The organism is Desulfosporosinus youngiae DSM 17734 (genome assembly GCF_000244895.1).
In the GTDB taxonomy this organism is placed as follows: domain Bacteria; phylum Bacillota; class Desulfitobacteriia; order Desulfitobacteriales; family Desulfitobacteriaceae; genus Desulfosporosinus; species Desulfosporosinus youngiae.
Genome location: NZ_CM001441.1, coordinates 980417 through 1038087, shown reverse-complemented (window position 1 = coordinate 1038087; position 57671 = coordinate 980417). Strand labels below are relative to the sequence as shown.

59 protein-coding genes (1 of these 59 cut by a window edge) are annotated in these 57671 nt (G+C 44.0%); 9 read left to right on the top strand and 50 right to left on the bottom strand.

Annotation, left to right across the window (positions count from 1 at the left end; all coding sequences use genetic code 11):
• The 18 genes from DESYODRAFT_RS04960 to DESYODRAFT_RS04875 all read right to left on the bottom strand — a co-directional run.
• Positions 1-293, bottom strand: partial view of an amidohydrolase family protein gene (locus tag DESYODRAFT_RS04960; RefSeq protein ID WP_007780229.1) — the start only. The gene continues 547 nt to the left of window position 1, outside the view; the window shows 293 of its 840 coding nt (coding positions 1-293); it begins with the start codon at positions 291-293; its stop codon lies beyond the left edge, outside the window.
• A gap of 144 nt (positions 294-437) precedes the next feature.
• Positions 438-1838, bottom strand: a complete 1401-nt coding sequence (locus DESYODRAFT_RS04955; protein WP_007780227.1) for a sigma-54 interaction domain-containing protein — start codon at positions 1836-1838, stop codon at positions 438-440.
• Positions 1839-2102: 264 nt separating this feature from the next.
• Complete coding sequence (locus DESYODRAFT_RS29490) at positions 2103-2924, bottom strand: methyl-accepting chemotaxis protein (protein ID WP_007780222.1); 822 nt, start codon at positions 2922-2924, stop codon at positions 2103-2105.
• Positions 2925-3173: 249 nt separating this feature from the next.
• Entirely contained in the window at positions 3174-4514 is a 1341-nt protein-coding gene (locus DESYODRAFT_RS04945) for an acetyl-CoA hydrolase/transferase family protein (RefSeq protein WP_007780221.1), read from the bottom strand.
• Positions 4515-4617: 103 nt separating this feature from the next.
• Positions 4618-6063, bottom strand: coding sequence for a sodium:solute symporter family protein (locus DESYODRAFT_RS04940; protein WP_007780220.1), 1446 nt, complete (start codon positions 6061-6063; stop codon positions 4618-4620).
• Between the two features lie 308 nt (positions 6064-6371).
• Positions 6372-8186 carry an acyl-CoA dehydrogenase family protein gene (locus DESYODRAFT_RS04935; protein WP_007780217.1) on the bottom strand — a complete coding sequence of 605 codons (1815 nt, stop codon included), beginning with the start codon at positions 8184-8186 and terminating at the stop codon, positions 6372-6374.
• 782 nt (positions 8187-8968) lie between these two features.
• Positions 8969-9289 (bottom strand): AzlD domain-containing protein, encoded by a 321-nt coding sequence (locus DESYODRAFT_RS04930; protein WP_007780214.1) that lies wholly within the window; start codon positions 9287-9289, stop codon positions 8969-8971.
• 32 nt (positions 9290-9321) lie between these two features.
• Complete coding sequence (locus DESYODRAFT_RS04925; RefSeq protein WP_007780212.1) at positions 9322-10077, bottom strand: AzlC family ABC transporter permease; 756 nt, start codon at positions 10075-10077, stop codon at positions 9322-9324.
• Between the two features lie 4 nt (positions 10078-10081).
• Positions 10082-11368 carry a 3-phosphoshikimate 1-carboxyvinyltransferase gene (gene aroA, locus DESYODRAFT_RS04920; RefSeq protein ID WP_007780211.1) on the bottom strand — a complete coding sequence of 429 codons (1287 nt, stop codon included), beginning with the start codon at positions 11366-11368 and terminating at the stop codon, positions 10082-10084.
• A 74-nt stretch (positions 11369-11442) separates the two neighbouring features.
• Positions 11443-12360, bottom strand: a complete 918-nt coding sequence (locus DESYODRAFT_RS04915; RefSeq protein ID WP_007780209.1) for a prephenate dehydrogenase — start codon at positions 12358-12360, stop codon at positions 11443-11445.
• Positions 12350-13387, bottom strand: coding sequence for a 3-deoxy-7-phosphoheptulonate synthase (aroF, locus tag DESYODRAFT_RS04910; protein WP_007780207.1), 1038 nt, complete (start codon positions 13385-13387; stop codon positions 12350-12352). The genes DESYODRAFT_RS04915 and aroF (DESYODRAFT_RS04910) overlap by 11 nt, the downstream gene beginning before the upstream one ends.
• A 542-nt stretch (positions 13388-13929) precedes the next feature.
• On the bottom strand, positions 13930-14418 hold the full coding sequence (locus DESYODRAFT_RS04905) for a cation:proton antiporter regulatory subunit (RefSeq protein ID WP_007780205.1): 489 nt from the start codon (positions 14416-14418) through the stop codon (positions 13930-13932).
• Positions 14419-14464: 46 nt separating this feature from the next.
• Positions 14465-15658, bottom strand: a complete 1194-nt coding sequence (locus tag DESYODRAFT_RS04900) for a cation:proton antiporter (RefSeq protein ID WP_007780202.1) — start codon at positions 15656-15658, stop codon at positions 14465-14467.
• Between the two features lie 457 nt (positions 15659-16115).
• Positions 16116-16931 carry a 3-deoxy-7-phosphoheptulonate synthase gene (gene aroF / locus DESYODRAFT_RS04895; RefSeq protein ID WP_007780200.1) on the bottom strand — a complete coding sequence of 272 codons (816 nt, stop codon included), beginning with the start codon at positions 16929-16931 and terminating at the stop codon, positions 16116-16118.
• A 44-nt stretch (positions 16932-16975) separates the two neighbouring features.
• Complete coding sequence (gene aroH, locus DESYODRAFT_RS04890; RefSeq protein WP_007780197.1) at positions 16976-17344, bottom strand: chorismate mutase; 369 nt, start codon at positions 17342-17344, stop codon at positions 16976-16978.
• Between the two features lie 11 nt (positions 17345-17355).
• A complete protein-coding gene (locus DESYODRAFT_RS04885; protein WP_007780195.1) occupies positions 17356-17772 on the bottom strand; it encodes a HutP family protein in 417 nt (138 codons plus the stop codon).
• Between the two features lie 250 nt (positions 17773-18022).
• Positions 18023-18502, bottom strand: coding sequence for a hypothetical protein (locus tag DESYODRAFT_RS04880; RefSeq protein ID WP_007780193.1), 480 nt, complete (start codon positions 18500-18502; stop codon positions 18023-18025).
• Between the two features lie 73 nt (positions 18503-18575).
• The gene (locus DESYODRAFT_RS04875) at positions 18576-19823 is read right to left on the bottom strand and encodes a BaiN/RdsA family NAD(P)/FAD-dependent oxidoreductase (RefSeq protein WP_007780190.1); all 1248 of its coding nucleotides are present in this window, start codon (positions 19821-19823) and stop codon (positions 18576-18578) included.
• 168 nt (positions 19824-19991) lie between these two features.
• Between DESYODRAFT_RS04875 and DESYODRAFT_RS04870 the strand changes: the two genes are divergently transcribed.
• Positions 19992-20261, top strand: a complete 270-nt coding sequence (locus tag DESYODRAFT_RS04870) for a carboxymuconolactone decarboxylase family protein (RefSeq protein WP_007780188.1) — start codon at positions 19992-19994, stop codon at positions 20259-20261.
• Here the strand turns inward: DESYODRAFT_RS04870 and DESYODRAFT_RS04865 are convergent.
• Positions 20258-21334: a 4Fe-4S binding protein gene (locus tag DESYODRAFT_RS04865; RefSeq protein ID WP_007780186.1), complete on the bottom strand. Its 1077-nt coding sequence runs from the start codon at positions 21332-21334 to the stop codon at positions 20258-20260. The genes DESYODRAFT_RS04870 and DESYODRAFT_RS04865 overlap by 4 nt on opposite strands.
• Positions 21335-21535: 201 nt before the next feature.
• Here DESYODRAFT_RS04865 and DESYODRAFT_RS04860 point away from each other — a divergent pair, with 201 nt between their 5' ends.
• Complete coding sequence (locus DESYODRAFT_RS04860) at positions 21536-21736, top strand: hypothetical protein (protein WP_007780185.1); 201 nt, start codon at positions 21536-21538, stop codon at positions 21734-21736.
• 203 nt (positions 21737-21939) lie between these two features.
• Here the strand turns inward: DESYODRAFT_RS04860 and DESYODRAFT_RS04855 are convergent, their stop codons facing one another.
• The 4 genes from DESYODRAFT_RS04855 to DESYODRAFT_RS04840 form a co-directional block, all read right to left on the bottom strand.
• Positions 21940-22659: a FadR/GntR family transcriptional regulator gene (locus DESYODRAFT_RS04855; RefSeq protein ID WP_007780183.1), complete on the bottom strand. Its 720-nt coding sequence runs from the start codon at positions 22657-22659 to the stop codon at positions 21940-21942.
• Positions 22660-22808: 149 nt separating this feature from the next.
• Positions 22809-24098, bottom strand: coding sequence for a (Fe-S)-binding protein (locus DESYODRAFT_RS04850; protein WP_007780181.1), 1290 nt, complete (start codon positions 24096-24098; stop codon positions 22809-22811).
• A 2-nt stretch (positions 24099-24100) separates the two neighbouring features.
• Entirely contained in the window at positions 24101-25489 is a 1389-nt protein-coding gene (locus DESYODRAFT_RS04845; protein WP_007780178.1) for an FAD-binding oxidoreductase, read from the bottom strand.
• 246 nt (positions 25490-25735) lie between these two features.
• Positions 25736-26200, bottom strand: coding sequence for a hypothetical protein (locus tag DESYODRAFT_RS04840; protein WP_007780165.1), 465 nt, complete (start codon positions 26198-26200; stop codon positions 25736-25738).
• 173 nt (positions 26201-26373) lie between these two features.
• Between DESYODRAFT_RS04840 and DESYODRAFT_RS04835 the strand changes: the two genes are divergently transcribed.
• Positions 26374-26886 carry a hypothetical protein gene (locus tag DESYODRAFT_RS04835; RefSeq protein WP_007780163.1) on the top strand — a complete coding sequence of 171 codons (513 nt, stop codon included), beginning with the start codon at positions 26374-26376 and terminating at the stop codon, positions 26884-26886.
• On the opposite strand, the gene DESYODRAFT_RS04830 is transcribed toward DESYODRAFT_RS04835, so the two are convergent.
• From DESYODRAFT_RS04830 to DESYODRAFT_RS04800, 7 genes are all read right to left on the bottom strand, one after another.
• Positions 26887-27651, bottom strand: coding sequence for a pseudouridine synthase (locus DESYODRAFT_RS04830; protein ID WP_007780158.1), 765 nt, complete (start codon positions 27649-27651; stop codon positions 26887-26889).
• 39 nt (positions 27652-27690) lie between these two features.
• Positions 27691-29085, bottom strand: coding sequence for an ArnT family glycosyltransferase (locus DESYODRAFT_RS04825; RefSeq protein WP_007780155.1), 1395 nt, complete (start codon positions 29083-29085; stop codon positions 27691-27693).
• Positions 29070-29870 (bottom strand): glycosyltransferase, encoded by an 801-nt coding sequence (locus DESYODRAFT_RS04820; RefSeq protein WP_007780152.1) that lies wholly within the window; start codon positions 29868-29870, stop codon positions 29070-29072. Before DESYODRAFT_RS04820 ends, DESYODRAFT_RS04825 begins: the two co-directional genes overlap by 16 nt.
• A gap of 48 nt (positions 29871-29918) precedes the next feature.
• Positions 29919-30458 carry a spore maturation protein gene (locus tag DESYODRAFT_RS04815; protein ID WP_007780150.1) on the bottom strand — a complete coding sequence of 180 codons (540 nt, stop codon included), beginning with the start codon at positions 30456-30458 and terminating at the stop codon, positions 29919-29921.
• Complete coding sequence (locus DESYODRAFT_RS04810; protein WP_007780148.1) at positions 30455-31036, bottom strand: nucleoside recognition domain-containing protein; 582 nt, start codon at positions 31034-31036, stop codon at positions 30455-30457. The genes DESYODRAFT_RS04815 and DESYODRAFT_RS04810 overlap by 4 nt, the downstream gene beginning before the upstream one ends.
• Before the next feature lie 97 nt (positions 31037-31133).
• Entirely contained in the window at positions 31134-31577 is a 444-nt protein-coding gene (ytfJ, locus tag DESYODRAFT_RS04805; protein WP_007780147.1) for a GerW family sporulation protein, read from the bottom strand.
• A gap of 7 nt (positions 31578-31584) precedes the next feature.
• Positions 31585-32229 (bottom strand): DUF2953 domain-containing protein, encoded by a 645-nt coding sequence (locus tag DESYODRAFT_RS04800; RefSeq protein ID WP_007780145.1) that lies wholly within the window; start codon positions 32227-32229, stop codon positions 31585-31587.
• 172 nt (positions 32230-32401) lie between these two features.
• Here DESYODRAFT_RS04800 and DESYODRAFT_RS04795 point away from each other — a divergent pair, with 172 nt between their 5' ends.
• On the top strand, positions 32402-33319 hold the full coding sequence (locus DESYODRAFT_RS04795) for a DUF4474 domain-containing protein (RefSeq protein WP_007780144.1): 918 nt from the start codon (positions 32402-32404) through the stop codon (positions 33317-33319).
• A 50-nt stretch (positions 33320-33369) separates the two neighbouring features.
• On the opposite strand, the gene scpB is transcribed toward DESYODRAFT_RS04795, so the two are convergent.
• From scpB to DESYODRAFT_RS04750, 9 genes are all read right to left on the bottom strand, one after another.
• Entirely contained in the window at positions 33370-33921 is a 552-nt protein-coding gene (gene scpB, locus DESYODRAFT_RS04790) for an SMC-Scp complex subunit ScpB (protein ID WP_007780142.1), read from the bottom strand.
• Between the two features lie 6 nt (positions 33922-33927).
• Positions 33928-34704, bottom strand: a complete 777-nt coding sequence (locus tag DESYODRAFT_RS04785; RefSeq protein WP_007780140.1) for a segregation and condensation protein A — start codon at positions 34702-34704, stop codon at positions 33928-33930.
• On the bottom strand, positions 34705-35679 hold the full coding sequence (gene trpS, locus DESYODRAFT_RS04780; RefSeq protein WP_007780138.1) for a tryptophan--tRNA ligase: 975 nt from the start codon (positions 35677-35679) through the stop codon (positions 34705-34707). It lies immediately after the preceding gene.
• Positions 35680-35718: 39 nt separating this feature from the next.
• Complete coding sequence (locus DESYODRAFT_RS04775) at positions 35719-36369, bottom strand: site-2 protease family protein (protein ID WP_007780135.1); 651 nt, start codon at positions 36367-36369, stop codon at positions 35719-35721.
• 14 nt (positions 36370-36383) lie between these two features.
• Entirely contained in the window at positions 36384-38933 is a 2550-nt protein-coding gene (locus DESYODRAFT_RS04770) for a CBS domain-containing protein (RefSeq protein WP_007780132.1), read from the bottom strand.
• Positions 38934-39011: 78 nt separating this feature from the next.
• The gene (locus DESYODRAFT_RS04765; RefSeq protein WP_007780130.1) at positions 39012-39329 is read right to left on the bottom strand and encodes a LiaI-LiaF-like domain-containing protein; all 318 of its coding nucleotides are present in this window, start codon (positions 39327-39329) and stop codon (positions 39012-39014) included.
• A complete protein-coding gene (locus DESYODRAFT_RS04760; protein WP_007780128.1) occupies positions 39326-39751 on the bottom strand; it encodes a PspC domain-containing protein in 426 nt (141 codons plus the stop codon). Before DESYODRAFT_RS04760 ends, DESYODRAFT_RS04765 begins: the two co-directional genes overlap by 4 nt.
• A gap of 150 nt (positions 39752-39901) precedes the next feature.
• The gene (locus tag DESYODRAFT_RS04755; protein ID WP_007780125.1) at positions 39902-40243 is read right to left on the bottom strand and encodes a hypothetical protein; all 342 of its coding nucleotides are present in this window, start codon (positions 40241-40243) and stop codon (positions 39902-39904) included.
• Positions 40244-40353: 110 nt separating this feature from the next.
• Positions 40354-41505: an LCP family protein gene (locus DESYODRAFT_RS04750; RefSeq protein WP_007780122.1), complete on the bottom strand. Its 1152-nt coding sequence runs from the start codon at positions 41503-41505 to the stop codon at positions 40354-40356.
• A gap of 267 nt (positions 41506-41772) precedes the next feature.
• Here DESYODRAFT_RS04750 and DESYODRAFT_RS27915 point away from each other — a divergent pair, with 267 nt between their 5' ends.
• The gene (locus DESYODRAFT_RS27915) at positions 41773-42180 is read left to right on the top strand and encodes a hypothetical protein (protein ID WP_157137110.1); all 408 of its coding nucleotides are present in this window, start codon (positions 41773-41775) and stop codon (positions 42178-42180) included.
• 135 nt (positions 42181-42315) lie between these two features.
• Complete coding sequence (gene lysA, locus DESYODRAFT_RS04745) at positions 42316-43650, top strand: diaminopimelate decarboxylase (RefSeq protein ID WP_007780119.1); 1335 nt, start codon at positions 42316-42318, stop codon at positions 43648-43650.
• A gap of 133 nt (positions 43651-43783) precedes the next feature.
• Here lysA and DESYODRAFT_RS04740 read toward each other — a convergent pair whose 3' ends face one another.
• The 8 genes from DESYODRAFT_RS04740 to spoVAC form a co-directional block, all read right to left on the bottom strand.
• Positions 43784-45646 carry a heavy metal translocating P-type ATPase gene (locus DESYODRAFT_RS04740; protein WP_007780116.1) on the bottom strand — a complete coding sequence of 621 codons (1863 nt, stop codon included), beginning with the start codon at positions 45644-45646 and terminating at the stop codon, positions 43784-43786.
• Between the two features lie 230 nt (positions 45647-45876).
• Entirely contained in the window at positions 45877-46911 is a 1035-nt protein-coding gene (locus tag DESYODRAFT_RS04735; RefSeq protein ID WP_007780114.1) for an acyl-CoA dehydratase activase, read from the bottom strand.
• Positions 46901-48046 (bottom strand): acyl-CoA dehydratase activase-related protein, encoded by a 1146-nt coding sequence (locus tag DESYODRAFT_RS04730; protein WP_007780111.1) that lies wholly within the window; start codon positions 48044-48046, stop codon positions 46901-46903. The genes DESYODRAFT_RS04735 and DESYODRAFT_RS04730 overlap by 11 nt, the downstream gene beginning before the upstream one ends.
• Entirely contained in the window at positions 47988-49070 is a 1083-nt protein-coding gene (locus tag DESYODRAFT_RS04725; protein ID WP_007780108.1) for an acyl-CoA dehydratase activase-related protein, read from the bottom strand. The genes DESYODRAFT_RS04730 and DESYODRAFT_RS04725 overlap by 59 nt, the downstream gene beginning before the upstream one ends.
• Before the next feature lie 112 nt (positions 49071-49182).
• Positions 49183-50661: a spore germination protein gene (locus DESYODRAFT_RS04720; protein WP_007780107.1), complete on the bottom strand. Its 1479-nt coding sequence runs from the start codon at positions 50659-50661 to the stop codon at positions 49183-49185.
• Positions 50662-50721: 60 nt separating this feature from the next.
• Positions 50722-51084: a stage V sporulation protein AE gene (spoVAE, locus tag DESYODRAFT_RS04715; RefSeq protein WP_007780105.1), complete on the bottom strand. Its 363-nt coding sequence runs from the start codon at positions 51082-51084 to the stop codon at positions 50722-50724.
• An 18-nt stretch (positions 51085-51102) separates the two neighbouring features.
• Positions 51103-52110, bottom strand: a complete 1008-nt coding sequence (spoVAD, locus tag DESYODRAFT_RS04710; protein ID WP_007780102.1) for a stage V sporulation protein AD — start codon at positions 52108-52110, stop codon at positions 51103-51105.
• A gap of 44 nt (positions 52111-52154) precedes the next feature.
• A complete protein-coding gene (spoVAC, locus tag DESYODRAFT_RS04705) occupies positions 52155-52622 on the bottom strand; it encodes a stage V sporulation protein AC (RefSeq protein ID WP_007780099.1) in 468 nt (155 codons plus the stop codon).
• Between the two features lie 193 nt (positions 52623-52815).
• Between spoVAC and spoIIAA the strand changes: the two genes are divergently transcribed.
• From spoIIAA to sigF, 3 genes are read left to right on the top strand one after another with little or no spacing between them, the layout of a single operon-like run.
• Entirely contained in the window at positions 52816-53160 is a 345-nt protein-coding gene (gene spoIIAA, locus DESYODRAFT_RS04700; protein WP_042339335.1) for an anti-sigma F factor antagonist, read from the top strand.
• 1 nt (position 53161) lies between these two features.
• A complete protein-coding gene (gene spoIIAB, locus DESYODRAFT_RS04695) occupies positions 53162-53599 on the top strand; it encodes an anti-sigma F factor (protein WP_007780095.1) in 438 nt (145 codons plus the stop codon).
• A gap of 11 nt (positions 53600-53610) precedes the next feature.
• Entirely contained in the window at positions 53611-54414 is an 804-nt protein-coding gene (sigF, locus tag DESYODRAFT_RS04690; protein ID WP_007780092.1) for an RNA polymerase sporulation sigma factor SigF, read from the top strand.
• Here the strand turns inward: sigF and DESYODRAFT_RS04685 are convergent.
• The 3 genes from DESYODRAFT_RS04685 to DESYODRAFT_RS04675 all read right to left on the bottom strand — a co-directional run bounded on the left by DESYODRAFT_RS04685 (position 54411) and on the right by DESYODRAFT_RS04675 (position 57627).
• Positions 54411-55559: a D-alanyl-D-alanine carboxypeptidase family protein gene (locus tag DESYODRAFT_RS04685; RefSeq protein ID WP_007780090.1), complete on the bottom strand. Its 1149-nt coding sequence runs from the start codon at positions 55557-55559 to the stop codon at positions 54411-54413. The genes sigF and DESYODRAFT_RS04685 overlap by 4 nt on opposite strands.
• Positions 55560-55729: 170 nt before the next feature.
• Entirely contained in the window at positions 55730-56227 is a 498-nt protein-coding gene (locus tag DESYODRAFT_RS04680; protein ID WP_007780088.1) for a CoA-binding protein, read from the bottom strand.
• A gap of 98 nt (positions 56228-56325) precedes the next feature.
• The gene (locus DESYODRAFT_RS04675) at positions 56326-57627 is read right to left on the bottom strand and encodes a pyrimidine-nucleoside phosphorylase (RefSeq protein ID WP_007780085.1); all 1302 of its coding nucleotides are present in this window, start codon (positions 57625-57627) and stop codon (positions 56326-56328) included.
• Positions 57628-57671: the final 44 nt, after the last annotated feature.

The following is a 57671-nucleotide window of genomic DNA, read 5'->3' as shown; positions in this document are numbered from 1 at the left end:
ATATCACAAAATGGTATTAGCCTTGACCGGCCTCGACAAAAGTCTCGCACTTGCTCGTTGGTACATACCCCTGTCGTTATATGGCTCAATTCCGCAAGCACACAGGCATAATCGACTCCTTCTGACGTCAACAATTCTTCAAAAGCTCCCGGGTCGTTGTAATGCTTTATATAGTCCTCATAACCCACAGGATGAGATTGCTTCATCCACTCAGTCACCCACGTCTGGTGATACGTGTATATCCCCATATGAACATGAAAATCAATACGAAGCTTGCTTGTCAATTGCTTCATTCCTTTCCTTACACGGTGTTTATTTTACACATCACAGAAAATGATATCACCTACTCAGTTGCTAAATTGTTTTTTGCATAATATAGTGAAGCAAAAGCGGTCTCTTCCACTTCGGCAGTGAAACAGACCGCTTTTTAATTGAAATCATCTTTCTATTCCATAGCGGTGTAACTTATCGTAAAACGATTTTCTAGAAATCCCCAATGCCCTTAAGGCTTTAGAGCGGTTATTATCATATGCTGATAAAGCTGCTAAAATTAACTCCTTTTCCACCTTGGCGACGCTTTCTTTTACATCGTAGGACCTACCCTGAACTCCTGAATAATTCTTTTTCGATAGGATATGATCCGGCAAATGATTAGGTTTTATAACCTCACTGCTGCAAACTATACTGGCATGTTCGATAATATTCTTGAGTTCCCTGATATTTCCTGGCCAATCATAGGCCTTGAGATGCTTTACTACTTGGGGAGACAAAATAAGCTCACGGCCCAGTTCTTTAGAGAACTGATTAAGAAATGTTTTTGCCAGCCTTATTATATCATCTCTTCGCTCACGTAACGGGGTCAGCTTTAGGGGAACAATATTTAGTCTATAATAAAGGTCACTTCTGAAAGTCCCTTTTTCAATCATTCCTTCCAGATCTCTATTAGTGGCGGCGATCACCCGGATATCAACTTTAGTCGCCTTAGTGCCTCCTATCCGTTCAAATTCCTTTTCTTGCAATACGCGTAATAACTTAGCCTGCATGGTAAGGCTCATATCTCCAATTTCATCCATGAAAATCGTTCCATTATGAGCCAGTTCAAACTTACCAAGTTTGCCTCCTTTTTTTGCTCCCGTAAACGCTCCAGTTTCATACCCGAAGAGTTCGCTTTCGATCAAATGCTCCGGAATGGCAGCACAATTCACCTTAATCATAGGCTTGTGCTTACGGCGGCTGCAATTGTGAACAGCCCTGGCCAATACTTCTTTGCCCACACCGCTTTCACCAAGAATCAATACAGTACTATCTGTTTTCGCTACCTTAGCCGCCAACAATAAGGTTTCCTTCAAGCGACGATTTTGACCTACATATTCACTAAAAGAGTTAGGCAAATATTTATCTTGTTCTAATTGTTCTTTCAGATAGTCAGTGACTCCCTTTGTTTGCGTCAACTCACGATTGAGTTCGACAACGTCAGTGATATTCTTAAAGGTCGAAACGCAGCCGATTATTTTCCTTCCATTATATAATGGAAACGTACTTCCTATCACATCTATACCAAGAGAATCCAGATAGCTTCGTCGATCGTGACTAGTCTTGCCTGTATGCAAAACTTCGATTGTCTTGGCACCAGGTTCAATGGTATCCAACCTGCGTCCTAAGACTTTAGAGATGGGTACCCCTAAAATTTTGGCATAAGCCTCATTAGCATACACAATGGTTGTATTGGAATCTATAACCAGTACCACATCATGAATATGATTAAGGATTTCAAATAACAATTCTCGATCCCATTTAGGAAAAGAGCTAGTTGTAACCGCATGTGTACAGTTCCCCATATATATACCTCATTTTTGTATCTTTTGTAAACATTATACAAGGGCAACATTGCTTTTGTAAAGTATTTTTAAAATAATCAGATAATTTTGGTCAAGGCTGGAACAATTGAAATCATCGGATTAGGAGGATGGTCAATAGTGTCAATGAGGATCCTGTCGACATTTCCATAAACAATGATGGCCTTTTTGTTATGGGTCTCGACAATCAAGCCAATAAATACAAAAAAACCATGAAAATCCAACTTTCGCTATGTGAAAGTTGGATTAATTATTAAAATCTTTTTCATCTTGCTTAACAAGTTGCTCCACCATTCGTGTAATGTGTAATATAGCATGGGATAATTCAGTAGCTGAGATAGCTTGAGAATCTGTAACTCCACTAAGTTGTCTTATGGACTCTATTAAACTACTAACAGACTCTTTGACTCTATTGAGATCTGATGAAATTTCACGAGTCGAGCTCTTTGTAGATTCAGCTAACTTTCCGATCTCATTAGCAACCACAGAAAAACCTCGACCATGTTCCCCTGCCCGTGCAGCCTCGATCGATGCATTAAGACTGAGAATATTACTTTGTGCTGAAATTTCTCCAATTCGAGTGGTCACATTATTAGTATGTTTGACATCCGCAATAACCTTATTTGTTTCTTCAATCATCATCTTAGCTGTTGCTGCAAGTTCCTCGGCATTTGCGGAGAAATTTTCAGACGTAGCAGAGATTTCTTCCACTGCAGTAAGTATCTCTTTCCCAATCGTTAAAATATTATCGTATTCCTCGGTTGATACACTTACAGAAATAACCCCAACTGTAGTTCCATTTTCTATGATTGGCTGGGCAATTCCCACATAAGGTACACCAAAAACCGATTTCGAAACACGTTTGACAATACGGCGACCGGTTGTTAGGGCTTCATAAGCAGCTGTACCTTTTGTTTTGAAAAGATCTCCTGGTTTGAGCTTTAAGTTAATACGTGGTCCGGGATAAGCAGCCAATACCTTTTCTGTATCTAACAGTGTGACAGCTACCTCTGTATCATAGAGGTTTTGTATTATATCTGCAACTTCTAAAAAAGAATCTAGTTTCAAAATATAACCTCCTGACCAATTAATTTGTTATTCTTGTCTTCTCCATATCGAGACCAGACATATGCTTTACCAAAGGTATTCACCAGGGTTGCATTAAAATAATCTATCATTGTCAAGTGGATATCACCAAAATTATAATTACAAGATAGGCCCTGTCTTTTGGCTTGGCCTATCTTGCAATTATTATCACTTATATTAACTTAAATGACTTTTTAGTAACTTCTTGTTATAGACCATACCTCAGAATAGCTAAGAAATCTTATTAGTCCTGGTCCAGATGTTCTGTGCTTGTGCAGCTTTTATCAAATCTTCCCGGAAATCCGGATGGGCTAACTCGATCAACATTTCTGCTCGCTTAAACGTAGATTTACCCGTTAACTGAGCTTTACCATATTCTGTGACGATTGTTGGAGCAAATGTCCGAGGACAAGTAACAGCAGAAAACGTCTTGATGCTGGGCACGATTCTAGATATTAACTTCCCACCTTGCATCGTGGTTGAAGTCAAGCAAATAAAGGGTTTACCCCCTTTGGATTGGGCGGCTCCCATGGTAAAATCCATTTGCCCACCGGTTCCTGATATCTGTCGGATACCTGATGACTCTGAGCTGATCTGCCCAAACAGATCAATTTCAACCGTATTATTTATCGCAATTTGTTTGTCATTTAAGGCAATCCTGTTCGGATGATTGGTTATATCCACCGGAAAGCTTGCAAAAGCCGGATTTCTGTGGAGAAAATCATAAAGCTGCTGGGTTCCCATGGCGAAGGTAAACACCGTCTTATACTTGTCAATATTCTTCATTGCTCCATTGACTTTGCCTTTCAGAATCAGATCGATGTATGAGGTAGTAGCCATTTCAGAATGAATGCCTAAATTTTTCAGATCACTGTCCGCTATCATCTTCGCTATGGTATTAGGCATGCCCCCTATCCCAAATTGCAAGCAACTTCCATCTTCGATTTCTTCAATTAATAGTGAGGCGATAGCCTTTTCAGCTTCAGTTTCCTGTTTAGCCGGCGGCAGAGTAGGCAACGGATAGCTTTTTTCTACGATATAATCCACTTCAGAAATGTGAATACATTCCTGCTCTCCGCCTAAAACCCAAGGAACTTGATCATTAACTTCCAGAATAATAAGTTTGGCTTTCTCACAGATAGCCCGCGCATAGGAAACCGAGGTGCCAAAGTTGAAGTAACCATTGTTATCCGGGGGGGTAGTTTGAATCAGGGCTACGTCAGGCGGATACATATTTCCATTGCGTATGTTTACAGGACTGGCACTATAATTCCCCGGCAAATAGTAGCAGAGTCCTTTCTGACCCAGTTTCCTTTCGTGCCCACTAAAATAGCCGCTCATATATGTGAAACTTTTTTTCTCCGGATCTGCAGCACATATTTTTGGGGATACAGTAGCGCACACACTTCTAACCATAACATCGCGCACTTCACCAACCCGCTTAGCTAAAGCTTCATCTAAAGCCTGGGGGAACATGGCAAAATGGCTCATAAAAACCCAGTCGCCGGATTTAACAACTTTGACCGCTTCTTCCGGGGTACGCAATTTACTTCTATATTCATTAGCGAACAATATCTTCATCCTCCTTTTTGTCTTTCGTGCAGCAACCTTTAATAGGTTAGCATTAAAGAATATCTACTTTAACAACAATTAGCAATCATTATCCATCAATCAGTTAGTGGGTGATAGGTGGTCTTGTCTGTTCTTCCAGGGCATCTTTTGCTAAATCCTCGATAGCTGACAAATATTTTTGGTGTCCATCTGCGATAGGTTTCTCCGCCATCAAAGTCAGGATTACTAGTAAAGGAATTCCGACTGCTAGTGATGGATACAAAGAGGTGCAATACGGATTACCCGCAAAATGCCATCCTGCCGCTATAATACCGCCTATTAACATCGACCAAAATGCAGCTCTGCTATCAACACGCGGCCAGAATATTGCAACCAGCAATACCACTCCTGCGACTGACCGGATCTGAAAGGCGCCAGCCATCTGGGCAAGTATAGACGTAGACTGCATACCAAAGTAAGTAGCCATTAGACCTAGTGCTATAGTAAAGATCTTAGCCCATTTCATTTCTTCTTTCTCAGATATGCCCGGCTTAATTACACGAACCATATCTTGAGTAAGCATTGTTATGCTTATAAGCAACAAAGCCGGAGCAGTCGACAAAATGGCTGCCAATATACCCATGGAGGCCATAACTGCATACATAGAGCCCAAATGATTGGCTACGACATAAAGAATACTATTGGCAGCTGCTGTTGGCATAATAACCTTTCCGGCCATACCGATTAATGCCGGAAACAGGGCAAAAACTATCACAAGACCCGAAGCCCAAAGGATACCATTTCTTGCGGAAGTTTGACTTTGGGCGCCGAATAAAACGACCACTACTGTCGAAGCAGCAAAGAAAGACAAAGCAGTACCTAAAACCCATCCAATGACTGTCTGCATATCAGGCTGAGTGAAGGCAAACATTTTTGCCGGAAGCGCTGCTTGCATATGACCCAGGCCACCCGCTGCCGTAACTGCTACAACACAGACTATTCCTAATCCTAAATACATCACAAAGGAATGAAGAACATTCATCCAGGCCAGCCCTTTCATTCCACCCGTTAAGGTAAGAATGATAAAAACTATTCCGACGATCCATCCCATCATCATCTTATCCAAACCTAACAAAGGACTCAGTATTCCGGCTGCCGCTACCGGTTGTTGGGCAAATATTATCATGTACACGGCTACCAGAATGACCATCATGACAGATCTGGTTTTACTGTCAAACCTATGCATGTATACTTGCGGAACAGACATTGCACCATATTTTTTAGAAAAACCGAGATACAGTTTACCTGCTAAATAGAATACCGCGACACAGCCGATACTCATCCCCCAGTTTACCCAGACCGACGAAATACCTATATTAAATGCGGTAGCAGCGTTACCAACTGTACCCGCACCGGCAATCAATTCGGCAAACAATAGCGGAATGATGAGACCTGCGGTCAGGCCCTTTTTGGCAACAAAATAATCGGCGACACTACTTTTCTGCCTTACCATATAGAGACCGATCCCAATTGTTAATGCGAAATATAGAAATACGAATAAGGCTACCATTCGTCATACCTCCCTTTTAATACATTGTAAACGTACTTCAGACTATCAATTCGAACTCTCAAATGAATAAACTCCCAATCTTTAAGTCTAAATAATATCCCGCAACCACCTCCGCAGGCCATGGTTTATTTTAATATTTGTTCAATTTTTAATTTTCAAATATCTATGGTCAAAAAAAGAAGGGTTACTTTCTACAATTTTTACTTCATAAACAAATAGTTACTTGCCCGAATTCATGTGGACCGTAACAAACTTCAATTTATTACGGTCAACGAATTTCTATAAGAATCGTTAATTAGTTATCGTTACTAATTGACCACGAGAGATTCCTCAGGGCATTCCTGACTAGATAGGTCTGCATTTTTAATTATTTCACTCAGGATAAATACGTTAGGTAAAATATTATTAACATAGTACCTGGCACTCGCTATTTTTCCCTTATAGAAGTTAATATCGTAGTGATCTGCCGCCAATTGGGCTATTTGCTTTTGAGCAATCAAAGCCTGCTCCAGCAAACACTCAGCTACCTGCACCTGTGCGCATACAAAGAGAGTTCTTATGGCATAAAGGCCGATTAAATCATCCATCTTATTAAGATGCCATACATCGTATAAACTCTTGACATCTTCCATACAACGATAGGCCTTTTCAAGGTTTCTAAATTCCTTTTCCAACCCAGCTGCAGCCTTGTTGGCCTCAATAAAGGACAATATTCCTCCCATCCAATTTGCAAAAGGTACTCCATCCCCCATTCTCATCTTGCGTTTTACAAGATCCTGCCCATGAATAAAAGACGTTCCTTCCCAGATGGTTAATATTTTGCTGTCGCGCACATACTGCTCAATTGGAAATTCCTTGGTGTAACCAACTCCCCCCAATACCTGCACAGCTTCACATGTCACATTAACCGCAGTTTCACTACTGTAACACTTGATCAAAGGAGTAAGTATTGCAGCGATGTCGTCATGTTTCTTAGCCTTCGCCTTATCCTTAATGTTTTCAGCCATATCTATATTGTAAAATCCTTTGTAGATCATCGCTCTTATACCTTCTGTGTGAGCTTTCATATCCATTAACATTCTTCTCACATCAGCATGTTTGATGATCAGTACTCTCTCTCCTTTGATATAGCCTTGGACTCTTTCAACCGCATATTGGGAAGCTTGTGCATAGGCTGAAGAGGCCTGAGCGTTAGCATTAAATCCCGTACCAATACGAGATTCATTCATCATTCGAAACATCATAGCCAACCCTTGAGATCGGCCCTTTTCGTCAGGAGGATTCCCTAGCCTTATACCGTAGCACTCATCATTCTCGCCGTAGTTCAACATACAAGTAGCAGATCCGCCAAGACCCATTTTATGTTCGACGGCTATAGTAGTGACATCATTTGGCCTGCCTATGCTTCCATCTTCGTTGACCCAATATTTCGGTACAATGTATAACCCTAGACCAGCCGATCCTTTGCACCCTCCGGTTGGACGTGCCAAAACCAAATGAATGATATTATCACAAATGGAGCCATCACCAGCCGTGATAAACATCTTAGTTCCTTTAATCTTATAGAGCCAAGGGTCATCCGTTGGGAAAGCCTTCGTTAAAGCATCTCCTACATCTGAGCCCGCAGAGGGTTCCGTGAGGTTCATAGTTCCTTGCCATTCACCATTCAGCATTTTAGGAATAAATCGTTCTTTATCTTCCTCCCTGCCATAATGGAGAATCACGTTGGCGGCACCAGAAGTTAGTTTAACATTAGAACCCATAGCGGGGCAGGCCGCCGAAATCATCTCTGATGCAGCTTTGAAAACAGTTAAAGGCATTCCGCCATCGACGACACACTCACTGCTGGAACCCCAACCATTTTTCTGGAGAAATTGATAGACTTCTCTATATCCCGGAGGAGATATTACTACTCCCTTTTCAAAGCGTACAGGGTTTTTGTCACCAATTGCATTAATAGGACTTACAACCTCACGGCTTACTTTATATCCCTCTATCAAAATCGAATCAATATCGTTCATGTCGTAGTATTCTTTGAATCGATCTAATTCCAGGACTTCTTTGGTTGGCAGCCACTCTTTTAAAATAAACAATAAATCACGGACATTATATTTGAATTCCACGTGAATACCCTCCAATCCAAACATGATTTTTTCCCTTTGCCATATTACTCAATGTCTTATTTTTCAACTTCTGTTAAACGAGTTCATTCCTCCTTAGCAGGCCTTTGCCCTATTGTGCGGCTTTGTAAATAGTTGATGTTTACTGTTATTACAAGAACCATGCCAATTTGGGTGTAAATATTCAGTAATTTATTCACTAACGCAACTATTCTGTATATTCAATTCTTTATCTCAACAACACGCCCCTGAGCGCTCATACCGTTTCCTTACATACCTATGGAAGGCATTCGCCTAAACTTGTTCTACCAATTTTCATTATCGAAAGTTACCTCTATATCAACGAAATTAACTTCATAGAGCACTTTTTTGTTTAGAATCGAGACAAAAAAACAACTGCCGGCCAGTTTCTGTATACAAATTATACAAAATGAAGAATGCAGTTAAGATTTAAAATCACTAAGGCCAGCTCTTTACTCTCTTAATTAAGGAAACAATTACTTTAAATTATAGATGCCTTAATTAAAACTTATTAGTCACCTCTGGGAAACAGCCTGATAGTCGTCTGAGATATCTGCAATCTCGTAATAGAATAATAATGCTCTGATCAATTGATCAGCCTCAACAAATTTTCATATCTAAATCATGTATGTTTTATAGACAAAAAAGTTAGGGTGCCAAAGCATCCTAACTTTTTATTTACTATCAAAAATATAAACTTGCGTTATACGCTGCCCCTGAAAATAGATATGGAGCTTTTTCTTGCATAAGTACAACTTGTTAATTTATACAAGTAATATATCCAATCCCCAGAATAAAGTCATTCCAAAGACAATTCCTAAAAAAAGATTTGGAACGAATCTAGAAAAGAGGAAGGTCATAATTCCCGCCCATAAATAGGGATTATGCACTATTTCGATGGTTCCTGACGGTGTCACTAACTCTGGAACAACTAAGGCTGCGAGTAAGGCAATAGGCACAAGTTCAATAAAATCCCGGGCATAACCCTGAACATTCTTTCCTTTAAACAAGAGAAAAGGTAACACACGCGAACCATAAGTGACTAAAGTCATTAATATAATTGTTGCTAATAATTGAACAGACATGACCTGCCTCCCTTTCCTTCTCTAATCAAAGCTTATGAGATACTCTTTTTGAGTAAAACCCGGCTCGGCGAATCTGCTTTTCTCCCACGCCACCATGCTCCAATACCAGCGGCAAGAGCTACACTCAGTATTAGATAAATTTTTCCTGGAATAAGGAGTTTAAGTACAACAGCAAGTAATGTTGCTATAAGGTACGTCATAAAGTTTTGCTTAGAGAGAGAGGATGCGGTTAGTATAATGAACAATGCCAAGAGAGCAAATTGAAAACCCGAGAACTGAACAGGCAGCCATTTACCAATCAGACCGCCAAGGAGTGTAAAGATGACCCACGTAGCGAAAGCTCCTATATTGACCCCTAACATAACTCGCCGGCGGTTTTCTTCTCCGTCCACATCCTTTAAAACTTTTGTATTGAGCACGAATGTTTCGTCCGTTAGCCCTTGGGCTAAGCCCATAGACCAGGGAAGTGTTCTTTGCGGAAAAAAAGGGACAATCGATAGGCTCATCAATAGATGCCGTATATTAATAATTAGGGTGGTAACGCCAATCATCAAAGGAGTCGCTCCTTGATGAATCATTTCAATAGCAATAAATTGCGAGGCACCTGCGTAAACAAAGAAAGACATCAGCCCGGCTTCCCAAAAGGTTAAGCCGAACTGAGTCGCTAGGATTCCAAAGGTTATGGCTACTGGTGTATAGCCAATGACAATCGTCAATGATTGATGCAAGCCGTAAAAGAAGCTCTTGTCCACAGCCTTTTTAGCTTGTTTTTCTTTTTCCTTAAGCATTTGATTACCCAGCTACTTTCTTAATGACAGTTAAAAATTCAGGATAGGATACATCCGCAGCCTCCATGTCTTCTACGCTGACCCCTTCTCGAGACAGCATACCTGAGATAGCCCACGCCATGGCCAAGCGGTGATCTCCAAAGCTGCTGGCTTGACCACCGTACAAAGTAGTCTGTCCTTGGATGCGCATTCCATCAGGGAGTTCCTCAACTTTAGCTCCCAGAGCATTTAATCCCTTGACGACTGTACTTATCCGATCCGTTTCCTTTACTCTTAGTTCTGCGGCATCCCGAATAACAGTTTCTCCTTCGGCTAGGCTCGCTGCCACAGCGAGAATAGGGATTTCATCGATTAATCGCGGTATCATGTCCCCTGAGATTTCAATCCCTTTAAGTTTCGCAGGGCGGACTCGTAATGTTGCTCTAGGCTCTCCACAGATTTCAGAGGAGTCAAGCAATTCAATATCTGCACCCATGGCTCTTAATACGTCTAAGATTCCTGTACGAGTTGGGTTCACACCGACATCCGGCAAGATGATCTCACCTTGTCCAACTAAACTTCCTAAGACAAGAAAGAAGGCAGCTGAGGAGATATCCCCTGGTACGGAAACTGCTTGGCCGTTTAAGCGTCCACCCCCATGAACTCTTGCCACTGTTCGATCGCTTTGGACATCGACTCCGAATCCCCTAAGCATACGTTCAGTATGATCCCGAGAAAGAGCGGGTTCTTCTACGCTCGTTTCGCCCTGCGCCCTTAGCCCAGCCAGGATAATAGCTGATTTGATTTGAGCCGAGGCAACGGCGGTCCGAAAGCTCTGCCCTTGTAACTGACCGCCTTTCATCGTGATGGGAGCCAAGTTACCTTCCCGGCGTCCCATGATCTGAGCACCCATTTGTTTGAGAGGATCTGTGACCCGACGCATGGGCCGTGAGCGAAGAGACTCATCTCCACTCATGGTGACAGTAAACGGACTGCCGGCTAATGCTCCAAGCATTAACCTTAATGTCGTTCCTGAATTACCGGCATCCAGGACATCTATCGGCTCTTGCCACGCTCCCATGCCCTCACCACGAATCCAAACCTCCGTCTCCTGCCTCTCCCAGGAAACACCAAGTTGTTTCAAACAACGAAGCGTACTTAAACAGTCCTCCCCTAGGAGAAAATTTGAAACATGGGTTTCTCCATGGGCCATTCCACCAAAGAGGGCTGCCCTATGAGAAATCGATTTATCGCCAGGAACCTTGATTTCACCGCCTAATTTAGTAACCGGCTTTATAAACACACCGCCCATAAGATATCCTCCTACTAAGCTAAATACTCTTTAGATTTTAATCATAGCAAATAAACTACAAACTTAGCTACCTCTTAATTTAAAGTTTCTTTCCGCGCAGCATGGGCTTTGCGAAACGCTTCCGCAATAGTGTCTCTGTCTCCCTGCTGGAGGGAGGTTTTTAATTCTCTAATTCGTTGTTCCCAAAGAGTTAGACCGTCCAAGATTGCATCAGCATTCCTAACCATAATTTCCTTCCACATTTCCGGGGAACTGTCAGCAATACGCGTCAAATCCCGAAAACTTCTTCCAGCTAACGCCAAGGGTGATTCCCCCTCTTTTGAAGCATCCTGGGCGGCTAACGTTAAAGTTACTGCTAACAAATGAGGGATATGACTGACCATTGCTACGTCTGCATCATGATCGACCGGCTTTCGAAAAACAACTTTAGCGCCAAACCCCTGCACGGTTTCCGCTAGTTTTTGAACCACTTGCTTCGGGCAATCCGCTGAAGGAGTTAATACATACGGATACCCTCTAAAAAGGTCGGGATCAGAGACTCTAAAACCAGATTGTTCCGAACCCGTCATAGGATGCCCGCCAATAAAATAGAAGTTACAAAAATCCCTTTGATTAGCTAACATTTTGTTACAAATCTCTGCTTTTATGCTCCCCACATCAGTTACAACCGTTCCCTTAGGAATCTTTCCCACCAATTGATCCAGACCCACCTCCAAAGCCTCAAGGGGAAGGGCTAATACGATTAAATCAACATCTAAAAATCCCGGCATAGCTGTCCATCCTGTTTGCAGCCACCCCCTCTTCACCGCCTCATCAATGCTGGCTCTTTCCGGGTCGACCGCGCAAACATCCCAACCGGCTTGGTGCAAAGCCCCTGCCCAAGAACCGCCAATCAATCCTAAACCAAGGACGCAAGCCTTCGGTATTCGAAGGCCTGCCCATCCTGGTGTCAAATTTTGTTCATTTATCGTATTTGTAAATTCATTCCACATGCTTACCCACTTCCCCCAATTCCCGATCTAGTGCGGAAGTAAGCCTTACCAGATCAGCCATCATCATCTGAAACCTTTCAGGTGTTAAGGACTGTTTTCCATCTGAAACAGCTTTTTCAGGATGGGGATGAACTTCGACAATTAAACCGTCTGCTCCTGCGGCAAGAGCTGCTTTCGCCATAGGATGGACTAAATGCCATTTTCCCGTCCCATGACTGGGGTCAATAATGACCGGTAAGTGGGAAAGGGCATGTAAGGCCGGGACCATACTTAAATCCAAAGTATTTCGAGTGTAGCTTTCAAAGGTTCGGATCCCCCGTTCGCAGAACATTACTTGATAATTCCCGCCATCCATGATGTATTCGGCTGCCATCATCCATTCTTCTAAAGTTGCTGAAGGACCTCTTTTCAGAAGAACAGGTTTCCCGCACTTGGCTACTTCTTTGAGGAGGATAAAGTTCTGCATGTTCCGAGCACCGATTTGCAGAACGTCAGCATAATCAGCCACCAATGGAACGTCCCGGGCATCAATAACCTCAGTAATCACCAAAAGACCCGTTTTCTCCCGAGCTTCAGCCAAATAACGCAATCCTTCTTCTTCTAATCCTTGAAAGGAATAAGGGGAGGTACGAGGCTTGAAAGCACCTCCACGCAAAAAGGTGGCACCTGCTTCACGCACTGCTTGCGCGGTTTCTAAAATCTGAGACCGACTTTCAACAGCACAAGGACCAGCCATAACATGGACCCTGCGCCCGCCAATTTCCTGATCACCTATGCGAATAATACTGTCTGTTGGGTGAAACTCCCGGCTAACTAGTTTGTAGGGTGCCAGAATGGGCACAACTTTGTCTACACAAAGCAGTGCTTCTAAATCAAGGGCTTCGAGTCGCGTTCGGTCCCCAATAGCCCCTATAATTGTTCTTTCAACTCCTTGGGAAAGATGAACTTTGAAACCTTCTTCCGTTAAACGTGCGGACACCTCTTCAATCTGCTCTACCGTCGAACCCATTTTCATAACAACGATCATTTTTTCTGCCCCTTTCTACCATCCTACTTACTACTTTTTACCTACATCACATATTTATTCATAACTAGCTCATAGAGCTAAGTTACTCCTACATTTCCAGGAGTCTGTTTGATAAAACAAAAAAGCACCCTTAATAGAGGGTGCTTTAACTCCTAATCGCGCCCATCCTGCTATCCTACCTATCTTTTGAAGAGTCTTCTGCATGAAGCCCCTGCCGGAACCCTGACTGCCATCCTACCCTAAACTTTGCCAAACAAAGCTTATTAACTACCTTTAATGGTTTAATACCAAAATTTAAAATTTAAACTATCTTAACATATAAAGGGAGGTTCTCACAACCCCCCTGACTCAGAAAAATTATACTTAGGTTATGCTCCATAGAAGCTGTTCCTTTGAGCAGTTCAAGAGTATTATTAACCGCAACCTGTATGTTCCCAATGATCTAGAAGTGATTAAACTTTGAAAGCATAACAGGGGGAGGACCTTTTGACATACATAACTGTGTGTCAAAAGGTCCTCCCCCTGTCACGTTGAGTATTAAATTATCCTTGTACTAAGAGTTCTTTCAGTGCCCTTATTTGCTTTCTCACTCCAGCCGCAACAATGGTCGAATCTGTTACAATGATGTCATCCGGCCCGGGATTAATTCTCTGTTTATGCTTCTCTACAATAGCCAAAATCGTAGCACCAGTTTTTTCACGAACTTGTAAATCAGCGATACATTTGCCAACGCTTTTATAATGTGGCTCGACCTTTAGCCATTCAATAATTAATTCATCCAGTGCTACTTCAATAGTTTCCAATGCCTTGGGCATATAGTTCATTCCACCAATGATAGAGCCGATCTGCCTGGCCTCTGCATCATCTAAAGAGATTGAGGAGATGATCTCGTCAGGATCATTCTCTTCAAAATGATAAATATCTCTTCTGCCATCATCATGAATAACAATAACCATTTTATCTCCTGATATTGTTTGTACCAGAAATTTTCTGCCTATACCTGGAAGATCGGATTCTCTAATTGTAGCCATTTTTCAATCATCCTCCATTAAATTACCCATAGTATATTATAACTTCTTATGCTTGATTCCATTTAAATAGTTTGTTCAACCCATTATAGATATGTTTCGACTCTTTTGCAATCAAAGGTCCTACAATGGCCAATATCAAGACATACACAGCAGTAAACGATTTAAGCAACGGCATAAGCCCCGCAGCTATCCCCAGATTTGCCACGATAATCGTAAATTCTCCCCGCACCATAATAGTAAGCCCTATATTGGTTGAGGCCTTATGGGACAGTCCTGCGTTCTTCCCTGCGATCATGCCGGATACTAGATTTACGATGATAGTAATCAGTGCCCCAGCCAGTGCTATCCATACTGCACCTCCAAGGGTTCTAGGGTCAATGCCTAAACCAAAGCTAAAGAAGAACACCGCCCCAAAGAAATCCCGAAACGGAACAACATTATGGGCAATTCTCTTCACGTGCTCAGTTTCAGAGAGGGCCAGCCCAAATAATAAAGCCCCAATAGCTTCTGCAACATGCAAATTCTCTGAGAATCCAGCAACGAAAAACAAAGAAGAAAATATAACAATAACGAATACCTCGCTTGAAGAGATATTTAAAAACTTGTTCAAAAATGGAGTTCCTTTTCTGGCAATCAAGAAAAATAATAGCATGTATCCAAGTGAGATTGCTACAGAAATAATGAGTCCTCCCAAAGATGTTGCCCCTCCAAGGAGCACTCCTGACATGATTGATAGAAATACAGCCAGGAAAATATCATCAAATAATATCATCCCTAAGATGAGTTCTGTCTCAGAGTTCCCTGTTCGTTTTAAGTCAATCAAAACCTTAGCTACCATTGCCGTAGAGGATACCGACATCATACCCGAAATAATTAAGGTTTCGTACAGCGGAAATCCAGCTAATATTCCAAAGGCTAAGCCAAGTAAGAAATTTGAAAAAACGTAAACGGTTCCTCCAAAAACAATTTTGTTCCCCAGTGAGATCAATTTCCGAACAGAGAATTCTAATCCCAAATAAAAGAGAAGAAAAAGAACTCCAATTTTTCCAAGAAAATCGATAATCTCTTTACTTGCGGAAAATGAGAAATCAAAGATTCCGATAGTTGGGGCATGTGAACCAAGCAGCATACCAAGGACAATTAAAAACGGTATATTTGAGAGCTTTAGCTTTGCCGCCAACATAGATACTATCGCAATTAATAACAGTGCCGTTCCAACCTGAAAGACCAAATTTTCCATGTATTTATTACCCTCCCGATAGGCTTAAGCTTTTAATTAACAAACGACCAAGATTCGATAGATTTTAGTCTCTGAATAATTAAAAAATAGGAATGTTGCTAAACGAACGATTTCGTAGAGCATCCGCTCCCATTTATTTCTAAGATACAATCAACGTATAATTAAGTTATAAAAACCAAATAACACAATGAAAATTATACCCAAATTTGATAGATATTATCAAATACCTTTATCATCATTATTATCACCGTAAATGTTTAGGCTGAAGATTAACTTATTTGAAATATAAGTCCACATATTTAGAAGGATTATTACGAGAAATTATACGGCATACTCTCCCCACAAGAACAAAAAGAGAGTGTCACCAAAATGACGACACCCTCTTTTAAGAGTTTCAGAAGAACCATCCTCCTGACACATCCAGTTATTATGTCGAAAGGACTGTCCCTCTGTTATGTTAAATTTCTCGTCCGACAGCTTTACCCAAGGATTCTGCTCTAACCATAAGTTCGGCAAAACGTTCAAAGTTTAGGGATTGATCTCCATCGCTTAAAGCCAGATTCGGTTGGGGATGTACTTCAATCATTAGACCATCTGCGCCCGCGGCGATCCCTGCTAAAGCAACCGGGCTGACCAGCGACCATTTTCCGGTACCATGGCTGGGATCTAAAAACACAGGAAGATGTGTTAACTCTTTTAAGGCGGGTATCGCAGTAATATCAACCGTATTACGGGTATAGGTTTCAAACGTTCTAATCCCTCGTTCGCATAAAACGACCTGGTCATTTCCTTCTGACATGATATACTCCGCTGCGTAAACCCATTCCTCTAACGTTGAGGCCAAACCACGTTTTAGGAAAACCGGAAGCTTGGTTTTTCCGACTTCACTTAACAGCGTGTAATTTTGCATATTTCGGGATCCTATCTGAAACATATCAGCGACTTTCGCAACTCGCTCTATATCACGCGCATCCATGACTTCAGTGACCACCGGAAGACCGGTTAAAGCTTTAATTTGGGCTAACATTTCCAAACCGGTTTCCCCTTTACCACGAAAGGAATATGGAGAAGTCCTTGGCTTATAGGCACCACCTCTGAGCATGACTGCTCCAAGGCGTTGAACTTCCAAGGCTGTACTTAATAACTGCTCATAGCTTTCAATGGCACACGGACCAGCTATAACAACCAACTGAGGACCCCCGATGATAACATCTCCCACTCGAACTGTAGTGGTTTCCTGTTGTTCATCCTTCCGTCGAGCGATTAGTTTCACCGCACTCCCCTTCTTCCTTATTAAAGCTTAGCGGATAACGTCCTTCAACTATCAGTATCTACTAAATCTTTACGTAATATTGCAGCATTACGCAAAAAGATGTGTCGGATTTCACTCTGTGTAAGGTTAGTATTAACGTGTATCAGCACTCGAATACAAAATGGAAGTGCATTGGGCACCGGAATTTCAGTCGAACATAAGAGCGGTACTAACTGCCAGCCAATGGCTCGCGCGCTTGAAGCGGGAAAGTCAGCATTCAAATCCGGCGTAACTGTAAAAATGACACTGACCAGGTCTTCAGGGCTAAGTGCGTTTTCCTTTAAAATCATTTGTAAAAGCTCCTGAGTTACTTCGCGAATCTCTTGAGCATCATTGCTATTGACCGTTGTGGCACCTCGTATTCCTCGAACCATGTTCTCCCCCCTTATTCCTTGGGAGCGACGCGATGTCCCAATCCGACAGCTACCTCATCTAAATGCAAGAGCCCAATTCCAAAAAATACGGCAACACTCAAATGATCACTCTGACGTGCGATCCCAATTTTTCCGCCAATATTCAACCCCATGGCTTTGTTCATTATCTGAGTTAACGCTTCCCGAGTCGCTCCGGCTACCGCTCCCTCATCTCCATGAGTCTCTTGAATAACCCCTTCGCGTTTAGCGGCTACTATAGCACGTTCGACAATCTTTCGGATCGAAGCGACATATTCTCCGCCGTAATCAACTGCTGCAGTCTTAACACCAATTTTCAGATAGGACTCTTTTAAATGGATCTCTTCTTCCCGACTTTCTGTCATAGCCATCTTTAAGGCAGCAAGTGCGATCTTTTTACTTTGTGCCATACTATCCTTCTTCCTCTCCTAATGGATTTGTTGGATAACGTCATAAATGGTAGAAAAAGACACCTTTCAGTGTCTTTGATTTTATTATAAACCATCCCACCATTCTTCAACTATGCAATTATAAGATTCCTATGGAAACCTTAAACCGTCCTGCCATACTACCCTCCTTTTCTCATCATTTGATGAGAAAATAATCAAACAATATTTACCATCAATTACAGTATAGTACGACAATGAGCGCTTTGCAACACTACGGTTTCACGATCAGGTTCTGAATATTTCCTTGTAATATGAACATCTGGTTCTGACGTGGTTCAAGCAATTGGGCATCTTTATCAATCACCTGAACCTTAACGGTCTGAGCAATTCCTATTCCATCTAATTGGATTTGACCGGATTTAACCGCTACTTTTTGTTCTCCGTTTGCCAACGTGGCAATAACCGTGCCATTCTGTACCACCCGAATTGGAGCAGCCGGTGTTGCTTTTAAGGTTACCTGCCATGTTTTAACCGATTGTTCAAGTTCAGGCTTAGCGAGTGCAGGTAATTCTAAAGGCGGAGCTTCTACCTCAGATGCTACCTTCATATAGAAATCAAGCGGATCCCTTGCAGCACTTAACTGCATTAATAACAGCAACACTGATGCCAGAACCATAACCCTGATAATTCGACGTTCCCCTTGCTGAACCGTATTCCACAACCATTCTAATAAGCTTCCTCTTCGACGCACGTACACCACCTCGAGAAGAGTTTATGCAGGAGGCTTATTAATCAGACCTCCTGGTGAACCGGTTCAGTAAAAATCAAACAAAATCCCCCGCAGCCTGTCCTGCCCTGTACCCCATGGCGAAGGCAGCTTGAAGGTTATAGCCACCCGTTATGCCGTCAACATCAACAACCTCGCCAGCCCAATAAAGTCCTTCCACACGTTTTGAAGCCATGGTTTTTGGGTTAATTTCTTTGACGTTTACTCCCCCTGCTGTTACAATTGCGGTTTCTATGGAAAGGGTTTCTGTAATCGTCAGAGACAGCCCTTGCAGGAGTCTGACCAAGCACTTACGTTCTTCACGACTAATTTGATGTACAACCCCTTCAGGATTTATCCCACTTAGACGGATTAAAACCGGAATCAAACTTTGAGGTAAAAGGTCATCCAAGGCATTCTTAAACAGCTTATTGCTATATTTTTGAAAATCCCGCTGAACTCGGCTATCTAACTGTTCTGCGGATAGAGCAGGCTTCAGATTAATCCTAAGCTCGACTTGTTTCCCTTCACGAAGAGCATCTCCCGCTTGTCGGCTCAATGTCAAAATAATCGGACCGGATACCCCAAAATGCGTGAACAACATTTCTCCAAATTCAGTTTTCTGCTTCTTCCCGCCCATCCATAATGATGCCTCAACATTTCGGAGGGCAAGTCCCTGCAGCTCTTTCACCCATTCTTCAGCAGTTTTAAGAGGAACTAAGGCTGGTCGAGGGGTAATCACGCTGTGACCTAGTTTTCGGGCAAATCGAAACCCATCCCCGTTAGATCCGGTCGCAGGATAGGAAGCCCCTCCGGTACATACAATCACCGCCGGGGCTAAATAACGTTTAGAGCCTGCCCCTTTCACCCCTATGACATGTCCATTCTCAACTAAAATTTCCTCCACAGTGATTCCTGATTGTACCTCAACTCCCATATCTTTTATAAAGGTTGATAGAGCCTCAACGATTTTCTCTGCATCATCGGAGACCGGAAAAACACGTCCTCCACGTTCAACTTTAGTCTCGACCCCATAGCCGGCCAAGAATTCGCGCAAGGCAACATTATCAAAATCCCGCAAAATACCGTGTAAGAAGCGTCCATTCCCAGGATAATGGCTGATAAAATCCGATACATTTTCTACATTGGTTATATTACAGCGCCCCTTGCCTGAAATTGCAATCTTTCGGCCTAAGCGTTCCTTCTTTTCCAGTAATAGAACCTTTGCGCCCCCTTTCGCAGCTTGACCGGCAGCCATCATACCGGCTGCTCCGCCGCCTACTACAATAACTTGATACTCCTTCATCGCAATCCCTTTCTTTTCCGACCTTGATTTCATACTAAAAGTATGGTCTTTCAATCACACTAATATAAGTGGATATCCCTTGTATTTTTGCTCCTCATTCTTTTCTGTGCTAAGATTGAGGATAAGTTATTATACATTGAATTAACTTAATTCAGGAGGTAAATTTAAATGAGTCTTGACCGACGTACTACAGTTATAGCACAGATTTCCGCAGCAGTAGCCTGCAATGCCCTGGCCGCACTCCGTCTTGCGATTACCGAAGGATTGGACGCAGGTTTAACTAAGGCAGAAATCCAAGAAGTTATCCGCTTGGCTAAAGATGTTCAGCAGCAACCTATTTCTCATGTAAGCCATTTAACCGACCAGATCTTCCGCGACCCAAAGAAAAAACCACACGAGCACAGCGCCCACTGCGGGTGCGGCGGACACCATGCTTAGAGAGTGAAGAATCCCCTTTTCTCCGGATCGCTGGTAGCACAAGCCAAACATAGTTCTCCATTGTCAAAAATACGTTTGCCGCATTGGCTACAATACTTTGGACCACCTTCGTGGATTAATATTTTACCAGTCAGCAGCCGCTGGGACAACGGCTTATTATTAAAGGTCAAGGATTGTGAACGGCAAGTTTCCACACAACGCTGGCATTGCACACACTTCTGAGGTTCGAAAATGAGTCTCAGAGACGTGATCTTTTCCTCTTTTGTGGGATCTGAGCTTTGCTGGTCCGAATTTCTTTCTTCCCGCTTCTGCAATGCACCCTGCGGACAAATTGCGGCACATACTCCGCAGTTAGTACACGAATCATCGATGGCTAAAGCAGGAAAGGGAATCTTATCTAGTGAAGAGGCTCCGAACGCTTCGATCAGCCACTGACGGGACTTTGGAATAGGATAGGTTTCATCAGCTGCCATGCTGGGCAGCCATTCCTCAATTTTCTCCCGGCTCTTTTGTCTCCAGCCCGCCCGGGAATCCTGCAGACGAACGGACTTGGGTTCGGCACCTTCCCTAAACTCCGGCTCGACAGTACCCCCTTGATCCGGCCGGACTTGAATTTGTACGACAGGATGCTCCGGCCAGTCCGCATGGACTTGTTTAAAGGTCTGAACACTGGAAGCACACGCTTTTCGATCCTCACAGTCTGCACAAACTCCTGTAATAATCTTAGCTGTTTTTTCCTTCGCTAAGAGCATGAGAGTCATCCAAAGATCCCGGTCCAGTATCCCTAAACAAGGAATCTCGAAACCAACAGGCATTGCCTGGGGACAACATAAGACGATTTCTTCCGCATCAAAAAGGTAGTTATGGAGTTTATCCATGGTTTGATCGACAAAACCATCACTGGGACATACAGCCATACATACGCCACATTCCGTGCACTGCTTAGTATCCAGCTGCCGATAGTCTGAGATAGCTTGATGCGGACAACTCTCTATACATAATTTACACGTACGGGCATATGCTCTTTTCGTATTTAAACAATTCCCGTTGTGGTATACCATCTGACATGTCATTTCATTATCCTCACTTAATCCGTACTTATACTTGACTATTCGCTTTTAATAAAGAATTTCCTTCCTCTTTTCATCATCTGCTAGTGCTTCGGCAGCGGCTGCGGCTGCGACATGTAAGTCTAGCCTGAAAAATACCCCAAAAACATTCAAAGAATCTGTAGACCTTAAAGGAAGGCAGCTTCTCCCACAGGAGTGAACCCATTGCATGGAGAGGCAGTAAAGGCCCACAAGCCGGTGCGGGGAAACGTAGCCACGGGTTCACATCAGGTATTACCCGGAGGTTTGGCGAAGTCCCGCACCGGCGAGTGGGCGAGCCTCGGAGTGCTGGGTGAACGGATGTGGGAGAAGCTGCCCGACCCGAGAGATGCTGCGGTACGAAGACACTGTCTTCGCACGAATTAACTAATCTTGCACGGATGTGGACGAAGCTGCCCGCCCCAGGAGCACTCTCGTTTTCATCCCCTGCTGGTGCCGCTTCAGCCGCATTGGGCTCTACTCCTTCACCTAATGATAAACCTAGGATTACCGTTCACTATCTCCCTCATACTTATTTAACCTTTTAACCAAAAGAGGCAGGAAACACTTTAGCGGTGTTTCCGCCTCCTTTATTGATTATCGAGAAGTATTGACTTCGCGAGATGGTTCTCGACCCCAACCAAGTGATCCAACATAAGCTTCTGAGCTTTTGCTGCATCATGATTCTTAATCGCCTCATAAATGCCAACATGCTCATTGAATAACTTTTCGGGAGTGTCTTTATGTTCGTAAAGTTTACTGCGACTACTTTTCAGGGACTTTTTCATAGTATCCGAAAGTGTGTTCATAAGCTGAAATAGAATCTTGTTATGGGTTGCTCTGGCGATTGCATAATGAAAATGATGGTCCGCATCTTCCCCCAAGTGCTGCAATTCGAGGTCTTTACGCATGATTTCGAGAGCTTCAAACATATCGCTGATTTCATCTTCTTCAGCTCTTTCGGCCGCTAATCCCGCGGCTTGCACCTCAAGAATCTTACGTGTTTCATAAAGCTCCAGGTCTGTATCTTTTTCGATAAATAACATCCAGGCCAGGGGAGTAACTACAGATTCTATGTTAACCTGCCTAATGTAAGTTCCTTCACCGGAACGAACTTCGATCAGTCCCATCATCTCAAGTGCACTGATAGCTTCTCGTATGGATGCCCGGCTAACCTGAAACCGTTCAACTAATTCTCGCTCTGAGGGCAGACGATCGCCAGGTTTTAGGTGCCCTTGAGCAACCAATTGACCGATCTGATCGACAATCTGCTCATAGATTTTTCGAGTTCTAATGGGTTTTAATATCACTTTTTCACTCCTCACACAAACGATTAGTATAACCTAAGTGTACCATAGCTGTCCTCCATATGAAATATGGGAACACTTTATGAATGAAAGTGTTCCCATATTCAGAGAAAATCTCAAGTCGTGGGATATCCCACTTTTAAAGAGCCTATTTAGTTCTTTTTACCCGCTCTATAAGACTCTGCTAAAATCTGGACAGTATGCATTACCTCTTCTTCGATTCCGGCATTTTCCACCCCGCTTTTCAACTGTAAGCGGCACGCGGGACAACCCGTTGCGACTGTATTGGTATGTGTCAGCTCGATATCAGCTATTTTACGATCCGAAATCTGTACGGAGAGATCCGGATGAACGAGACTAAACGATCCAGCCATCCCGCAACAGCGCCCAGGCTCTTTCATTTCAATCAATTCCACACCAGGGATACTCTTTAAAATTTCCCGGGGTTCTTTGTTAATCCCCTGTCCCCGGTTTAAGTGGCAGGGATCATGGTAAGTCACTTTGCGGTCCACCCGGCCCAGACCTTCTTTTTTGAAGGGAACTTTGTGAATAAGAAACTCAGAAATATCATACGACTTACCGGCCCATTTATCAGCCAAAGCTTTAAACTCCGGATCATTATCCAGCAACTCGCCAAAGACATGCTTCCAAGCAGTTCCTCCGGATGAACAAGCCACAACCAGTGCATCAGCTCCCAGCTTCTCAAACGCTCTTAAATTACGTCTTGCTAAGGCTGTAGCAGAGTGTACATCGCCATTCACCGAGGCTGGAATACCACAGCAGCCCTGACCTTTTGGAATCACTACCTCGATGTCGTTCTCCTTTAACACCTCGACAACAGCTTTTCCAATATCCGTATAGAAATAGTTGATCATACATCCCGTGAAAAAAGCTACTCTCATCTTTGGTTTTTGGACCTTAATCACTTCCGGAAATTCAGAGCGCAAGGTCTTGCTGGCTAACATCGGGAATACCTTATCGGTTCCTATCCCGATGTCAAAGCGCATCCGGGCAATACGATCACTTTTATGAGGTACGTGCTTTAAGGCCAGACCCTGGAAAACGCTGCCTGTTTTCATGCCAAAATCAAACATGCGCTGCATTTTAAGGGCAGTAAACGCAATTTTCTTGACAGGGTGCAATCCTTTTTTACGAACGGCTTCTGCCCTCGCTGCCAGGATTATTTTATCAAATCGAACCCCACATGGACAGTTCGTGTTACAAGCCATACAGGTTGTGCACAAGGAAAAGCGATCAGCCAGCTTCTCTGTCATCTCAAGCTCGCCGGAAAGGAGATACTGAACTAAACTGATTTTTCCTCTTGCAACTCCTACTTCCTGGCGGGTTTCCTTGTATATGGGACAAACCTCCATGCAGTTTCCGCATTTCATACAGTTATGGAGTTCTTCGGTAATCGAATCCAGTGAATTATATACGGACACGATTAGTCCCTCCTTACTATCTTCCCAGGGTTCAACAAATAGTTGGGATCCAGGGCTTCTTTCATTCTTCGCATTGCTGCGACACCGGCTTCTCCAAACTCCCAATCAAGATATCCCATTTTAGCAATCCCAATCCCGTGCTCTCCTGAAAGAGTTCCACCCAGGGATATTGCTGTTTTGAAGATTTCATCGACCGCCAGGTGAACTCGTTTCATTTCATCCTGATCCCGCTCATCCGTCAGAATTGTAGGGTGCAGATTCCCGTCTCCTGCATGTCCAAATGTGGCAATTTGGAGATTATGTTTTTCAGCGATCTTACGAATCGCTTTAATCATATCGGGAATTTTACTTCTGGGAACCGTAGCATCCTCGAGCACTGTGGTTGGTCTTTTCTGGGCGAGAGCGGGAAGTGCCCTGCGGCGAGCCAGCCAGATAAGATCGCGCTCCTGGTCATTCTTAGCGATTTTTATCTCAATAGCTTGTTCTTCCTTTAGAATTTGTTCGACCAGAACTGCTTCCCGTTCGACAACTTCTCTATATCCATCAACTTCAATCAAGAGGACTGCTTGAGCATCCATGGGAAGGCCGGCATGCACAAAGTTTTCGACCGTTTGAATGGTTACATTGTCCATGATTTCCAGGGTTGCCGGAATAATCTTATTGCGGATGATCGAAGCGATAGCCTTTCCGGCTTTATCAACGTCATCAAAAACTCCTAAAATACTCTTCCGGGCCTCGGGAGCAGGTATTAATTTAACAATGATTTCTGTAATAATTCCAAGTGTTCCTTCAGCTCCGGTAAAGAGAGCCACCAAATCATATCCGGTGACATTTTTAACCGTTTTTCCGCCCCAACGGATGACTTCCCCATTGGCTAAGACAATTTGCAGTCCCATGATATAATGCTTGGTTACCCCGTATTTCAGACCGCGCAGTCCGCCTGAGCACTCTGAAAGCGAGCCGCCCATCGTTGCTGTGGCGACAGTCCCAGGATCCGGCGGGTATAACAAACCATGTTTAACCACTTCATTATTGAGTGTCTGAATGATTACTCCAGGCTGAACTGTAGCCGTTAAGTTATCTTGGTCCACTTCTATGATTTTATTGAGATTGAGCATCGAAAGAACGATACCCCCACTTATGGGAATCGTTCCTCCACTTAGATTTGTGCCTGAACCACGTGGATAGACCGGAATATTGTTCTTTGCAGCTATTTTGACGACCTCTGCCACTTGTTCAGTCGAGTTAGGCGAAACCACAACATCCGGCTTGTGATGTTTCATCGCGGCTGTCGCGTCATAAGCATAGGTCATTAAGTCTTCCTGCTCTGTGAGAACGTTCTCCTCACCCAGCACTTTAATTAGTTCTTGTAAGACTTCACGAGCTAACATCCATCTACCCCCTATTTGTGAAATTTATAATTATGACTGACTGTCAGACCACCTAACCATATATTAATGCAATTATCTTTAAATTTCAACATGTAAAACAAAATCTTTCAAACTATTAAGGAAGGGCTCATTTAAAACCCTTCCATTAATTAATAATTGGACATTGATTCCTACTGTGGCGATAGTTCAAATGTTGCATCGATGCACCATTTGGAGGGTAAATCCGGGGAATCGCAGCTAGTTTAATTAGCGAAAATATTTTTGTTCGATCAATTTCAGCTCTTGCTGAAAGGATTGGCTCAATCTATAAAGTAATCTCTCCATATCCAAGCGGTGATGAGATATGTTTTCAGGACTTAAAAACTCAATCTTACGAAACTCTGGTTTAATTAACAGCGGCAGCAAATCATCAATGTTTTCAATGCGCAGGGTGAGAATAATCGGCGCATAAGCTACCTCACGGTTACGCCGCCCATTCTCTTCATTTACTGTATAAACATCCAGACTCAAATCGACGTCTTCAATAATGACTCCTTGGAGCGGAACATTGCGAAGTAAGGCAACTTGCTGCTCTCGCATTGTTTCGGCCATTAGTTCCTTACTCTTACCCCCGAAGAAAAAGCGCCCGTTCTTCGATTCACCACGAAAATCCAATCGAATCCGTACGCGAATGTGTTCTGTAAGAAGCTCATTCCCAATTCGAATCTTCATTACCAGTTCTCTCCGTTTCCTCATTTCAAGCATTTCTATCTATATTATCGTCATTAAAATATTCTTCATGAGTTTAAATTTCTCCTGCAAGCCTTGCTTTAGGGTTGGAATTTATGGACATACTAAGAAAACTGCAAAGGATAATAAACGTCCGTTCAAAGGAGGATAAGTACATGCTAAAAACCGCCGTTGCAATTTTCAAAGGACCTCAGCAAACTAAAGAGGCAATTGAAGAAATTCAAGGGGAATCCTTGGCAAATAGCAAAATATCCGTGGTCGTTCGAAAAGAGTACCTCCACCAGGGAGAATTCCGGGAAGAAATCGCTAACGAATTAGCCTATTATCCCAGTGAAATTAACTTAGACAAATTTAACGCCTGGCTTGTCCAAGCACCGCCGTTCATCATTCCTAATCTAGGAGAAGTGGTTGCTGCCGGTCCGATCGCCAGTCAGCTGATGCATCAACCTAAAGGGCGCGGACTCACTGAAGTCCTTCTCAGCTACGGGCTTTCCGAAATACGGGCCCGGCATTACGAGCATGAGGTACGAACAGGGCATTGGTTCGTTCTCATTCAAACAGACCATGAAAAAATCAATTCCGTTTGTAATACTTTAGGAAATTTCGGCGGGAGAGATATTGAGAAATGGAATAAAGAACTTGATCATCCTACTTATCCCAAAGCATAATCATAATCCTACGCAGGAACGTAATTCTTTAATTTCTTCTTTGCTTAACGCTCTGTAAGCACCTGGAGGAAGGGCATTTCCCGGACTTAAATGTCCAAAACGGACCCGATCAAGTTTAAGCACAGGATATCCGACCGCTGCAAACATCCGGCGAACTTGGCGATTTCGTCCTTCATGAATCGTCACTTCCAGGATTTCTAAAGGCTTCCCTTTCGTCTTATTGAACTTTGAAACACCGCTCACGCGCTCAACTTTAGCCGGTGCGGTGTTTCCATCTTCCAGCAGAACTCCCTGACGGAGATTTTCAAGGGCGTTTATCCCGACCGGACCTTGTACCCAGACCCGGTAAGTTTTCTCTACTCCATATGAAGGATGCATCAAGCGATGGGCAAGTTCTCCGTCATTGGTCAGGAGTAAGGCCCCCGATGTATCGAAATCCAACCTTCCAACCGGATAAACGCGTACCGGAACATCGTTTAATAAATCAAGAACAGTAGGTCTGCCCTGTGGGTCTGAAACACTGGTAATCACACCGACAGGTTTATTAAGAAGATAATAGTGCAGCCTTTCGGATCGTTCAACTGGTTTTCCATCGACCTCGATATGATCCTCTATCCCTACTTTATGCCCTAAAACGGCAATCTTGACTCCATTGACAGAGACCCGGCCTGCGAGGATAAGCTGCTCGGCATGCCGCCGTGAGGCTACTCCAGCCTGGGCAAGCACTTTCTGCAAACGTTCTCCGCTATCTTTATCTTGAACCATAATCTTTCCTTCCAGATCTAGTGAACAAGTTCACTGATTTCATTTTGAATGTTTCAAATCATAAATTCCCGGCCCGATTTCAGGATAACTTCCCTGAACCTTTTCCCAGAATGATTCTTTCTGCCCGCTTTGAGGAAGATGCACAAGGTAGTCCCCCGGTATTCGCTGCAATACTGCAGAGGGGCTTTCATCCTCTAATACGGTGATTAAACGATATCCAACCTTCTGTGCATAATAAAACGTCATCGGCGGCGGATCACTTAATACTAAAATACTCGAAGCTGCTGTATGCTCTTTAAGCCATTGGGCCTGACTAAGATATTCCTGATTCCACTGATACTTGGGGGTCAAATCGGCATAAGAACCTTTGTTGATCAGCAGCAAGATCACGATTGCGGCCGCTGTTCCCGGAAAGGATGCAATCCCATCGAGGGCATAGGCACTCAATAAAGCTGTTAAAGGCAGAACCGGTACTAAATAATAATCTAAGGGAATACGGGCACAAACCACCGCAATGTATAAAAGACTGATCCCAGCCCAGGCTATAAGGGCTGCACGAACCGGAGACCGAAAAAAACAGAGGCGGATCATACCCACTCCCGAAAGAACCAGTACGCTTCCAGTAAACCCTTGTTGAATATTTTTGGTCAATATTTCCCAGTTCAGGTTCGTGGAATCAGCTACTTGTCCGGTTAATATCCCGGAAACAAACTGACTCGATGCCGCGACATTAAAATGTACCCATAAATAATATACTATTGGCGGAATAAGTACAATCATACTGTAATGGATAAACTGCCTTAACCGCCGAAGCTTAAAAGGCCAAAAACCTAAGAGAAGAGCCACCGGAAAAATCATGAGCTGAGGGAGCTTGGCTAATACTGCTCCTGCCATTAAGAAAGCTATTTTCCAAATTCCTCTTTCTTCGCCCGCAGCCCTCCAGCGCCAAATCATAGCCAATGCCCAGATACTCCAGGCTTGGGCCATTGGTTCAGGCATAACAACCCGTCCATAATAAATGGATAAGGGCATTAAGGAATAGATAGCCGCCGCAAAAAGCCCGGCACGTTCAGTAAACATATTGCGCCCCAAGTCATAGATTCCAGCCACCGTAATCAAGGATAAGGCAACCGACCACAGACGTCCCCAAAGATCTGACCAACCTAAAAAAGTCCAGGCCCAGGCCAAAAGATAAGGTAAAAAAGGAAACTCTAACTCAACATTTTGAGGAATAACTCCATCATAACTAAGCTTGGGCAGGAAAACATCTGGAAAATCGGTTAAATGCCCCAGCATATGGATAGCCATACTTGCCGTATCTGCTTGCCTCCAGGCTTGATCATCCAATAATGGATTGGAAATCCCGCGCAGACGGAGTACTAAGGCGATCAGCAGAATTGCTGTTAAAGATACCCACTTTATTCCTCGACCCATTCCACGGTACTCCATTTTTTGCGTTTTAACTGATAGATCAGCTGCAAATATCCTAAGATCGTTGGCCAAATTCTCATTTTACTGGCACCTTTTTTGAGTTCATAATGAAGTTTCAAAGGAACTTCACTGACACGTTCCGCATAAGGAGCGACTTTCAGCAATAGTTCAACCATCCCTGAGAAATTTTTACTCTTAATAATATTGGGTCCATATTGCCGGGTTCCCTCGGCTAACAGCTTAAGCCGATAAGCTCGATAACCACATGAATAATCCCGGACTCCTTTGATGGGTGCGAAAAACTGCATTACTTTCCCGGCTCCCCAGGATAGACTCCTGCGCCCTATGGAAAGTCCATGCTGTTCCCCGCCCTGTACATAGCGTGAAGCTATCACAAGATCTGCCCCCGAACAGATCTCCCGGTAAAGCAGGGGAATATGGTCTGCAGGCTGGGTATTGTCTGCATCCATGGTAATAACAATATCCGGAACTGCTTTTATCTCCTGATCAGGATTTTCAGAGAAGTTCTTTCCGCCGTTACGACTTAGGACATATTGAAAGCCACTATTAATGGCTGCCCCAAGACCTTGGTTTTGCTCATGGTTAATTCCGTGGACATTGCCATGGGTTTGAGCATAGTTCTGAACAACATCCAAAGTGCTATCTGTACTTCCATCATTGACGACAACGATCTGATGAGGAATAGCGGCACAACTCTGTTCTATTTCTTCGAGTAATACCGGAAGTGCTTCGTCTTCGTTATAGGCGGGTAAAACAATATACAGCATACTAACATGCCCCCTTTCGGTTCACTGTTAGTATGCTCAAAGTATGGATCAATAAAACACTTTACTGACAATCCAAACTGAGACAATTAACCCGATGATATCTGCCAGTAAGCCTAATTTAAGAGCGTAGCGATATTTTTTGATTCCTACCGAGCCAAAATACACGGTTAACACAAAGAAGGTAGTATCTGTGCTTCCCTGAAGGGTTGAGGCCAAACGTCCGATAAAGGAATCCGGTCCATACTGATTGATTAACTGGGTTGCTACCCCTAAAGCGCCAGATCCGCTTAACGGCCGCATGATTGCTAAGGGAATGATGGCAGCAAAATCAGGTCCTAAGCCTAAAAGCTTGAAAAGCGGCTGCAGCCAGTTTGAAAGAATCGTCAGGGCCCCGGAATCAACAAATACTCTAATCGAAACCAGCATCCCTATTAAGAACGGCAGAATCCGGACGCCTGTTTTAAAACCCTCCTCCGCTCCTTCCACAAAGGATTCATAGACAGGGACTTTGCGAAGGTAGGCTACTAAGGGAATCAATAACAAGATTAAGGGAATGGCCCAACGGGAAATCTCGGCTATTACGTTCATGTTCCCCTCCTGCGGCGAATAAAGTAATCTACAACGATCGCCGCGAACATTGCCGTTCCTGTCGCTACAATCGTCGTCCCAATGATTTCGGTTGGATTAACCGAATTGGCTTTTAAACGCACTCCAATAATCGTTGCCGGTATTAGGGTGATACATGAAGTATTCAGGGCCAAAAACGTAATCATGGCAGGGCTTGCCACTTCAGGGGTAGGGTTTTCCTTTTGGAGTTCTTGCATTGCTTTAAGTCCAAAGGGAGTTGCCGCATTTCCCAGCCCGAGTATATTGGCGCTCAAGTTCATGATAATTGCACCCATTGCCGGACTGTCCGGTCTAAGAGATGGAAATAAGCGACGAATTGCAGGCCCAAAGAGGCGGGCAATCCCCTTAATAAGACCGGCTTCCTCTGCCAAGCGCATGATACCCAACCATAAACTCATAACTCCGATCAGTTCAATGGCAACTTCTACTCCAAGTTCTGCCGCTTTCATTGCGGATGTGGTTACATTTTCAATATGTCCGTTCAGCGCAGAAACGACTATGCCAATAGCCAACATTAACAGCCAGATGAGATTAACCATTTCCCACCTCCTGCCTAAAATGTATGATACGGACAAACAAAAAAGAACGAGATCATCCCGTTCTTTCCTCTTTGTCCACAACTTATATCCCGACTGTTTAGTCGCGGGCAATAACTATGTCATCCGATGGTTTTTTTTTCTTCTGAAACATTCCCCCGATTCTCTCTAACAGATCCGGGACAGTATCAATCAGTCGATCAACGACCACATTACTATCAACTGGAAGAAGCCGTATGGTCCCATTACCAACCACTAAAAAGGCAACCGGCTGTACTGAAACCCCGGCTCCGGCACCGCCGCCAAAGGGCAGAGACGGACCTTGACCAGGTGTACCCCCTCCTGAATTTCCCATCTCCTTATCGTCCGGTGGGGCAAATTCACTGCCGCCTGCTGCAAAACCACAAGAAACCCTTGAAATTGGAATAATCACCGAGCCATCATGGGCCTCCACGGCATCGCCCACGATCGTGTTTACGTCAACGATTTGTTGGATGCTTTCCATTGCTGTCTTCATTAATGATTCAATAGGATGATTCCCCATGCATCGTCTACCCCCTTATACCCCACTTAAATAATCGTAATAATCTCAACCCTACGAAAATAATATGACCGATTCTTAAATGGAATATGCATCGAAGATCACAAACAAAACCTTCTTTTTTAAACTGTGGAACAACTGCCAGCGCAGGAGACCGGACTTCCATGGTTACGTGTTTATGAAGATGAGACAGGGCAAAACCAAACATCGTCCAAAAGGACCCTGCTGCCAGCGCTGTCTGACATGCATCCTTATAGCCAATTTCCGCTCGCCAATTAATTAATGTACAGTGGATTCCCCGATAAAACATCCTCTTAATCCGCGTCAAATGGTCGATCAGCAGCGGAATATTCAGCCAGAGCCGACTTAACCAGCCAAACCGTATATAACGCATACGCGCCTTGGTCTTTGTCTTACGTACTCCGCTTTTTACTTCTGAAACCTGCTCAAATTCCACCTGCGGCCCTTTTTCCCATTCCAATTGAAGGGTTGGGATTTGATAGTTCGCCCGCCATAAGCCCTTGAAAGCGCGAAAATCAATATCAATATGATCTTTCTCCTGCATACGTCGATAGCGAAAATCCACCTGTACTTTAAATACAAAGCTGATTACTATTAATATAACCATAGCGAGTAAAAACGCTAAAACCCGCACCTAAACCCCTCCGTACTTCATACATCCCCTTACCGGCTGACCCTAAATAGGTAAGATGCCCCATTTTAACTACAATTATGCACTGAATAACTTAAATTTTGACAATTGAATTTGCTATTTTATGCACCACACTATGCATACCCCCAATACTATATAAGAAGGGGGGATATGTATGTCCGTTCAGACAGGATCTTCAGCCGAAATGAGCATCAAAAAAAATGATGACTATTATGAAGATCTGGAAAAATTCATTGAAATTGCAGGCTATTCCTATGATTCTCTGCAGGATATTTTCTATTCTACCTTGGACCCCTGGCAGAGAAAGGTTGGTTACTGTCGTCTCTATGATGAGGCGGCAGCCCCTATGGGGATGATTATAGATAGTGAACCCATTTACTTTGAATACAATGCAAAAAAATGGATGATTGGCTTGTGGAAAGGCCAATATGACTTAGTTACCGGCGGCGAAATCGGAGTCTACATCGGAGCATTAGATCTTAAAATCCCCGGGCTTTTTGATGGTACCTTCTACAGTTGTGCGGGCGATAATGATCTCTTGCAAATGTCTTATACTTTAAAGAAGAACGGTGAGACCCTCTTTACCAGAGAAGGCACACACTGGTGGCTTACAGGTTTCAAGCTAGGGGAATTTTCAGAGCCTTCAGAGCTTATCATGGATATTAGTATTACTTTAAAAGATGCGCTTATGCGAGACGCGTTCGTATCAGGCCTCAGAAATGCCGGCTATTCCGATAATCAATTTTCGATTTATTACAATACCGTAAGCTTTAGATACGATATTCCGAAAACACCCCAGCCCATAACCCGAAGGCCCGCAACTGACCGGCTTATACAAGCGAAAAACAAACTATTATGCGATAAATATCAGGAAATGACACAAGCCTTTGATAATCTCCAGGATAAACTGAGAGCTCTTGAGAAAGAGTCGCCGGAAATGTATCGTAAAATCATGAATATAGGGAAAGCCAAACCATTATCTGAGATCTATGATTCATTAATAACCGTTGTACTGGTTATGCTCGCAGTCTATCTTTCCTATAGGGCATTAACTTATAACAGTGATAAATAATTTAAAAGCAATCTCCATCAGCAAAAGCATGATGGAGATTGCTTTATCCTCTAATCTTCTACTGCACTTGCCACCTCAGCATCACTGAGAGATCCCACTTCCAAGTCAGGCATATCATCTAAAGAACTCAAGCCAAAATGAAGCAGAAACTGTTCTGTCGTGGCATAAAGAATGGGGCGCCCCGGACCCTCCTTGCGGCCGACCTCTTTCACTAAACCCTTTTCCACTAACGTTGCCAAAGCACGGTCGGATTGAACTCCCCGGATGAAATCCACTTCTCCTCGCGTCACCGGTTGTTTGTAAGCAATAATTGAAAGCACTTCCAGAGCCGCATTAGAGAGGGCTTGAGCAGGCTGCTTATAAAGAGTCTCGATATAACGGGCAACTTCGGGCTTTGTTCCTAATTTATAGCCCCCATTAATCTCCAGAAGGGTTAACCCGCAGGAATCTGCGGCATACCGACTACGAAGCTCATACAGAAGCTCTTCTATAAACTCTGGGTCCAGCTCCAAAATTCCGCTGAGCAGTTCCGGCGTTAACGGCTCTTTGGCAACAAATAGAAGGGCCTCTAAGGCAGCCGTTTCCGGTTCCCTAAACAGCAATTTGATCTACTCCTCTACGGTAAATTCCCAGGCTTTTTTCGTTGGAAAGAGCAGGATATCACTTACCCATGCGGCTTGTTCAGCACGTACCTTTCCGGATTTTAAAAGTTCCAACAAGGCCAGGAAAGAGACAATTATCTCCATACGAGATCCGATTCTCATGAGCTGATTAAACCGCATCCCTTTCGGATGCAGAATAACACGGCGCAAAACATCCGCCAGCATCATTTCGATGGCAATTTCGTCGGGTTCAACATATTTGATCTCTTCCCCTTTTTCAGCACGGTCAATAACTCTGCGGAATGCTTGCCAAAGATCATCAAAGGTTATCCCCTTAAGGGGATCTTCCGGCTTGACATCAGCTAATAACCCCGCGACATCAACCTCACGGTCATAGGATCGTCCTGAGGAGGTTTCCAGCCCTTCTAAGACTTTAGCAGCTTGTTTAAAGGCCCGATAAGCAATTAAGCGCTCTACTAATTCCTGGCGTAAATCTTCCTCTTCAAGCGGGCTTTGTTCGTTTTTAGGGGGCTTAGGCAAAAGCTCTCTGGACTTAATATAGAGTAATTGGGCTGCAAGCACCAGAAATTCCGTTGTGACTTCCATGTCCATAGATTCCATCCGGCGTAAGACTTCCACAAACTGGTCGGCAATTCGCGCAATTGGAATATCATATATATCCACCTTTTCCTGTTGAATAAGAGTTAACAACAGGTCCAGAGGACCCTGGTAGGCAGGAAGTTCAACCTGAGGACTGATAGTCTCACGTTCCGTACGTTCCATTTACAGCCCCATGATACAGCGAACTTCTTTCATGGTCTCCGAGGCAGTCGCCCGAGCACGCTGGGCACCTTCTTCCAAAACGTTCTCTACCCGGCCAGGTTCTTCCCAATAAGCACGCCGCTCTCTAAAGGGACCTATCAGCTTCTCTAAATTTTCCGCCAGATGCCGTTTACACGCGACACAACCCACTTTTCCGGCACGACATTTTTCTTCCACTTCGGCAACTTCCGGCGTGTAGATTTGATGGAACTTATGCACAATACAGACCTCCGGATGTCCCGGATCATCTTTACGGAGCCGGGCCGGATCAGTTACCATTTGTTGTACACGGGTTTTAATCTCCTCAGCAGACGCGGCCAGGGAAATAGCATTATGATAACTTTTGCTCATTTTCCGCCCGTCAACTCCAGGCAAGAGAGGTATTTTCCCCACAAGTGCCTGAGGCTCCGGGAAGACCGTTCCGAATAGATGATTAAAGCGACGGGCAATTTCCCGGCAAAGCTCAATATGCGGAAGCTGATCTTCTCCAACAGGTACCACGTTTGCTTTATACACTAAAATATCAGCAGCCTGCAGGAGAGGATATCCTAAAAATCCATAAGTCGCTAAATCTTTGCCTTGGAGACTTAACTGTTGAATTTGATCCTTGTAGGTAGGAACACGTTCCAACCAGGACAAAGGGGTAAACATGGAAAAAAGCAAATGAAGTTCGGCGTGCTCTTTAACGGCCGACTGCATAAAGATTGAACTTTTTTGGGGATCAATCCCCACACTGAGCCAGTCTAAAGCAATTTCTCTTCTTAGCTCAGGGAAGTTTAATTTATCTTCATACCCGGTTGTCAGGGCATGCAAATCGACAATTGAAAAATAGCTTTCATAGTCATCCTGTAAGTTTACCCAATTCTGAATGACACTCAGATGTCCAATATGCAATGCCCCCGTGGGACGCATTCCACTAAATATTTTCCCCTTCATAATAACAACCCCTTAAAATAATTCTATAATTTATCCACTTCACCCTAGAAAAGGGGTTAGTATCAGTGAAATAATTTTTTGATACGTGTAGAATATCCCAATCACCGCAGGTGAAAGAACCTTTCCAAAAATATCTGTAAAGAGAAGTATGATTAAAATAATCATTCCATACTGTTCTATGATCCGCAACTGAGGAGCAAATCGTACAGGCAATAATCCTGAAAGAACCGCAAACCCATCAAGCGGCGGAATCGGCAAGAGATTGAATATTCCTAAGCCGAGATTCATTAAAACGGCGGATTGAAATACCAGTGAGATAATCCCACTCCATTCCGAAGCCTGAACCCCGAGCATAGTCAAAAACCATAGGAACATTAAAACAAAGGCTGTGATCAAATTCATGACTGATCCTGCTACAGCAACCAGCATCTGTCCCCGCCGTTTATCCCCCCGGAAGTAATGGGGATTCGTCATAACAGGCTTAGCCCAGCCGAAACGATATAAGAGAGCCATAAGAGTTCCAAAAAGGTCCAAGTGCACGAAAGGGTTTAAGGTTAAACGACCCTGGCTTCGCGGTGTCGGATCTCCTAAACGATCCGCGACCCAAGCATGGGCAAACTCATGAAAGGCAAACCCGATCATTAACGCGGGAATATTTGCGATAATGGTCGTTAAATTGAAATCGAACAAATTCCTACCCCCTTCTATCGCAGACTATTAACCCACTGACGAGCAATTCCCTGCTCTTCTTCTGATGAGCTGATCTTACCCTCGAGCCAAGCCGTTCGCACCCAATCCAGAATTTCTCCGATCTCCGGGCCTTGCTTTACTCCCATTTCTATAAGAGCCTTTCCATCAAGGGACATGTTAATCCTTTGAGCGGCCTCCAGGCATCCCGTGATCTGTTTTTTAAACCGCTCATCCCGTGCTAAAGCCATTACAACTTCCTTGGGGGACTTGTTTAACAATCGATCCATTTCGCCCAGGGTTAAGGGTTTCATTAAAGACTCACGCAAGTTTAGATAGGCGATTGTATCATCCCGAAGAGATTTGTTCAGGCTTACTCGTTCAAGCAACTGTTCAATTCCGGCCGATTCCATTTGAGAAACCGAGATTAACCAGCGCATGTTCAGGGACCAATCCAGACTCTCCTCAGCATTATCCAAGTCAAAATTCCAAGCAAGCTCCTCGCCAAACCAGGCTTTAAACAAACCACTTTTAACCAGGATCTGACCCATGGCCAGATAATTTGCTTCTTTAAAAATAAGGAGGATTTCTTCTGTGAAACGTTCCACACTAAGCTTGGAAAGAACGCCCGTCTCTATGGCAGTATGTAAAGCGTCCAGAGTTTCCTTGGCAAAGTCAAACTGATAGCGTTCTTTAAAACGTATAGCACGCAGCATACGGGTAGGGTCATCTATGAAACTAAGATTATGCAAAAAACGAATTTTTCTTTGCTGTAAATCCTGTTTACCGCCATAATAATCGACAAGTTCACCGTAACGCTCTGTGTTAAGACAAATTGCCATGGAATTGATCGTAAAATCCCGTCTGAATAAATCATCACGCAGACAGGATTCCTCTACTTGAGGAAGTGCGCCCGGGAAAGAATAGTGTTCCCATCTCGTACTGGCGATGTCCAGATGGCTTCCATCAGGGAAACTAATCTGGGCAGTTCCAAACTTAAAATGCTGAGTCAGTTTTCCATCCGGCATACGACGCATCAAAGCCTGGGCAAATTGACCGCCGCTGCCTTCTACAACAAAATCTAAATCCTGCGTGGGAACGGACAGCAATAAATCCCTGACAAACCCTCCCACAAGATAAACTGAGCACCCTTCCTCACCTGCAGTGTCTCTCACCGCTTCGAGGAGCTTTCGGACATCTTCAGGCAGAAGGTTTATCAAATCCAGGATATCCTGACGCATGGCGGCACTGCGTTCCCGGGCGAGTTGGGTTTCAATAGGAACAGACCCGCCATGAACCAGACGCAAAACGTCTGACCTCGATACAATGCCGACGAGATCCCCATCTTCTACTACAGGCAGACGTCCAATATCATGCTGAACCATTAGGCGGCGAACTTCATCCCAAGGCACATCAGCTTCCACTGTAGAAACCTTTGTGGTCATAAACCCTTTTACAGGAGCATGTCTTAATCCGTGTTTAATGGCCTTATCCACATCACGTCTGGAAATAATCCCCACGAGATTCTTATCCTCCGTGACCGGCACTCCTGTATGTCCGTAGCGCAATAATATTTGCTCCACTTCACCTAGCCGTGTCTCAGGAGATACAGTCTTAACCGGGAAGCTCATTATATCTTTAACAAGATGAGGGCGTTTGGCGCGACTCCGGATCGCCGAACGCAGTTGTTTTAATATCTCTGAGAGCTCTGCATCCTTAATGGTGGCAGAAGCAGCCCTCTCGTGACCCGCACCCCCAAATAGCCGTACTATTCCATTGATCGGCAAGCCCCTGCCTCTTGATCGTCCGACAACATAAACTCGGTTCTCCATTTTAACTAACAGAAACCAAGTATCAGCGCCTTCAAGCTCTCCTACTCGATGAGCTAAAAGAGCAAGCCCGCCCACATAATCCTTTATCTCGGCATATGAGATATAAACCGGCAGTCCCTCAAAGAATTCAGTTTGTCCTCGATCTAATAATTCCTGCAGCAGGTCTTTCTGTTCTTCAGCAAGAGGACGGCGCAAATTCTTAGAAATTACTCCTAAATTCGCACCTTGCTCTAATAAATAAGCCACAGCGTGCACATCACGTACTGTGGTATTGTCAAACAATAAACTCCCAGTATCATCATAGATTCCTATGGCTATTAAGGTGGCTTCAAAACTACTTAAGGGCAACCCCAGCCCAGCCAGTTTTTCAACCAGAAGGGTCGCACAGGCTCCGACCGGCTCGATCACCATGCCCTCTCTGAGCTTACCTGCATAGGGATGATGGTCATAGATTTCTATCTGAACTCCGGGAATTTTCGAGACCTTTTCCCCCATTGAGCCTGCCCGATGAAGATCATGAGTATCTACCAGGATAACCCGGGAAACCTTATCCAGATTAATATCTTGAGCCTTTCGAAATCTCAGGGTATCCCTGGATAACGCCAAAAAGTCCTGAACATTGACGTTTGGTTTCCCGTCCATGACCAAAACACTGTTGGGATAAATTTTCTGAGCAGCCACCATGGAAGCTAACGCATCAAAATCGATTTGGCGATGAGCCAAAATGATATCCATATCTACTCTCCAAACTCCTTCTTAATGATTATTCTTATAGTATACCATCTTTAGGCCGTTCACAACACTGAAAGGATTCTACAACTCAATATGGATTCCATTTCTATTGTGCCATTCATTAGGAAACGAATTATTGATGTGCCCCGGTGCAGGCTTATCTCCTATGGCGATTGAATACCCTACGATGCACAATAAAAAGATTAACAAAATAACGCTAAAAGAAATCCGCCGGTTAAACAGCAAACTGATTCCGGCCAGAATAAGGATTAAAGGCCATAGGTCGATGACGTGTCTCCATAGGCCCCAGGATAAAAACCCATAATTGAGCAGGAAGAAGACAATCCCTATCCCTATTAAGAGCAATCCCCGGCTAAGGCTATCATAGATTTTTTTCATCTCCTTCCCCCCCGCACAATGACAAAGAGTCCTATGAAAATAAGTAGGAGCGGCCACATTTTACTCATATCAAACCAGTACGGGAACCAGCTTTCCAGCAAAAATACGGCACCTACAACGATCAAAATCGCTCCCGCAATTTTAGTGCGGTTATCGTGCCTTTCGTGGTTCTCAGGTTTTCTGAATTCCCTGGATTCTTCATTCACATCCGGGACCACGTCTTTGACATCTTCCTCCTCAGGATTGATCGGAATGATCACCCAAGCTGCTAAATAGGCCAAAAAACCCACTCCCCCGGCAAATAAAGCAACCAATGCAATGAGCCGGACTAAAGTGACATCAACCCGGAAATAATCGGCAAGTCCTCCGCAAACTCCTCCAATCATCTTATTCCGTACCGATCGATAAACTCTTTCAGGCATGTTCATTCCTCCTCATCTTTTAAGATTGTTTACACGTTAATTATTACGTTTCAAGTGCCTCAATTGTTTCACTTTTTATAAAAAAATAGAAGAAAACTTAAAACCTGTAAAGGCAAAGACTTCTTCTATCCATTCATAAATTATCCCTGCTTAGATGTTCTCATTGATCTCTTCTGTTGCCTGTTCAATCTCCTCAGGAGACATTCCGCTTTTGCCTAAGTTAAACTTAATAGCATCGGCCCAGAAAGCACATTTTGAACTCATCTTTTTAAAGGCCTTGGCATTAACTTTACTCGCTTTTGCTCTGGCGTCGGCATTAGATTGTACAATTGAACAAATATAAAGAGCCTTTACGCGAGCGTCATTGTCAAGGTCGTTGAACGTCTGGTTCAATTCCGCAATTAGTTTGTGGTAATACTCGGAAAACTCTTCAAATGGGATTTCCGTTTCCATGTGTAAGTATTCTTTCAATTTCTCAAGCAGCTTATCCAATGTTCACCCTCCAAAAATTTACCGTCTAAATGAATCCTATATAGTATATAACCGTTTTCCCCAAATGACAAGAACCTGTGGAGGGTGTATGAAACTCTATGTCGTTCGTTCTACTGAAAAAAAACTGACGACGTTTTTCCCTCTTCGATCAACTTTTTAACTAAAGCCTGTGACTTTTTAGGATTTACTTTCCAATAACTAATATTATCTTCTATGAGAAAATTACCCGGCAGTGTCTGAGAGGTAATGTTGGGGTTCTTAAAACGAAGGAGAATATTAGCCATAGACCATAATTCCCCTGCCGTAAGGTCAGTTTCTGTACATTTGGTTATCTGAGAAATCAGCGCCGGCAATTTAGGTAAGGTCTTAACTTGGAGAAACTCTTTTCCCATAGCTTTCAGAACCGCCTGCTGGCGGGATGTTCTTGATATATCTGCTAAAGCATCCTGGCGAAACCGCGCATATTGTAGAGCTTGAGTCCCATTTAAGCGTTGTGTTCCCTCTTTAAGGTTAATGATCCCATCTTCCTTATCTCCAGTCATGTAATACATATCTTTTTCTACAGTGAGAGTAATCCCCCCCAGAGTATCGATAATCGTTTTAAAGCCTGTGAAATTTGTCAGAACATAACCATCGATAGGCTGACCAGTTATTTCTTCAACTAAAGCTGTTGTGGTTTTAAGGCCCTTACCCAGCCGGGCGGCGGCATTGATTTTTTCCTTCCCATAGCCCGGAATCATTACTTGTGTATCACGGGGGATAGAAAGGAGAGTCACCTGACCGTTGATCGTATTGACATCGGCGACTAAAAGAGTATCCGTATTACTAATCGACTTTTCTCTGGGCCTTTGATCCACACCTACTAAAAGTACCGTAAAATGTTTCTTATTAAACGTAGGAATAGCCTCGTCAATCAAGTCATTAACACTATTAGCAGCCGGGTCAGAGTTATTGTTTTGAGACGCATCTTCAGTCTGTTCGTCTGCAGCCTCCTGTTGAGCATCTAAGGTTTCGGCGATAATCGTTGTCTCATTGACTTGATTGCTCGCGCTTATATCTATTGTGGGAATTTCTTTTTCCGCCTGGCTTGATCCTTCTCCCGCCTTTGCAAGGGTAATGGGGGTTTCATTTCCGATCACCTGATTAGCCAGACTAACCCCTAACACTAGACTTATTCCCAAAAAGAATCCAAGAAATAGGGTTTTTTTATGGACTTTAACGACCCGGAAAAGTAGTTCAAATCGATTCTTTTTTTCTTTCATCCCAAGCCCACTCCATTTCTAAATTCTTTCCTTTAGCATCAAACAATCTTCCCTAAAATATTCTAGGATTAATTTAGAAAAATAAAGAAAAAAAGCCTTGTGAAGACTTTTCTCTTTCTTAAACAGTATTTAGTAACCTCACTCATCTAAGGATTAAAAAAGTAGCATTACAACATTAATTTACATATAATACCAACAAAGATTCTTGGTCCTAGAGCTTATCCAAGTATTTTGTTAAAGCTGAACTCCAGAAAGGGGAGACCCGCATTGAATCATGGATACTCCCGCTACTATACACCGGGTCTAAAGAATTCATGCCTCTTCCATCAATACACCACACGCTCTGCTCCCACCTATTATCCCGCTCAACGACCCGCCGCTCCGCCGGCAATCAATGCCAATCTTCCTGCTCCATCCCTCTATGCCCGCCAATCACCTTACATCGTTCCCTCCAACTTACCTTATTCACCACAATCTTATCCTTACTATCCTACTTCCTCAAGATTCCCGAGTCCTGCACCTCTTCAGTTCTCTCCTTATTCTGTTCCGGCCTATTCTTATCCGCCAACTGTTTCTTCTAAAGGCTTAGTCATTGTCCTCATCGCAACCCTTGTCTTGGTAGCCCTCGACCTGGTCATTGTTCGGCCGCTGAAAGCGAGGTCCGCGATTCTGTGAAGAAGGGACGGAGTAACGACGTTACAGTTGTTTCGATGATAAAATCTTGATACACTTTATAATGCGGCGTAATAATGGGTTTTTAGTAGTTCATCAAATACCGGGAGTCTATTTTAAGAAAAAGGAGGATAAATTTTGAGGCTGCACGGAACTCAAGTCATGAATCAGCAGGGTCACTTGGAAATAGGCGGATGTGATACAGTAGAACTGGCAAGTCAATTTGGCACTCCTTTATATATCATGGATGAAGCCCATATCCGGGAGATTTGCAGGCAATACCATAGTTCATTTGTTAAGGGTATGGAAAACACTGAGGTTGTTTATGCGTCTAAAGCATTTTTGACCTTGGCTATGTGTCGGATTATTGAAGAAGAAGGATTGGGTTTAGATGTTGTCTCAGGGGGGGAACTCTATACGGCTCTTCAAGCAGAGTTTACGCCGAAGAATATTTATTTTCATGGCAATAATAAATCACGGGAAGAATTGTCGATGGCTTTGAACGCTGAAGTGGGGCGAATTGTTGTTGATAATTTCTACGAGATGAGCTTACTAAATGATTTAGCCAGAGAGAGAAATCAACAAATAAACATTCTTCTTCGTATAACCCCAGGGATTGAAGCACATACACATGAGTATATTCAGACCGGCCAGATTGATTCTAAATTTGGTTTTACATTATCAAACGGTACTGCGGACCAAGCAATTGACTTAGCGTTATCTTCCTCCAACCTCATGCTCAAGGGGCTTCATGCTCACATCGGATCACAAATCTTTGAATTGGATTCTTTTCGCCATGAAGTTGAAATCATGGTCAAATATATGGCTGATTCCCAAGTACGTACAGATTATCGTTTGCAGGAATTGAATCTTGGCGGCGGATTCGGAATATATTATGCCTCTGGCGATGAACCCGCTAAAATTTCGGATTATGCTAAAACAGTCCGGAACGCATTAGACGAAGCCTGTCAAAGGCATAGTTTTCCGTGGCCTAAAATTATTATTGAGCCAGGGCGTTCGATCGTAGGAACTGCCGGAACAACTCTATATTCGATTGGTTCAATTAAAGAAATACCCGGGATTCGCAAATATGTCGCAATTGATGGAGGTATGGCAGATAATCCCCGGCCTTCCCTTTATCAGGCTCGTTATGAAGCGGTTGTGGCAAACCGTTTAAATGAGGAAGTAAAAGAATCCGTTTCGATTACTGGTAAATGTTGTGAGTCCGGAGATATGTTAATTTGGGATATTAATTTGCCGAAAGTAAAGCCAGGGGACTTACTGGCGGTTTTATCGACGGGAGCTTACAATTATTCCATGTCATCAAACTACAATCGGCTTCCACGACCGGGAGTTGTCCTGGTTAAGGACGGCCACGCGGATGTAATCGTCAAACGTGAAACCCATTCGGACTTGTTGCGTAATGATGTTTTACCTGAACGGTTAAACCATAGGCAAATAGCCAGTAAATAAATATTTTTATAACCAATGCAATTGTTATCACCGCACCAATGGCGATAAATGTTCCGTATATTTTAACGGATTCTTTATCGTCCTTTTCTTTTATCAGGTAATATGTACCTCCTGCGATGAAATATCAATGATTTCATTTTTTAGTCTCCTTCCATTTTAATAACAGGGATGAGTTTATAATCACTGCGACCGAACCAACATTATGCACCAGCGCACCCATAACAGGATTGAGAATCCCTGTTATGGCAAGAAGAATAGCGGCAAAGTTCAGAACCATGGAAAGTGCCATATTTAATTTAATGGTATTCATGGTTTTTTTAGACAAGGCCAACAGATGGGGAATGTACTTAATATCATCACCAACCAGGACAATATCGGCAGCATCTACGGCAATGTCGCTGCCAACACCCCCCATCGCTATGCCGACATACGCTTTTTTCAGGGCGGGTGCGTCGTTTATACCGTCGCCTACCATGCAGACCCTATCACCACGACTTTGATATTGCTCGATGACAGCCATCTTATCTTCAGGCAGGCAATCGCTATGGACACCACTGATGCCTGCAATCCTTGCGATATGGGAAGCTGCGTGGCAATTGTCACCTGTGAGCAGCACACTTTTCACGCCGATTTTCTCAACGCCTTTTATCATATCGACGGTATCCGCCCTTAAGGTGTCCGACAAAGCAATGAAGCCCACCGCATGGCCGTCCGCAGAAATATAGATGACGGTACAGCCGTCATTTCTGTATTGATCAGCTTTATTTATTATAGCTTGGGGCAGCGGGATAGAATTGTCGCGCAGCATTTCCATATTGCCCGCCAGCACGCCGCGGCTTTCTACAACTGCGGAAACACCGCGCCCAGCCAGCATTTGAAAATCACTGGGTTCCTGCAAGGATGCGCTTGAAGAAGCCTTATAATGGGCGACAATTGCTTTTCCCAAAGGATGCTCGGAACGTAACTCCGCGGAGGCTGTCAGGGATAACAATGCTTCACCGGACAGGCCGGAATCAAAGCTCTCGACGGCCGCAACAGCGGGATTTCCGTAAGTAAGCGTGCCGGTTTTGTCAAGGGCAATACACTTGACCTCAGAAAGCCTTTCCAGGGCGTCGCCCTCACGGATCAGGATGCCAAACTTTGTGGCATTGCCGATACCGGCCATAATAGCCGTAGGCGTTGCCAACACCAACGCACAGGGGCAGAACACAACCAATATCGTCACGGCACGTATAATTTCACCTGTAATAAGCCATGTGGCGACAGCGGAAATAAGCGCGATTACAACGATCCAGGTAGCCCATCTGTCCGCAATTCCAACGATTTTTGCTTTGCTGGCATCGGCCGACTGGACGAGCCTGATCATTCTTTGCAAAGAACTGTCCTCGCCAACCCTTGTAGCTTCCATTTCAAAGGTTCCGAACTGATTCACCGTACCGCTGGAAACCTCATCTCCAGCATTCTTGTCAACCGGCAGGGACTCTCCGGTCATCACCGCCTGATTGACAGAGGTTTGACCGCTTACTATGATACCGTCCACGGCAATGGTTTCTCCCGCGAGCACACGCAGGATATCGCCGACCTTAATCTGTTCGGCAGGGACAATGCTTTCTTCTCCATTCCTGATAACTCTTGCTGTCGTCGGGGTGAGATGGACCAGCTTTTCAATACCTGCACGGGCTTTCGCTACAGTGCGTTCTTCTAAATACGCGCCGAGTGCCATGATAAAGGCTATTTCGCCGGCGGCAAAGATTTCACCGATTATAACCGATGCGATTAAGGCGATAGATACCAACACATCTGCTTTGATATCAAATTCGGTAACAAGACCGACAATAGCCCCCTTGATAATGGGTATGCCGCAAAGTAAAATTGCCACCCATGCAGGGTTAATAGGTAAATTCCCGATATTAAAGAAGCTGACAATGACTGAGACCAAGGATATCACAAGGAATAAAATTGTTCGTTTCTCCTCATCTTTAAATAATTGTACCAAATTACACCATCCTTTCTACCCATAGGGGTATGGGTAGATTATACCCCTATGGGTATACCCTGTCAATAATCAAACTAAAAAATGGTGTGTAATGAGAAGAACATTGAAAGGTCAGTTGCCCATAAAAAAAACAGAGCCCCTTTTTATTGGACTCTGTCACATGATTTCTTCACGTTCTACTTAGGATTTGAACCAAGCTAATGAGACTGCAGCTAAACTATTAATTATTGCTAAGCTCCCTGTTGTTCTTCCTTTAAGTTTACCTCACTTGTACCCGGGGCAATGCCGGCCACCCCTACAGCCGACCATTTGCCGCAGCGATCCCCCCATCGGGCCAGGCTTTCTCCATCCTGAGTGATCTCTACAACTTCACAGCGATTGGCACATCCTGTGCAATCAAAGCTTTTCGCTTGGAATTGGGTCTCACCCAAGTTTAAACCGCGGAATTGGGTCCGGCAATCCGGGCGTGATGCTACTTTCTCTTGGGCCAGGTAAGCCGCCCCTAAAGCACCCATAACATCATAATTTTTAGGTACAATAATTGGCTGGCTCAACTCGTCTTCAAAAGCTTTACATATACCCGGGTTAGCGGCCACTCCCCCTTGAAAAAAGATGGGACCTCGAATGTCTTTGTTTTTACCCACATTATTTAAGTAGTTGCGCACCATGGCCTGACATAGCCCTGCCAAAATATCCGGTAATGAATGTCCTAACTGCTGCTTGTGTATCATATCGGATTCCGCAAAAACAGAGCACCTGCCGGCGATCCGCACAGGATTTTTTGCTTCAAGGGCTAATGGACCGAACTCTTCAATCTTGATTCCCAATCTTGAGGCCTGTTGATCAAGAAATGACCCTGTACCGGCCGCACAAACGGTGTTCATGGCAAAATCAGAAACAACACCGTCTCTGAGAATAATAATCTTCGAATCCTGTCCGCCAATTTCAAGGATGGTCTGCACTTCAGGATTAACCCTTGAGGCTGCTACAGCATGGGCAGTGATCTCGTTTTTCACCACATCCGCTCCTAATAAAGTTGCCGCAAGCTGACGGGCACTACCCGTGGCTCCAACCCCCATTATTTGAGCCGACTTCCCTATTTTCGACCTTAAGAGTTTAATCCCCTCTTGAATAATATGCATAGGACGTCCTTGTGTTCTTAGATAAAGTGCCTCTTTCACGGTATTGTCCTGTCCTAATAAGACCATATTTGTACTGACAGACCCCACGTCAACACCAAGAAAGTATTTATCATCAACCAACACCTAACACTCCTTCTCTTGTTCTGGCGCTTTCTCTTAGAAGGCGGGGCCTTTCGAGCAGGTCAACATACGCTTCCAAGCGGGTTTGTATACCTGCGTGCCCAGTATGCTCATCTACGATCAGCGTCATAATCGGTATCTTATAAGTTTCCTGAACCTGGGGCAAAACACTGGATGCTACAATTTCAGGCATGCAAGACAAGGGGAATACTTGAATGATTCCATCATAACCTTCCCGCGCGAATTTTACGGCAGCACCAACTGTTTCCAGCCCATGCCCTCCTACGAAATGCGGCAGAAAGGGTTTGGCATGCCTGGAATAAGATCTGATAGATCGATAGCCCTGTGCGAGCCCTCTGAAAATATGACTCCCGACCCACCCTGATAAATAAATAGAACGATCGACTTCCACTCCTAAGCGTCCCAATTCTTCTTCAATGCCCACGGAGCTAAAGGGATCAAGAATCGTGTAAATCTCACCGACAATCCCTATCCGCAAAGGTTTATACGGACCTCCCGAATTGCTGTATGATGCTTCTTGCCGTTCACGAATGCTCTCTTGGACCCAGCGGACGGTATCCCTAACCCCTTTTTCCGTCATTGTCTGAGCAAGCTGATCCCTGGCTTTCTCGTATAATTTCTCTGTAAGCAGAGGGTCAGGAAGTCTGGGACGGGCTGCATGGATCAAATCTTCAATCCGATCTAAAGCAACACTTTTCAAATAGGCGAACCGCATAGCCTTAAAAATCTTTGGCCAGGAGTTCTTCGATCCGGCTAAAAAGCGAATACGTTTGCCCAACCCTATTAAACTTCCATCAGGCGGCTCAAGTGTCACTACTTCGTAGTTATAGCCGGCATCCCGAAGGATTTGGCGTTCCACTTCTCCATAGTAGCCAAACCGGCAGGGGCCGATTCCACCGGTGATAACAATTGTATCAGCCCCGGCACTTGCTGCTTCTAAATAATTGCCAAGATTCAATTTTAAAGGTAAGCATGCCGATTCCGGTGATAATTTTGTTCCTAAATTCAGTGTTTTTTTACTGTTGAAGGGAGGGACCACTACCTCAACATTAAGGGATTCAAAGAGCGTTTGAATCACGATCCAAGCGTTCCCCATATGCGGAAACGTAACCTTCATGAACCTTCCTCCTTTCAACCATATCTAAAAAGGCCTCCAGGCGAGTGACTAAGCCTGCCTCACCACTGTGTTCATCAAGGGTAACCACCATATAAGGTTTATGATGTTCGCGAGCTTTGCGTGATACCAGCTCTTGTACCATTGAGTCTGTCCCACATCCAAAACAAGTCAGATAAATAATCCCATCAACCCTTTGATCTCCGGCAAACTTATTGCCCGCACCAAAGATTTGCTTGGAATGACTCCAGAAGATCTTTTTCCGCAGTCCCAGCAAATGACTCTCGACTTCTTCATGATGAACATTTTGGACTAATTCGACGTCCGCTTTCTCACGAAGTCGTTTGAGAAGGTTCAGGTTGGCATAAGATTCCTGGGTTAAATAGGAGTGCCCGACTAAAGCAATCCTCAAACGATCTGTCGTTTGAGCATCGCCAGGAAACTGAGGAGTGGGTCGTTCTTTCCATAGGATTGGGGCGGGCACTTTAGTACTTTCTGCTGAGTTCTTGGCGGCTTGTTTAAGCTCAAGGATACTTTCCTCAAAATTCCAGCCTGCCCCCATAGAGTCTTGATACTTCTTCTGCCACTCTAAACCTTTGCTAAAGGCCTTGCGGATATCAGACCTGCTTTTGCCCAGCTGCTCTCCCAGAAAGTCCAGTTCCTTAAGTACCTGACGCTTACCCTTTCTCCAGTTCATCGTAACCGTTAGAACCGGCATTCCCTGGGGTACTGCAGGAAGCAGACTTTCCGGAATACCTAAAAATTTGGGGCAAGTATAAGTATTTGCCTCAACACTCACAATACGGGGCAGAAAAATCCAATCGACATCCTTAAGGGCTTGAATATGTCCTGCTAAAAGTTTAAGAGGTAAACACGTTTCATCATTGGCTTTCTTTAGACCCTGATCCATAATTTGACGATGTGTGGGCGGCGAAGTGACTACTTCGATATCCAGGCTATGAAAAAAGCCGGCCCAAAAAGGAAAGTGATCAAAATAGTATAGAGCACGTGGAAACCCAATTCTCACTAAACTTGCATCCTTTCATATACATTCAATTCGTAAGGTTTTTGGCAAAATGACATTTTAAGACGTAAGGCGTACCAAATTCGAACCTCGTGCATCGAACTTCGAACCTCGCTTACGGTTGACGATCTTTATCCTGCGGTTTCAAAATACTTGGGCGTTGATTTTTAACCGGAACCGGCGAACGAACCAGAATCCCTTTCATTGCCTTGGCATCAAAGGGCAGGAGCGGCCAGAGATAAGGAACACCAAAGGATTTTGTCCTCCATAAAAGAAAGAAAACTGCTGCAACCCCGATCCAAAACCCAATAAAATTAAACAGTCCTGTCATTATGATCAAGAACAACCGTGCTAAACGATTGGCCAAGCCTAACTCATAGCTGGGTGTTGCGAATGTTCCTACCGCGGCGATAGCTATATACATGACAACCTCAGGCGTAAATAATCCCACTTTCACCGCAATATCTCCCAGCATAAAGGCAGCAATCAAACCTAAAGCGGTTCCCAGGGGACCCGGAGTATGAATTGTACCCATTCTCAGCAGATCTACGCCAAGCTCAGCCAATATGACTTGTATCAGTAAGGAGACTTTTGCCGGTTCCGTAACCCCAATGAACCGAAGTGATTCCGGAAGCAACTGCGGATTTAGGGCCGCACCCAGCCAAAGGGGTAATAGAAAGAGCGCTGCAAAGATCCCTAAGAAGCGTATCCAGCGCAGATAAGCGCCTACAATCGGTTCCTGCCTGTATTCTTCCGCATGTTGAACATGACTCCAGAAGGTGGACGGAGCAATCATGACAGATGGAGAAGTATCTACTATGATAACAACATACCCTTCAAGCAAATGAATGGCTGCCACATCCGGGCGTTCGGTATAACGAACACGAGGATAGGGATTCCAAAATTTACTTCCTAAAATAAACTCTTCGACACTTTTTTCAGCCATGGGGATTCCATCAATTTTTATGCCTTGAATATCATTTTCGATCTTCCTGACCATATCCAAGTTGGTGATATCCTCAATATAGGCGATACATACATCCGTCTTTGATCGCCCGCCCACCTGAACTAGCTTCATACGCAGTTTGGGATCTCTTAAACGTCTGCGCACTAAAGCTGTATTCATAACCAGCGTCTCTGTAAATCCATCCCTGCTGCCCCGGGTCACACGCTCAATATCTGGTTCCTGGGGGGTTCGGGCAGGATAGGACCGTGCATCCACGATAATTGCTTTGTCTTGCCCTTCAACAAAGATTGCCATAGGGCCGGACAAAACGAAGTATAAGACTTTATCCATCGTTGGGGCTTCGGATACTTGTAAATTAATAATCCGGCCCTTAACTAGTTTATCCAAGGCATTGACAATAAGGTCGGAGCGTTCTAAGTCGATTAAAGCATCGATAATTAAGCTGGCGACCTGAGTGTTGACCATACCATTAACCGAATAGATGGCCACTTTCTTACCGCCGATGGACATTTCCCGAAGCACAATATCAAAACAATCAGGTACTCCCAATTCCCGATTGAGATAATCTACGTTTTCTTGATAATTCTTACTGACGGGAATGTTCTTCTCGCTTGAATTATTATCCATATTTATGCAACTCCCCTATTCGTGGTTCGATGTTCGTGGTACGAACATCAGAACTGGCAGCTATCCCTTTGGTTTAAAGGCAACTGACATTAAGTACCCAAAAAAGACAGCCGCTGCGATCCCTACTGCAGTTGCTTCAACTCCTCCGGAAAAGGCGCCAAGAATTCCACGCTTTTCTACAGCCTCCATAGCCCCTTTTGCTAAAGAATAGCCAAAGCCGGATAAGGGAATTGATGCTCCAGCTCCTCCGATTTTAACTAATGGCTCGTAGATCCCCAATGCACCTAGAATCGCTCCCCCGGAAACAAAGGAAACCAGCACATGGGCAGGTGTAAATGAAGGCTTGGTTAAGTCCATAAGCAGCTGCCCAATTACACAAATTGTTCCGCCAACGATGAAAGCCGGAATAATCATCTCAAACATAGGTTACGCTCCTTCCTTTCACCCCTCAATAACAACAGCATGTCCAATACCAGGAATGGATTCCCCTTGCAGACAAGACGTTGGACTATGAAGTGCGCCGCTGCCAACGAGCATTGCTTTCTTTAACTCCCCTGATTTAATCCTCTGCATAATATTCCCGGCAAAAACAACAGCCGAACAGCCACATCCACTCGCTCCTGCATGAGAATCCTGGCTGTCATCATAGATCATAACCCCACAATCAGTGAAGCTGGTGCCCGTGTCCATACCGCTTTGCTTCAGGAGTTCACAGGCCAAGCCCAGCCCAATTGCTCCTAAATCACCCGAGGCTATCAAATCGTAGTCTGCCGGTTTGAGCTGCATATCCTGGCAATGATTCAGAATAGTATCAGCTACCGCCGGTGCCATTGCCGCCCCCATATTATTCACATCTTTCACAGCAAAGTCGATTACTTTTCCAATCGTTGCTGAGGTGATTCGCGGTCCCGCTCCGCTGCTGCTGAGAAGCACACTGCCTGCTCCTGTCACTGTCCACTGTGCGCTCATAGCTCTTTGGGCACCTTGTTCAGTTGGCAGCCGATATTGACGCTCAGCTGTATCGTGGTGGCTGGATACCCCCACTAAAACATTTTGGGCAAATCCGCCGTCAATTAACATGCTCCCAACCGCCATACTTAAGGCCATTGTAGAGCAGGCTCCATATAACCCAATAAAAGGCAGCGCCATTTGGCGCGCTGCAAAATTTGATGAGATTATTTGATTTAGCAAATCTCCTGCCATCATAAAGTCAATTTGCTCCTTTTGAACAGAGGCTTGATCCATAGCCCCCTGCATCGCCTCTTGAAGCATTTTGCTTTCCGCAACCTCCCAAGATTTTTCACCATTTAAACCATCTTCCCATACTTTACCGAAGGTTTTTCCGAGAGGGCCTTGCCCTTCTTTGGGACCTACTACGGAATAGGAGGATAGGATAACAGGCGGGTTAGCAAATACCACCGTTTGATTTCCCACACGTTTCGAGTTCATTAGTAACCCTCCATTCATTAGTTGGAGTTATTGTTCCATATTCGCTAGTGTAAAAGAAAATAAGCTAAACCCACGACAATCGAGGTGGCGATACCATACACTAGAACAGGCCCTGCAACTGTAAATAATTTTGCCCCAACACCCATTACATATCCTTCACGTCTAAATTCCATTGCAGGAGCAACAATAGAATTAGCGAACCCTGTTACGGGGACAATAGAACCGGCACCTGCAAATTTGCCTATTTCATCATAAATACCTAAGCCTGTTAATAAAGCCCCTATAAAAATCATCGTTGCGGTTGCCGCTGTCGATGCTTCCAGGCGGGCCAAGCCAAGCATGACAAATAAATTGATAAAAAGCTGCCCGATCGTACAAATAATACCACCTACAAGAAAAGCTCGAACAACATTTTTGACAATTGTGGGCTTGGGTGTATATTGTTGAGTTAGTGTTTGATAATTTTCCGGAGTTACAGGGATCGAGGGCTTCTGCTGAGTTTGGTCAGGCATCTGAACTTCCTCCTTTCATTTCAACCGCATATAAATTCTATTATCTGGCATTAACAGGGAAATTATACTTATGACGTTGGTTTTACAGATTTCTTATTTCGACACAGCTTTCCAAGGAATTCTCAAAATCTCAGCAGGAAAATTATGGATTAAGGCGAAATCATTAGTATCGATTAAGTTAGGGGGAATGGTCTTGAACCTTGAAAAAAAAATAGAGCGCCTGACCCTGCTTATACGCTTAGACGGCGAACTGGATATGCATACAGCTTCTGCTCTTCGACAAGCCATTGATAGCGAGATTGAGAAACGAGGGATACGTACGGTCATCCTTAATCTTCAAGGTGTTCGGTTTGTTGACAGTTCTGGACTGGGTGTAATCCTGGGCAGGTATAAGAAACTACTTCCCGTGGGCGGGAAACTTAAAATCACGAATGTACCCCCTCACATTTATAAGATTATGGAACTGTCCGGGTTACCTAAAATCATCAGCTTCTATGTAGATGAAGCACACGCCTATGAGGAAGGAAGGGGAGCTTAATATGAAATCGAACCAAATAACCCTCTCGTTTTCGAGTATTGCCGAAAATGTTAGTATTGCCCGTTTACTCATTGCTTCTGTCGGAGGGCAGCTGGATCTATCACTTAATGATATCGAAGAACTCAAGGTCGCAGTTTCTGAGGCAGTTTCGAATTCCATCATCCACGGATACAAGAATGTCCCTGACAACATTGTTTACCTTGATCTGGATATCACCAATAACACCCTTACAATCGTTGTAAAGGATGAAGGATGTGGAATTTCCGACGTCGAGCAAGCCATGCAGCCTGCTTATAGTACGGATCCTGAGCGAATGGGCCTGGGCTTTGTCTTCATGCAATCTTTCATGGACGAGCTTCAAGTAGAATCAGCACTTGAAGAAGGAACAACGGTAACCATGAAGAAGCACTTCAAGCAAACACCCATCTCCTCTCATTAGGGGGGCGTATTATGATTCAACGACTATCAGAAATGAATTTACCCCACTTTCCGTTGCTCTCGGATAAAGAGATGATGGAATACCTTCATGCCGCCAAAGAAGGAGATACTGAGGCCCGGGAACGCCTGATTAATTGCAACCTGAAGCTGATTTTTAACTTAGTTCAACGTTTTGCACATCGAGGGTATGAAATGGAGGACCTCTTTCAGATTGGAACGATCGGTTTAATTAAAGCGATCGACAAATTTGACTTCTCCTATGGGGTTAAGTTTTCAACCTATGCAGTCCCCATGATTATTGGGGAAATACGACGTTTTCTCCGGGATGATCACCCTGTTAAAGTTCCCCGCTCCTATAAGGAACTTGTGTATAAAGTAAATCGCGCTCGGGATGAACTCTCTGCCACCTTAGGCAGAGAAGCAACCATCGGGGAAATTGCAGCTAATATTGGAGTTGACCGGGATGAGATCGTCGCGGCTCTTGAAGCTATCCAAAGCCCCACTTCCATCTACGATACCCTTTATCAAGACGACTCGGATCCCATCTACGTTCTCGATCAACTCTCTGAAGAAAAGGGGCCTGATTCCAGTTGGTTCGAAAAAATTGCCCTCAACGAAGTCTTGGACAAGCTGCCTGAAAGAGAAAAACGTGTCCTTCTGATGCGATTTTTTGAGGACAAAACCCAGAGCCAAATCGCCAGCCTGCTTAATCTCTCTCAAGTTCAGATTTCTCGCATTGAACGGGCAGCACTCCTAAGAATCCGCCAATTAGCCGAGATCAACGACCGGTCGAACTTAGAAAAAGACGACGGTTAGAAACCGAAGACACCTTTCATGGTCCGTGTCAATTGATCAACTAAGCCTGCCCTTGCCACCGCGTGATCCGCTATTAAATTTACGGTCGCTTGTAACTGATCATTCTGATAAAGCAGTACTTCCCCTATCTTTTGACCCTTCTCAATAGGTGCACTAATTTCTGGGTTCAGCTTAGTCTCGACCCAGAAATTTTTATCTTTTCCTTTTTCCACAGTTGCTCCTAAAGCTGTTTCCGTAACCGCAGTTATTTCATCTTCTACCCCTTTGGTAACTTTAACGACTCCTTGTTTCTCTTCAGCAGGGGCAAACTGTTTAAATTCATATTTAGCAAAGCCGTAGTTGTAGATTTTCATTGATTCGGCAAAATGTCCTCTGACTTGGGGTACACCCATTACGACACAAATCAAGCGCAAGCCGTTTCTCTCAACCGTTGAAGCCAGGCAATACTTAGCCTCATTCGTCCAGCCGGTTTTAAGACCATCTGCTCCAGGGTACCACCATAATAATTTGTTTGTATTGTAAAGCTTAAACTTCCCTTCCCGTAAGTCGTATTCTTTAATGCTGGTCAACTTACGGATCAGAGGATATTTAAGAACTTCCTTAGCAATTATCGCTAAATCATAGGCGCTCGTATAATGCCCTTCGGCAGGGAGCCCATAAGCATTAACAAAATGCGTGTTTTTCAATCCCAATTCCTGAGCTTTGCGATTCATGTCTTCTACAAAGGCTTCATGGGTACCGTTAATATGTTCGGCTACTGCCACACAGCCATCATTGGCCGAGCCAACGGCTATAGCAATTAACATCTGCTCTAACGAAAACGTTTCTCCTGGTTCAAGGTAGATCTGAGAACCGCCTAATTTACAAGCATTTTCACTGGCCGTTACAGTGTCTGTCAGCTTCACCTTTTCTTGCTCAATTGCCTCTGCAGCAACCAATAAGGTCATAATCTTAGTGACACTGGCCGGTGGTAATTCCTTATGTGATTCTTTTTCATACAATATTCGACCAGAAACTGCATCCATCAAAATCGCACTAGTTGCTTCAGTCTCAATCTCAACTCCCTGTACCGGCTTTACGTTCGCCAAACCTATGTTCCCAAGAACAATCCCTATGGCTAAAACAATTGCTAAAACTTTGCGCATCTTTTGTCCCCCCTTATAATTGGTGTGAATTTATTATTCCCGAAAACGTAAATTATATTGGAATTCTGCTATGAAATAGCAAAAGCTTTCGTTTTTTGAGCACAGACAAAGGGACGGGGTTATTGAAACTTAACTTTCAATAATCCCGTCCCCTTGTCACACTTTTATCCTTAATACCTTCCGAACTTCTTCACCGGTACTTTCACATCTCTCAGCCCATGCCAATAACAGGGACTGAGATACCGAAGGCTTATTTTAGATGGATAGATTCTATGTCTGAGCACACACCCCCGAATTACCTCGATCCCTGCGCTGTCGCACTCTTGTTGGAGCTCCCGGCTCCAGGTTTGTTCCTGGAACCAAATCTTACCGCATCCTGCCAAAACAGCATCCTGTACTAACGACTTAAGGTTTTCCGGGAGCAGGCACGGGACGACGACCGAAACCTTATCTGTCAGCTCCGCTAAGTTGGAATAAACCTTGCTTCCGTCTATGCGTGCCAAACCTTCCGCAACGGGATAAACAACACATCCAAAATCTTTCAATGCCCGCCAAGCCTTCCAGGCATGCTTATGCTTTTGAAATTTTTGAGCATTTCCCAAAACCGCATATGTATCCTGAGTTGATAACCCCTCTGCCAAAGGATAAATCGTTTTCTCGCGCGCCATATTAAAATCCCCCTCCCCAGTAGCACTTATACTATGCATACGTCAGGAGGAGGATATTATTCATAGCTAGGATCCCTGTTTTATAGATCAATGTTTACTCATTGTATCACTTCATGAATGTACTTACCGGGCTCCGGTTTCTGAAGGCTGAAAGAATATGCCCCTTTTGCTATTTGACCGGCTTTTTGGCGGTCTTCAAGATTAGTGTGCAGGATACAAAGAACATCCCCTGGATTAACTTTATCTCCAACCTTTTTCACCATTGTAACTCCTGCTGAAAAATCAATTGGATCGTCTTTCTTTTCTCTGCCCGCTCCTAACAGCATAGCGGTAATTCCTATACTTTCGGCATCAATAGCGGAAACGTAGCCACTCTCTGAAGATTTAATTTCAATGTGATACTTACTTTGCGGGAGAATGTTTGGGTCATTAACAACCTCCGGATTTCCGCCTTGTATACTCAACAACTCTTTAAACTTTTCAACAGCTTTACCTGATTTTATGATTCGTCTTAGCTCTTGATAAGCGGTATCAAAGTCTTTAAAAGCTCCTCCTAACACGGTCATGTATGATGCCAGAGTTAACGCTATTGTGGTCTCATCCTCTGACCCGTTTCCCTTCAGTATTTCAATGGCCTCTTTAACTTCATTGGCATTTCCAACCTCATGTCCGAGTGGCTGATTCATATCCGTTACAACGGCGATTGTTTTTTTATTTAATGACTTCCCTATCTCAACCATAGTCCTTGCCAGTTCAACGGCTTCATCAATTGACTTCATAAATGCACCTGAACCAACTTTAACGTCAAGCACTATACAGTCGGCACCGGAAGCAATCTTTTTGCTCATAATACTGCTGGCAATTAGAGGTATACTGTCCACTGTTGCAGTCACATCCCTGAGTGCATATATTTTCTTATCTGCCGGTGTTAAATTAGCACTCTGTCCCACTATTGCCATCTTATAGTTATTAACGTTGTTAATAAATGTTTCCCTGTCTAACACCGTTTTAAAACCTTCAATTGCTTCTAGTTTGTCGATGGTTCCGCCGGTATGTCCAAGCCCTCTCCCCGACATTTTTGCTACCGGAACTCCAACAGATGCAACAAGCGGAATGATTACAAGACTAAGCTTATCACCTACGCCTCCTGAAGAATGCTTGTCAACTTTAACTCCATGGATAGCTGATAAATCGTTCCTATCACCAGACTCTACAAAGGCTAACGTAAGATCAGCAATTTCCTTTTTATTCATACCCTTAAAGTAAACTGCCATCAAAAACGCCGACATCTGGTAGTCGGGAATTTCCTCATTTACATATCCTTGCACAATGAAGTTAATTTCATTTTCAGTTATAGCTTCACCGCGTTTTTTCTTCTGAATTATATCTACAACTCTCAAGCTGCCATTTTCCCTCCCCGATAAGTCTTAAACGATTTCCGGCA

Bases quoted from the DNA above. Each gene is read 5' to 3' on its own strand.
- DESYODRAFT_RS04955 (WP_007780227.1), bottom strand. From the start codon at position 1,838: ATGGGGAACTGTACACATGCGGTTACAACTAGCTCTTTTCCTAAATGG.
- DESYODRAFT_RS04940 (WP_007780220.1), bottom strand. From the start codon at position 6,063: ATGGTAGCCTTATTCGTATTTCTATATTTCGCATTAACAATTGGGATC.
- DESYODRAFT_RS04930 (WP_007780214.1), bottom strand. From the start codon at position 9,289: ATGTCTGTTCAATTATTAGCAACAATTATATTAATGACTTTAGTCACT.
- DESYODRAFT_RS04925 (WP_007780212.1), bottom strand. From the start codon at position 10,077: ATGCTTAAGGAAAAAGAAAAACAAGCTAAAAAGGCTGTGGACAAGAGC.
- aroA (WP_007780211.1), bottom strand. From the start codon at position 11,368: ATGGGCGGTGTGTTTATAAAGCCGGTTACTAAATTAGGCGGTGAAATC.
- DESYODRAFT_RS04915 (WP_007780209.1), bottom strand. From the start codon at position 12,360: ATGTGGAATGAATTTACAAATACGATAAATGAACAAAATTTGACACCA.
- aroF (WP_007780207.1), bottom strand. From the start codon at position 13,387: ATGATCGTTGTTATGAAAATGGGTTCGACGGTAGAGCAGATTGAAGAG.
- DESYODRAFT_RS04905 (WP_007780205.1), bottom strand. From the start codon at position 14,418: ATGGCTACAATTAGAGAATCCGATCTTCCAGGTATAGGCAGAAAATTT.
- DESYODRAFT_RS04900 (WP_007780202.1), bottom strand. From the start codon at position 15,658: ATGGAAAATTTGGTCTTTCAGGTTGGAACGGCACTGTTATTAATTGCG.
- aroH (WP_007780197.1), bottom strand. From the start codon at position 17,344: ATGGTTCGAGGAATACGAGGTGCCACAACGGTCAATAGCAATGATGCT.
- DESYODRAFT_RS04885 (WP_007780195.1), bottom strand. From the start codon at position 17,772: ATGGCACAAAGTAAAAAGATCGCACTTGCTGCCTTAAAGATGGCTATG.
- DESYODRAFT_RS04875 (WP_007780190.1), bottom strand. From the start codon at position 19,823: ATGAAGGAGTATCAAGTTATTGTAGTAGGCGGCGGAGCAGCCGGTATG.
- DESYODRAFT_RS04870 (WP_007780188.1), top strand. From the start codon at position 19,992: ATGAGTCTTGACCGACGTACTACAGTTATAGCACAGATTTCCGCAGCA.
- DESYODRAFT_RS04865 (WP_007780186.1), bottom strand. From the start codon at position 21,334: ATGACATGTCAGATGGTATACCACAACGGGAATTGTTTAAATACGAAA.
- DESYODRAFT_RS04845 (WP_007780178.1), bottom strand. From the start codon at position 25,489: ATGTTAGCTCGTGAAGTCTTACAAGAACTAATTAAAGTGCTGGGTGAG.
- DESYODRAFT_RS04840 (WP_007780165.1), bottom strand. From the start codon at position 26,200: ATGAAGATTCGAATTGGGAATGAGCTTCTTACAGAACACATTCGCGTA.
- DESYODRAFT_RS04835 (WP_007780163.1), top strand. From the start codon at position 26,374: ATGCTAAAAACCGCCGTTGCAATTTTCAAAGGACCTCAGCAAACTAAA.
- DESYODRAFT_RS04830 (WP_007780158.1), bottom strand. From the start codon at position 27,651: ATGGTTCAAGATAAAGATAGCGGAGAACGTTTGCAGAAAGTGCTTGCC.
- DESYODRAFT_RS04825 (WP_007780155.1), bottom strand. From the start codon at position 29,085: ATGGGTCGAGGAATAAAGTGGGTATCTTTAACAGCAATTCTGCTGATC.
- DESYODRAFT_RS04820 (WP_007780152.1), bottom strand. From the start codon at position 29,870: ATGCTGTATATTGTTTTACCCGCCTATAACGAAGACGAAGCACTTCCG.
- DESYODRAFT_RS04815 (WP_007780150.1), bottom strand. From the start codon at position 30,458: ATGAACGTAATAGCCGAGATTTCCCGTTGGGCCATTCCCTTAATCTTG.
- DESYODRAFT_RS04810 (WP_007780148.1), bottom strand. From the start codon at position 31,036: ATGGTTAATCTCATCTGGCTGTTAATGTTGGCTATTGGCATAGTCGTT.
- ytfJ (WP_007780147.1), bottom strand. From the start codon at position 31,577: ATGGGGAATCATCCTATTGAATCATTAATGAAGACAGCAATGGAAAGC.
- DESYODRAFT_RS04795 (WP_007780144.1), top strand. From the start codon at position 32,402: ATGTCCGTTCAGACAGGATCTTCAGCCGAAATGAGCATCAAAAAAAAT.
- DESYODRAFT_RS04785 (WP_007780140.1), bottom strand. From the start codon at position 34,704: ATGGAACGTACGGAACGTGAGACTATCAGTCCTCAGGTTGAACTTCCT.
- trpS (WP_007780138.1), bottom strand. From the start codon at position 35,679: ATGAAGGGGAAAATATTTAGTGGAATGCGTCCCACGGGGGCATTGCAT.
- DESYODRAFT_RS04770 (WP_007780132.1), bottom strand. From the start codon at position 38,933: ATGGATATCATTTTGGCTCATCGCCAAATCGATTTTGATGCGTTAGCT.
- DESYODRAFT_RS04765 (WP_007780130.1), bottom strand. From the start codon at position 39,329: ATGAAAAAAATCTATGATAGCCTTAGCCGGGGATTGCTCTTAATAGGG.
- DESYODRAFT_RS04760 (WP_007780128.1), bottom strand. From the start codon at position 39,751: ATGCCTGAAAGAGTTTATCGATCGGTACGGAATAAGATGATTGGAGGA.
- DESYODRAFT_RS04750 (WP_007780122.1), bottom strand. From the start codon at position 41,505: ATGAAAGAAAAAAAGAATCGATTTGAACTACTTTTCCGGGTCGTTAAA.
- DESYODRAFT_RS04730 (WP_007780111.1), bottom strand. From the start codon at position 48,046: ATGAAGGTTACGTTTCCGCATATGGGGAACGCTTGGATCGTGATTCAA.
- DESYODRAFT_RS04720 (WP_007780107.1), bottom strand. From the start codon at position 50,661: ATGGATAATAATTCAAGCGAGAAGAACATTCCCGTCAGTAAGAATTAT.
- spoVAE (WP_007780105.1), bottom strand. From the start codon at position 51,084: ATGTTTGAGATGATTATTCCGGCTTTCATCGTTGGCGGAACAATTTGT.
- spoVAD (WP_007780102.1), bottom strand. From the start codon at position 52,110: ATGAACTCGAAACGTGTGGGAAATCAAACGGTGGTATTTGCTAACCCG.
- spoVAC (WP_007780099.1), bottom strand. From the start codon at position 52,622: ATGCCTGACCAAACTCAGCAGAAGCCCTCGATCCCTGTAACTCCGGAA.
- spoIIAB (WP_007780095.1), top strand. From the start codon at position 53,162: ATGAAATCGAACCAAATAACCCTCTCGTTTTCGAGTATTGCCGAAAAT.
- sigF (WP_007780092.1), top strand. From the start codon at position 53,611: ATGATTCAACGACTATCAGAAATGAATTTACCCCACTTTCCGTTGCTC.
- DESYODRAFT_RS04685 (WP_007780090.1), bottom strand. From the start codon at position 55,559: ATGCGCAAAGTTTTAGCAATTGTTTTAGCCATAGGGATTGTTCTTGGG.
- DESYODRAFT_RS04680 (WP_007780088.1), bottom strand. From the start codon at position 56,227: ATGGCGCGCGAGAAAACGATTTATCCTTTGGCAGAGGGGTTATCAACT.